Origin of the sequence: Pseudomonas sp. CK-NBRI-02, from assembly GCF_008124495.1 — a bacterium.
Lineage (GTDB): Bacteria > Pseudomonadota > Gammaproteobacteria > Pseudomonadales > Pseudomonadaceae > Aquipseudomonas > Aquipseudomonas guariconensis.
Genome location: NZ_VSJH01000042.1, coordinates 1 through 54522 on the forward strand (window position 1 = coordinate 1; position 54522 = coordinate 54522).

General features: G+C 62.4%; 56 protein-coding genes, 1 tRNA gene and 3 pseudogenes (1 of these 60 only partly in view). 28 read left to right on the forward strand and 32 right to left on the reverse strand.

What is annotated here, in order from left to right:
* Positions 1-167: hypothetical protein (locus DQ397_RS23315; RefSeq protein ID WP_148921634.1), on the reverse strand; the 167-nt coding region annotated here is incomplete at its 3' end.
* Between the two features lie 302 nt (positions 168-469).
* Entirely contained in the window at positions 470-1222 is a 753-nt protein-coding gene (gene hutC, locus DQ397_RS23320) for a histidine utilization repressor (RefSeq protein WP_043209069.1), read from the reverse strand.
* Between the two features lie 174 nt (positions 1223-1396).
* On the opposite strand from hutC, the gene DQ397_RS23325 reads away from it, so the two are divergent.
* Positions 1397-1705, forward strand: a complete 309-nt coding sequence (locus DQ397_RS23325; protein ID WP_043209067.1) for a hypothetical protein — start codon at positions 1397-1399, stop codon at positions 1703-1705.
* A gap of 15 nt (positions 1706-1720) precedes the next feature.
* Complete coding sequence (locus tag DQ397_RS23330) at positions 1721-2434, forward strand: DUF72 domain-containing protein (protein WP_043209065.1); 714 nt, start codon at positions 1721-1723, stop codon at positions 2432-2434.
* A 150-nt stretch (positions 2435-2584) separates the two neighbouring features.
* Here DQ397_RS23330 and DQ397_RS23335 read toward each other — a convergent pair whose 3' ends face one another.
* Positions 2585-3415: an alpha/beta fold hydrolase gene (locus DQ397_RS23335; RefSeq protein WP_043209063.1), complete on the reverse strand. Its 831-nt coding sequence runs from the start codon at positions 3413-3415 to the stop codon at positions 2585-2587.
* A 92-nt stretch (positions 3416-3507) separates the two neighbouring features.
* Between DQ397_RS23335 and DQ397_RS23340 the strand changes: the two genes are divergently transcribed.
* The gene (locus DQ397_RS23340; protein WP_043209061.1) at positions 3508-3945 is read left to right on the forward strand and encodes a YeeE/YedE family protein; all 438 of its coding nucleotides are present in this window, start codon (positions 3508-3510) and stop codon (positions 3943-3945) included.
* A gap of 1 nt (position 3946) precedes the next feature.
* Complete coding sequence (locus tag DQ397_RS23345) at positions 3947-4366, forward strand: DUF6691 family protein (protein WP_043209058.1); 420 nt, start codon at positions 3947-3949, stop codon at positions 4364-4366.
* A 103-nt stretch (positions 4367-4469) separates the two neighbouring features.
* On the opposite strand, the gene DQ397_RS23350 is transcribed toward DQ397_RS23345, so the two are convergent.
* Both DQ397_RS23350 and DQ397_RS23355 read right to left on the reverse strand, forming a co-directional pair.
* Complete coding sequence (locus DQ397_RS23350; protein ID WP_043209056.1) at positions 4470-5270, reverse strand: helix-turn-helix domain-containing protein; 801 nt, start codon at positions 5268-5270, stop codon at positions 4470-4472.
* 1 nt (position 5271) lies between these two features.
* Complete coding sequence (locus tag DQ397_RS23355) at positions 5272-5520, reverse strand: hypothetical protein (protein ID WP_043209053.1); 249 nt, start codon at positions 5518-5520, stop codon at positions 5272-5274.
* Between the two features lie 275 nt (positions 5521-5795).
* Between DQ397_RS23355 and DQ397_RS23360 the strand changes: the two genes are divergently transcribed.
* Positions 5796-6719: a universal stress protein gene (locus DQ397_RS23360; RefSeq protein ID WP_043209051.1), complete on the forward strand. Its 924-nt coding sequence runs from the start codon at positions 5796-5798 to the stop codon at positions 6717-6719.
* A gap of 26 nt (positions 6720-6745) precedes the next feature.
* On the opposite strand, the gene DQ397_RS23365 is transcribed toward DQ397_RS23360, so the two are convergent.
* Positions 6746-7294 (reverse strand): GNAT family N-acetyltransferase, encoded by a 549-nt coding sequence (locus DQ397_RS23365; protein WP_043209089.1) that lies wholly within the window; start codon positions 7292-7294, stop codon positions 6746-6748.
* A gap of 184 nt (positions 7295-7478) precedes the next feature.
* Between DQ397_RS23365 and DQ397_RS23370 the strand changes: the two genes are divergently transcribed.
* The 4 genes from DQ397_RS23370 to DQ397_RS23385 are packed head-to-tail and all read left to right on the forward strand — an operon-like array spanning position 7479 to position 11156.
* On the forward strand, positions 7479-8405 hold the full coding sequence (locus DQ397_RS23370; RefSeq protein WP_043209049.1) for a universal stress protein: 927 nt from the start codon (positions 7479-7481) through the stop codon (positions 8403-8405).
* The gene (locus tag DQ397_RS23375) at positions 8396-9763 is read left to right on the forward strand and encodes an MBL fold metallo-hydrolase RNA specificity domain-containing protein (RefSeq protein ID WP_043209047.1); all 1368 of its coding nucleotides are present in this window, start codon (positions 8396-8398) and stop codon (positions 9761-9763) included. Before DQ397_RS23370 ends, DQ397_RS23375 begins: the two co-directional genes overlap by 10 nt.
* 55 nt (positions 9764-9818) lie before the next feature.
* On the forward strand, positions 9819-10427 hold the full coding sequence (locus tag DQ397_RS23380) for a hypothetical protein (RefSeq protein ID WP_238556602.1): 609 nt from the start codon (positions 9819-9821) through the stop codon (positions 10425-10427).
* Positions 10428-10481: 54 nt separating this feature from the next.
* Positions 10482-11156 (forward strand): phosphoribosyltransferase, encoded by a 675-nt coding sequence (locus DQ397_RS23385; RefSeq protein WP_043209044.1) that lies wholly within the window; start codon positions 10482-10484, stop codon positions 11154-11156.
* Positions 11157-11266: 110 nt separating this feature from the next.
* Here DQ397_RS23385 and DQ397_RS23390 read toward each other — a convergent pair whose 3' ends face one another.
* A complete protein-coding gene (locus DQ397_RS23390; RefSeq protein WP_043209041.1) occupies positions 11267-11836 on the reverse strand; it encodes a GNAT family N-acetyltransferase in 570 nt (189 codons plus the stop codon).
* A gap of 320 nt (positions 11837-12156) precedes the next feature.
* Here DQ397_RS23390 and DQ397_RS23395 point away from each other — a divergent pair.
* A pseudogene (locus DQ397_RS23395) lies at positions 12157-12887 on the forward strand (helix-turn-helix domain-containing protein).
* Here DQ397_RS23395 and DQ397_RS23400 read toward each other — a convergent pair.
* From DQ397_RS23400 to ftsH, 3 genes are read right to left on the reverse strand one after another with little or no spacing between them, the layout of a single operon-like run.
* Complete coding sequence (locus DQ397_RS23400; protein WP_238556601.1) at positions 12862-13671, reverse strand: hypothetical protein; 810 nt, start codon at positions 13669-13671, stop codon at positions 12862-12864. The pseudogene DQ397_RS23395 and the gene DQ397_RS23400 overlap by 26 nt on opposite strands.
* A gap of 39 nt (positions 13672-13710) precedes the next feature.
* A complete protein-coding gene (locus DQ397_RS23405) occupies positions 13711-14136 on the reverse strand; it encodes a potassium channel family protein (RefSeq protein WP_043209039.1) in 426 nt (141 codons plus the stop codon).
* 28 nt (positions 14137-14164) lie between these two features.
* Positions 14165-16006 carry an ATP-dependent zinc metalloprotease FtsH gene (gene ftsH, locus DQ397_RS23410; protein ID WP_148921635.1) on the reverse strand — a complete coding sequence of 614 codons (1842 nt, stop codon included), beginning with the start codon at positions 16004-16006 and terminating at the stop codon, positions 14165-14167.
* 292 nt (positions 16007-16298) lie between these two features.
* On the opposite strand from ftsH, the gene DQ397_RS23415 reads away from it, so the two are divergent.
* Together DQ397_RS23415 and DQ397_RS23420 are read left to right on the forward strand one after the other, a co-directional pair.
* Positions 16299-16550 (forward strand): Lpp/OprI family alanine-zipper lipoprotein, encoded by a 252-nt coding sequence (locus DQ397_RS23415; protein WP_043209082.1) that lies wholly within the window; start codon positions 16299-16301, stop codon positions 16548-16550.
* Positions 16551-16555: 5 nt separating this feature from the next.
* A pseudogene (locus tag DQ397_RS23420) lies at positions 16556-18825 on the forward strand (heavy metal translocating P-type ATPase).
* A gap of 39 nt (positions 18826-18864) precedes the next feature.
* On the opposite strand, the pseudogene DQ397_RS23425 reads toward DQ397_RS23420, so the two are convergent.
* Both DQ397_RS23425 and DQ397_RS23430 read right to left on the reverse strand, forming a co-directional pair.
* Positions 18865-18972: pseudogene (locus tag DQ397_RS23425) on the reverse strand (ribose-phosphate pyrophosphokinase); the annotation flags it as partial.
* A gap of 35 nt (positions 18973-19007) precedes the next feature.
* Positions 19008-19904 carry a universal stress protein gene (locus DQ397_RS23430; protein WP_043209036.1) on the reverse strand — a complete coding sequence of 299 codons (897 nt, stop codon included), beginning with the start codon at positions 19902-19904 and terminating at the stop codon, positions 19008-19010.
* A 162-nt stretch (positions 19905-20066) separates the two neighbouring features.
* Between DQ397_RS23430 and DQ397_RS23435 the strand changes: the two genes are divergently transcribed.
* Positions 20067-20960 carry a universal stress protein gene (locus tag DQ397_RS23435; protein ID WP_043209033.1) on the forward strand — a complete coding sequence of 298 codons (894 nt, stop codon included), beginning with the start codon at positions 20067-20069 and terminating at the stop codon, positions 20958-20960.
* Between the two features lie 129 nt (positions 20961-21089).
* Here DQ397_RS23435 and arsJ read toward each other — a convergent pair whose 3' ends face one another.
* The 7 genes from arsJ to DQ397_RS23475 all read right to left on the reverse strand — a co-directional run bounded on the left by arsJ (position 21090) and on the right by DQ397_RS23475 (position 28753).
* The gene (gene arsJ, locus DQ397_RS23445) at positions 21090-22322 is read right to left on the reverse strand and encodes an organoarsenical effux MFS transporter ArsJ (RefSeq protein ID WP_043209031.1); all 1233 of its coding nucleotides are present in this window, start codon (positions 22320-22322) and stop codon (positions 21090-21092) included.
* Between the two features lie 9 nt (positions 22323-22331).
* Complete coding sequence (locus tag DQ397_RS23450) at positions 22332-23336, reverse strand: ArsJ-associated glyceraldehyde-3-phosphate dehydrogenase (RefSeq protein WP_043209030.1); 1005 nt, start codon at positions 23334-23336, stop codon at positions 22332-22334.
* A 63-nt stretch (positions 23337-23399) separates the two neighbouring features.
* Positions 23400-24116: an arsenical resistance protein ArsH gene (gene arsH / locus DQ397_RS23455; RefSeq protein ID WP_043209028.1), complete on the reverse strand. Its 717-nt coding sequence runs from the start codon at positions 24114-24116 to the stop codon at positions 23400-23402.
* A gap of 55 nt (positions 24117-24171) precedes the next feature.
* Positions 24172-24528 (reverse strand): metalloregulator ArsR/SmtB family transcription factor, encoded by a 357-nt coding sequence (locus DQ397_RS23460; protein ID WP_043209026.1) that lies wholly within the window; start codon positions 24526-24528, stop codon positions 24172-24174.
* A 166-nt stretch (positions 24529-24694) separates the two neighbouring features.
* A complete protein-coding gene (locus DQ397_RS23465; RefSeq protein ID WP_043209024.1) occupies positions 24695-26032 on the reverse strand; it encodes a cytochrome c in 1338 nt (445 codons plus the stop codon).
* Between the two features lie 16 nt (positions 26033-26048).
* A complete protein-coding gene (locus DQ397_RS23470; RefSeq protein WP_043209022.1) occupies positions 26049-28298 on the reverse strand; it encodes a xanthine dehydrogenase family protein molybdopterin-binding subunit in 2250 nt (749 codons plus the stop codon).
* Positions 28298-28753 (reverse strand): (2Fe-2S)-binding protein, encoded by a 456-nt coding sequence (locus DQ397_RS23475; RefSeq protein ID WP_043209020.1) that lies wholly within the window; start codon positions 28751-28753, stop codon positions 28298-28300. The genes DQ397_RS23470 and DQ397_RS23475 overlap by 1 nt, the downstream gene beginning before the upstream one ends.
* 259 nt (positions 28754-29012) lie before the next feature.
* Here DQ397_RS23475 and DQ397_RS23480 point away from each other — a divergent pair, with 259 nt between their 5' ends.
* From DQ397_RS23480 to DQ397_RS23515, 7 genes are all read left to right on the forward strand, one after another.
* Positions 29013-29303: a hypothetical protein gene (locus tag DQ397_RS23480; protein ID WP_043209018.1), complete on the forward strand. Its 291-nt coding sequence runs from the start codon at positions 29013-29015 to the stop codon at positions 29301-29303.
* A 119-nt stretch (positions 29304-29422) separates the two neighbouring features.
* Positions 29423-29887, forward strand: a complete 465-nt coding sequence (locus DQ397_RS23485; RefSeq protein ID WP_043209016.1) for a hemerythrin domain-containing protein — start codon at positions 29423-29425, stop codon at positions 29885-29887.
* A gap of 58 nt (positions 29888-29945) precedes the next feature.
* Positions 29946-30164, forward strand: a complete 219-nt coding sequence (locus tag DQ397_RS23490; RefSeq protein ID WP_043209014.1) for a hypothetical protein — start codon at positions 29946-29948, stop codon at positions 30162-30164.
* Positions 30165-30587: 423 nt separating this feature from the next.
* On the forward strand, positions 30588-30869 hold the full coding sequence (locus DQ397_RS23500) for a DUF6555 family protein (protein WP_043209012.1): 282 nt from the start codon (positions 30588-30590) through the stop codon (positions 30867-30869).
* Positions 30870-30887: 18 nt separating this feature from the next.
* Positions 30888-31964, forward strand: coding sequence for a M28 family peptidase (locus DQ397_RS23505; protein ID WP_043209011.1), 1077 nt, complete (start codon positions 30888-30890; stop codon positions 31962-31964).
* A gap of 20 nt (positions 31965-31984) precedes the next feature.
* Complete coding sequence (locus DQ397_RS23510; protein ID WP_043209010.1) at positions 31985-32509, forward strand: hypothetical protein; 525 nt, start codon at positions 31985-31987, stop codon at positions 32507-32509.
* Positions 32510-32649: 140 nt separating this feature from the next.
* The gene (locus DQ397_RS23515) at positions 32650-33159 is read left to right on the forward strand and encodes a ferritin-like domain-containing protein (RefSeq protein ID WP_043209008.1); all 510 of its coding nucleotides are present in this window, start codon (positions 32650-32652) and stop codon (positions 33157-33159) included.
* 45 nt (positions 33160-33204) lie between these two features.
* Here DQ397_RS23515 and DQ397_RS23520 read toward each other — a convergent pair whose 3' ends face one another.
* Positions 33205-34080 (reverse strand): manganese catalase family protein, encoded by an 876-nt coding sequence (locus DQ397_RS23520; protein ID WP_043209006.1) that lies wholly within the window; start codon positions 34078-34080, stop codon positions 33205-33207.
* A 60-nt stretch (positions 34081-34140) separates the two neighbouring features.
* Positions 34141-34560, reverse strand: coding sequence for a general stress protein (locus DQ397_RS23525; RefSeq protein ID WP_043209003.1), 420 nt, complete (start codon positions 34558-34560; stop codon positions 34141-34143).
* Positions 34561-34917: 357 nt separating this feature from the next.
* Between DQ397_RS23525 and DQ397_RS23530 the strand changes: the two genes are divergently transcribed.
* The 4 genes from DQ397_RS23530 to DQ397_RS23540 all read left to right on the forward strand — a co-directional run bounded on the left by DQ397_RS23530 (position 34918) and on the right by DQ397_RS23540 (position 36779).
* Entirely contained in the window at positions 34918-35316 is a 399-nt protein-coding gene (locus tag DQ397_RS23530) for an NUDIX domain-containing protein (RefSeq protein WP_043209002.1), read from the forward strand.
* Between the two features lie 110 nt (positions 35317-35426).
* On the forward strand, positions 35427-35660 hold the full coding sequence (locus DQ397_RS23535; RefSeq protein ID WP_043209000.1) for a PLD nuclease N-terminal domain-containing protein: 234 nt from the start codon (positions 35427-35429) through the stop codon (positions 35658-35660).
* A gap of 9 nt (positions 35661-35669) precedes the next feature.
* Entirely contained in the window at positions 35670-35819 is a 150-nt protein-coding gene (locus DQ397_RS24595; protein WP_168166359.1) for a hypothetical protein, read from the forward strand.
* 135 nt (positions 35820-35954) lie between these two features.
* Positions 35955-36779, forward strand: a complete 825-nt coding sequence (locus tag DQ397_RS23540) for an ABC transporter substrate-binding protein (protein WP_043208999.1) — start codon at positions 35955-35957, stop codon at positions 36777-36779.
* Between the two features lie 8 nt (positions 36780-36787).
* Here DQ397_RS23540 and DQ397_RS23545 read toward each other — a convergent pair whose 3' ends face one another.
* Entirely contained in the window at positions 36788-38257 is a 1470-nt protein-coding gene (locus tag DQ397_RS23545) for an aldehyde dehydrogenase family protein (RefSeq protein WP_043208998.1), read from the reverse strand.
* Positions 38258-38460: 203 nt separating this feature from the next.
* Here DQ397_RS23545 and DQ397_RS23550 point away from each other — a divergent pair, with 203 nt between their 5' ends.
* Both DQ397_RS23550 and DQ397_RS23555 read left to right on the forward strand, forming a co-directional pair.
* Positions 38461-39210, forward strand: coding sequence for a class II aldolase and adducin N-terminal domain-containing protein (locus tag DQ397_RS23550; RefSeq protein WP_043208997.1), 750 nt, complete (start codon positions 38461-38463; stop codon positions 39208-39210).
* A gap of 51 nt (positions 39211-39261) precedes the next feature.
* Positions 39262-40209 carry a choline ABC transporter substrate-binding protein gene (locus DQ397_RS23555; protein ID WP_043208996.1) on the forward strand — a complete coding sequence of 316 codons (948 nt, stop codon included), beginning with the start codon at positions 39262-39264 and terminating at the stop codon, positions 40207-40209.
* Between the two features lie 48 nt (positions 40210-40257).
* Here the strand turns inward: DQ397_RS23555 and DQ397_RS23560 are convergent, their stop codons facing one another.
* The 3 genes from DQ397_RS23560 to DQ397_RS23570 all read right to left on the reverse strand — a co-directional run bounded on the left by DQ397_RS23560 (position 40258) and on the right by DQ397_RS23570 (position 44262).
* Positions 40258-41307 (reverse strand): GlxA family transcriptional regulator, encoded by a 1050-nt coding sequence (locus DQ397_RS23560; protein WP_052352424.1) that lies wholly within the window; start codon positions 41305-41307, stop codon positions 40258-40260.
* A gap of 111 nt (positions 41308-41418) precedes the next feature.
* Positions 41419-43080: a choline dehydrogenase gene (locus DQ397_RS23565; protein WP_043208993.1), complete on the reverse strand. Its 1662-nt coding sequence runs from the start codon at positions 43078-43080 to the stop codon at positions 41419-41421.
* Positions 43081-43098: 18 nt separating this feature from the next.
* Positions 43099-44262 (reverse strand): aromatic ring-hydroxylating dioxygenase subunit alpha, encoded by a 1164-nt coding sequence (locus DQ397_RS23570; RefSeq protein WP_043208992.1) that lies wholly within the window; start codon positions 44260-44262, stop codon positions 43099-43101.
* A 258-nt stretch (positions 44263-44520) separates the two neighbouring features.
* Between DQ397_RS23570 and DQ397_RS23575 the strand changes: the two genes are divergently transcribed.
* Positions 44521-44597, forward strand: a tRNA-Val gene (locus tag DQ397_RS23575).
* A gap of 189 nt (positions 44598-44786) precedes the next feature.
* Here the strand turns inward: DQ397_RS23575 and DQ397_RS23580 are convergent.
* Positions 44787-46529: an EAL domain-containing protein gene (locus DQ397_RS23580; RefSeq protein ID WP_043208991.1), complete on the reverse strand. Its 1743-nt coding sequence runs from the start codon at positions 46527-46529 to the stop codon at positions 44787-44789.
* Positions 46530-47273: 744 nt separating this feature from the next.
* Here DQ397_RS23580 and DQ397_RS23585 point away from each other — a divergent pair.
* The gene (locus DQ397_RS23585) at positions 47274-48377 is read left to right on the forward strand and encodes a GlxA family transcriptional regulator (protein WP_043208990.1); all 1104 of its coding nucleotides are present in this window, start codon (positions 47274-47276) and stop codon (positions 48375-48377) included.
* Between the two features lie 50 nt (positions 48378-48427).
* Here DQ397_RS23585 and DQ397_RS23590 read toward each other — a convergent pair whose 3' ends face one another.
* The 6 genes from DQ397_RS23590 to DQ397_RS23615 all read right to left on the reverse strand — a co-directional run.
* Positions 48428-49159, reverse strand: a complete 732-nt coding sequence (locus tag DQ397_RS23590; protein WP_043208989.1) for a cytochrome c — start codon at positions 49157-49159, stop codon at positions 48428-48430.
* An 8-nt stretch (positions 49160-49167) separates the two neighbouring features.
* Positions 49168-50112 carry a copper resistance protein B gene (locus tag DQ397_RS23595; protein ID WP_148921636.1) on the reverse strand — a complete coding sequence of 315 codons (945 nt, stop codon included), beginning with the start codon at positions 50110-50112 and terminating at the stop codon, positions 49168-49170.
* On the reverse strand, positions 50102-50422 hold the full coding sequence (locus DQ397_RS23600) for a hypothetical protein (RefSeq protein ID WP_043208987.1): 321 nt from the start codon (positions 50420-50422) through the stop codon (positions 50102-50104). Before DQ397_RS23600 ends, DQ397_RS23595 begins: the two co-directional genes overlap by 11 nt.
* A 14-nt stretch (positions 50423-50436) precedes the next feature.
* On the reverse strand, positions 50437-52206 hold the full coding sequence (locus DQ397_RS23605) for a copper resistance system multicopper oxidase (RefSeq protein ID WP_043208985.1): 1770 nt from the start codon (positions 52204-52206) through the stop codon (positions 50437-50439).
* 206 nt (positions 52207-52412) lie between these two features.
* Positions 52413-53666, reverse strand: a complete 1254-nt coding sequence (locus tag DQ397_RS23610; RefSeq protein WP_043208982.1) for an arsenic transporter — start codon at positions 53664-53666, stop codon at positions 52413-52415.
* Between the two features lie 7 nt (positions 53667-53673).
* Positions 53674-54522, reverse strand: the 3' portion of a protein-coding gene (locus tag DQ397_RS23615; RefSeq protein ID WP_043208981.1) for a sensor domain-containing diguanylate cyclase. Its footprint extends 684 nt past the window's final position; 849 of the gene's 1533 nt are visible here — the last part of the coding sequence; its start codon lies off the right edge, out of view; the stop codon is at positions 53674-53676.

The window sequence follows — 54522 nt, forward strand, 5'->3', positions numbered from 1 at the left end:
CGGCCGATACCGCCGTAGACCACCAACTCCTTCGGATTCTCGGCGACCTGAGGGTCGAGGTTGTTCATCAACATGCGCAGCGGCGCTTCGGTCAGCCAGCTCTTGGCGGTCAGCTTGTTGCCACGCGGGGCGCGGATTTCAGTGTCGCGGAATCGGGAAGCTGTCATGGCGGTTTCCTTTTTTTTGTGATTGTGGTGTCGGGAGTTTCGTATGCGCTCATATACATACAACCATATATCAACCTGTATATACAACATGGGGCGTACCGATCCTCGTACACCCGGCAGAATGGATTCAGCCGCCAAGCGAAAGAAAAATAGCTATATTTTTCAGTTGGTTGCGTTTCAGGAAATGCTGTCTATATGACGGGGCGGGGCGCGAAGCGGCGACGAAAGGTCAAAAATTTTTGATCAAATTCAAAGCGAAATACCATCGACCGGTTCCAGTCGATGGTCATCCTTGAACGAAATTACTGGCCGAAACGGCCTTCCAGGCGATAACGGGAGCCTGGATAGATCAGCCGAGCGCAGCCCACTTGCCGTTTGCCAGACCAGCTACGACGCCGGATGAGAAGACAAGGATCGGTGCGTTTGATGTGCAGCAGCTTGCACTCAGCTGGTGTTGCATGGATGGCCTCCACCATGTGCTCGGCCTCGGTCAGTGGCGCGAGCTGCATCAGATAGGCGAAGGGCGTGATCCGGGTGAAGTCCTGCTGGAGATAATCGGGTGCGATGTCGGCATTGACGAAACGTTCTTCGATTTGCACCGGAATATCGTTTTCGTAATGCACCAGCACCGAGTGGAACAGGTCCTGGACCTCATCCAGAGAGAAGGGCAGCGAGGCCGGCGTTTTACCTGCAAGCGCCTCAAGCAGCACCACGTCGCTGCGATGCTGATGACCACGCTTGGTGATCTCCTCGGCGATGTCGTGTATCTGGAAAAGCGCGGCATGGCCTTTGAGTTCCGCCACGAAAGTACCTACGCCTTGCAGGCGCACCAGCACGCCTTCGATGGTGAGTTCGCGCAACGCCCGATTGATGGTCATCCGGCTGACGCCGAGTTGATTGAACAGCTCGCTCTCGGAGGGCAGCTTGAAGTTCGGTCCCCAGACGCCGGTACGGATCTGCTGAAGGATGATGTCTTTGACTCTTGCATAGAGCGGGGCAGGGCTTTCCAGAGCGAAAGCGGCCAAAGATGCACGATCGTCAGAAGAGTGGGGCACTGTCTTTTCCTGGGTGATAAGTGGGGGCGAACGGGCACCAGTTTACCCTTTACTTCAAGGCGCTTGCTATGAACGACAGGATCGGCCAAGCCGGCTGTCCGGTGCCGCGAATTGATTTCGATCGGTTGGGCAAACCCGGTGCTCTATGTAAGACAACACAGCAAGGGGCATCCCATGAAAAAGAGAGGCGAGACGTACCGACAATGGTGCGATCCGATCCTGCATCATCAAACCCATGAGCAGACCCTCGACGATGGCACCTGCCTCGAGGTGCAGACGCGCTTGTCGCGCACCGGGGCGACACAGCTGTTCATCGGTGTCTACGACGCGGACGGCAATGTGGTGTGTGAACAGATATACGGCCAGCGCCCCGGCGAGACCATGACTCGGGCCTTGATGTGGGGGGTGGGCCATGCCAGGCAGTTGGCCGTCCAAGGCGAGGAGGCGCAAGTGGGGGCGGTCCGGCCTTGCAGCGAGGTCTAATACAGGAAGGTAGGAATGATTCATCTGGGGTGTGCGGGTTGGAGCTTGCCACGCGAGTACGCCGATGAGTTCGTGCAGTCTGGCAGCCACCTGCAGCGATACGCCGCGCGATTGAACGCAGTGGAAATCAACAGCTCGTTCTATCGCCCCCACCGGCCTGGCACATACGCACGCTGGGCATCGTCCGTGCCGGAAGACTTTCGCTTCGCGGTGAAACTTCCCAAGATCATCACTCATGACCAGCGCCTGCAAGGATGCACTGAGGTCCTCGATGAGTTCCTGGGGCAATGCGGGCAATTAGGCAGCCGCTTGGGTTGCTTGTTGGTGCAATTGCCGCCCTCGCTGAGGTACGACGTTGGCAGTGCCGGACGTTTCTTCGAAGCCTTGCGTGAGCGGTACAGCGGATCGATAGCGCTCGAGCCCAGGCACGTTAGCTGGCAGTTGGCACAGCCGCTGTTGATCGACCTGCAGATCGCGCAAGTAGCCGCCAGTCCCTCACGCTTTGAGACCGATGCCCGCCCTGGTGGTTGGCCAGGGCTGGTCTATTGGCGCCTTCATGGTGAGCCGCGGATCTACCACAGCGAATATCCCACGGCCTACCTGCAAAGCTTGGCCGAACAGTTGCAGCGTAGCCGTGCAGCCGGGATACCTACCTGGTGCATATTCGACAACACCGCGTCGGGTGCGGCATTGAGCAATGCGCTGACGCTTCAGGGCTTTCTGTGCTGAGGCTTCAAGGTGCATGGCCGGGCTTCGGGCCACCCCGTACCTGTCGATGGAAATCCACCCGCGAAGCATGCGACTCGGTCGCTGGCACCGGTGTTGCCGAAGTTCGCGGGTGGAGTCGCTCCCACAGGGCGCAACGGAACATGCACCAGCCTAGCCGCGTATGAAGGCCAGCAGGTCAGCGTTGATCGTCTCGGCGTGGGTGGTCGGCATCCCATGAGGGTAGCCGGCATAGAGCTTCAGCGTACTGTTCTGCAGCAGCTTGGCCGAGAGCACGCCGGCGTTCTCATAGGGCACGATCTGGTCATCGTCACCGTGCATCACCAGAACGGGAAGGGTGATGCGCTTGAGGTCTTCGGTGAAATCGGTTTGCGAGAACGCAACGATGCCATCGTAGTGAGCTTTGGCGCCGCCCATCATGCCCTGGCGCCACCAGTTGAGGATGATGCCTTGCGAAGGCTTCGCGCCCGGGCGGTTGTAGCCGTAGAACGGGCCTGCGGGGACGTCGTGGTAGAACTGCGCGCGGTTGGCGGCAAGTTGGGCCTGCAGGTCGTCGAAGACCGATTTGGGCAGGCCGCCTGGGTTGGCGTCGGTCTTGACCATCAACGGCGGCACCGCGCTGATGATGACCGCCTTGGACACGCGATCCTGCCCATGGCGGGCAATATAGTGCACGACCTCGCCGCCACCTGTGGAGTGGCCGACATGAACGGCGCCATGGGTACCAAGGTGATCGACCACCGCAGCCACATCATCGGCATAGTGGTCCATGTCATGGCCATCCCATACCTGGCTCGAGCGACCATGGCCGCGGCGGTCGTGCGCCACCACACGAAACCCTTGGGCCAGGAAGAACAGCATCTGGGCATCCCAGTCATCGGCACTGAGCGGCCAGCCATGGTGGAAATGGATGACCTGCGCATCGCGGGGGCCCCAGTCCTTGTAGAAGATCTCAACGCCGTCTTTGGTTGTGACGTATCCCATGCTTGCATCTCCTGTGTAGGTGAAGTTCGGCACTGCCCATCAACTGTAGGATTAAAATTGAGATTGGGCTCGACTCGCTCGCGGAGGATGCGATGACAATTGATTGGATGGCCTTCACACCCTGGTCGGCCTTGGCCGGCGGCGCACTGATTGGGCTGGGGGCCGGCCTGTTCGTGGTCGCCAACGGACGCATTGCGGGAATCAGCGGTTTGCTCAGCTCGGTGTTTCAGCGTCGGGCTGAGGGGCGTGGCGAGAAATTCGCGTTTCTCCTGGGACTGCTGGCGGCGCCGTTGTTATGGATGCTGTTCTCGACGCTGCCACCCGCGCACTTCGCTTCGGCCCCGTGGGTACTGGTAACGGCCGGCCTGCTGGTCGGCTTGGGCACGCGCTATGGCAGTGGCTGCACCAGTGGCCATGGTGTTTGCGGTATTTCTCGACTGTCACCCCGTTCACTGGTGGCCACGCTGTGCTTCATGGCAACGGGCTTTCTCACGGTCTTTGTCGTTCGACATCTTCTACAAGGAAGCTGACATGTCCCGTATCAGTGGCTTTATCGCAGGGGTTCTGTTCGGCATGGGGTTGTTACTGGCGGGTATGGCCAATCCTGCCAAGGTGCTGGGGTTTCTCGACCTTGCCGGGCAGTGGGATCCCTCCCTGGGATTGGTGATGGTGGGCGCTATCGGTGTGGCGCTGCTGCCCATGGCCTGGGCACGCCGGCATGGCGTGGCGGTGCTGGGCGGCAAGATGCAACTGCCAGACCGGCGCGATGTGGACCGCCGGCTGGTCGGGGGCAGTCTGCTGTTTGGCGTCGGATGGGGGCTGGCGGGTGTCTGCCCTGGGCCGGCGCTGGTCCTGCTACCGGCCGGGTATTGGCAGGCTTGGTTGTTCGTTGTCGCGATGCTCGCCGGTATGGCGCTGTTCCAATGGATCGAAACGCATCGTCATCATTGATGGGCGGATTAAACCTGTACCTTGCCGCAGGCCTATCCATATCGTGTCGAGCGACAACGGCCAGAGCCATGTTCAGGTAGTCCAAGACGTAATGGCGAACGTCCTAGGTGATGGCAGGACGCTGGGCATCGCTGCAGCCCTGTTCCAGGGCCATCAGTGCTGGCATGTCCAGAATCTCGACGAGGCGGCCGCGCAAGTCGGCGATACCCAGGGCACGCAAGCGGGCGACCGACCGGCAGATCGTTTCCAGGCGCAGTCCCAGGTAGGAGGCCATGTCTTCCCGCGACATGCGTAGCATGAAGCCATGAGCGGAATAGCCCCGGCTGACGAAGCGCTTGGACAAGCCCAGCAGGAAACTGGCAAGCCGCTCCTCGGCACTGAGGTTGCACAGCATCAGCACACGTTCGTGCTCGCGTACGATTTCCCGGCTCATCAAGCGATTCAGGCTTTGCTGCAGGACGGGAAAGTCCCGAGCCAGCGATTGCAACCGCCGGTAGGGAATAGGGCAGACTTCGCTGTCTTCAAGGGCGATGGCGTCACACACATGAAATTCAGTGGCAATGGCGTCGAGCCCTAGCACATCGCCTGGCATCCAGAAATTGATCACCACACCCAAGCCTTCGGCATTGTTCAGGCTTGTCTTGAAGCTGCCGCAGCGCACGGCATACAGGGTATCCAACGGTGCATTGGCATTGAACAGCGCAGCGCCTTTCTTGATGCGTATGCGTGGGCCCACCAGGCTACCCAGGCAACTGCTGTCGCTTACCGGCAGGCCGGTCGGCAGGCACAGCCCGCTGACCCGGCATTGCTGGCACGGGGACGCCAGCGGCTTGAGATGGATGGGGGTCGCCTTGGCTGAGGGGATGGGCTGCTCGAGCATCCGGACCCTGATCTGACTGGTCATTTCAGGCCCCCTTCACGCATCGCCCGAGCGATGGCATTGCCTTGGCGGACAGCTGCGCATGCCTGCCCGCCATCTGGTTCCAGATTGGGCTGTCGGCGAGCATGTCCAGCGAATGGGGGGCGTTGAGCCGGGCGGTGAGTCGTTCGACGAACTGTTCGGCCTCATCCGGCGTTCTGAAGCCTACGTGCCATTGATCCATGTGGACACACCAGCGGTGCTGATCGGCGTTTACCTCGATATAGACGTTCATCGGAACCTCCAGAGCGCGCGTGAGCAAGGACTTGCGTATCGATTCGTAGTGCGATGGCGTCCTGCCGACGGCCCTGAAGATCAGGGGGCATTGCACGATTGCTGTGGCTGTGGAGCTAGCGTGCGCCGCACATGCTTTGGAGCTTTGATCCGTGTCAAGTTCTTGGTTCGCCGTGGCAGCCGTTTGTCCGAGCCGTTCGAGTTGATAAACATCAAGTCGGGCAGGCGCCGGTGGCAGATGATCGAGGCACGCTTCCCCAACCGCAGAGGTGTGTCATGGACAATCAACGACTCTTGCTCATCGTGTCGCCCTTGATGCGTCGCACGCCGGTCTATGACCGAGCCGCCGCGCTGGCCAAGGCCAAGGGCATGCCCCTGCACATCGTGGCCTTCGACTATCTCGAAGGGCTTGCCACCGCGGGGATGGTCAACGACCAGGCCCTTGCCGTCATGCGCGATGGGTATGTGCGCCAACACCGTGAGTGGCTGGAAACCCAGGCACTGTCGATGCGGCGCAATGGCGTGACGGTCACCACCGAGGTGGTGTGGGTCCAGAATCCGCTGGACGAGATCCTCGTGCATCTGCGCGAGCAGAAATTCGCCATGCTCATCAAGGCGCTCGAGCACGAGCCGTGGTGGGTACGCGCGATGTTCACCTCACTGGACATCCAGCTGCTGCGCGAAACCAGCATCCCCCTGCATCTGGTGAACAAGGCCAGTCATGCGCTGCCACGCAAGATACTGGCGGCGGTGGACCTGTCCCGGCCCGAAGATCAGGTCGAGGGGCTCAACGACCAGATCATCAGTGAAGCGCTCAAGCTTGCGTTGCAATGCAATGCCCAGATCGACCTGCTGTACGTCTATGACCTAAGCTCGATGTATGTTGACGCCGGCGGTGGTCGCGAGCACTCGTTCCTGTTCGACACGAACCTGTTCAAGACCCTTCACGAAGCCCAGAGCGAGGCGTTCCAGGCGCTGGCCGAGCGCAATGGTATCGCCGCCGAGCACCGTCACATGCGCGTCGGCGATCCGGCCAAGGGCCTGGCGTTGTACATGCAGAGCAACGACACCGACGTGCTGGTGATGGGCAGCTATCACCATCATGGTATTGGCTGGTTCATTGGCAGTACGGCAGAGCGGGTGCTGCACCGGCTCGATAGCAGCGTGCTGGTGATCTCGCCGGAGCGCTCCCGAGGCTGACATCCAAGGCCCGCAAGGGCCTTGTTTCAGGTTCTGAGATCCAGCTCGTGGAGGATCTCGCTGACATCGCCCCCCAGGTAACGTGAGGTGAAGCCCAGCGCCTTGGTCAGTCGGTGCATGGCATAGTTGTTTGCAAGGTCCCTGGACACCATGCAGTGATAGCCATTGCGCCGGGCCGCGTCGATCAGGTGCTTGAGCAGCAACCTGCCCAGGCCCTTGCGTTGCCATGGTTCGCTGACTGCGACTGCGCATTCGCAATTGTGGCTGCCGGGAATCCCTGCATAGCGGCTCACGCCGACCTGTCTGAGTTGGCCGTCCTCATGCGCAAGTGCCACGTATGCCATGCACCGGTGGTAGTCCACCGGCATCAGCCGTGCATCCAGGTTGGGCAAGCCGCTGCTGAGCCCGGCGATGAAGCGAAAGCGCCGTGACTCATAGGTGATCGTGCTGAGAAAGCGCTTGTCCCGTTCATGATCTTCATCGCGCAGTGGGCGGATCAGTACGACAGCGTCATCCGCAAGATGCTCCACCCAATGTTCCTCCACGTCCGGCCGCTTGACGGGTTGCTTGTTCATGTCGCCTCCGATGATCCGGTCGATACCCTGCGAACCGTTGTACCGCGGTTGGCCGGTCCGGTTCTGACAATCGTCAAGTTCATGCGGGACAAGCGGTTTTCTGATCTGCATCAAGCGGCGAGGGTGCTGTTCACCGAACATCGATTGCATCCCTACTCCTGCCGTGCAAGCCCGGAGGTCCGCCATGGGTCAGTATCGACAACTGCTGGTGCTGCTTACCGACATCGATCCGCATTCCTCAGCCCTGCGCAGGGCGCTTGCCTTGGCCCACGTCAGCGGGGCCAACGTGCATGTACTGGGGCTGTTCGAACCCACTGAAGAGCACCTGCTGCGGGAGGAGCGACTGAACGAGGTGGATATCAAGCGCCAGTTCATCCACTACCGCGAGCGCCTCGCGCAGCTGGTCGACCGGCACCGGGCCAGCGGTGTCGCGCTGACGGTCGACAGCCTTCATGCCGAAGACATTCGCAGCCAGGCCATCGATTACCTGTGCGAAATGCAACCCGACATGGTCATCAAGGACAGCGAAGCGACGCCGGCCCTGGCGCGGCTGTTCGGCACGCCGCTGGACTGCGCGCTGATGCGTGGGTTCAAGGGAATGGTGCTATTCGTGCCAACGGCGGCGGTGTCGCTGCCCAAACGCATCATGGTTGCCGTGGACACCGCCTTCAGCGATACCCCTGAGGCCCAGGCGCTGTTCAATCACGGGCTGGTCCAGGCCGCGCAAGCGCTGGCCCTGCAGTGCGATGCGCAGCTGCACCTGCTGTCGGCCTACAACCTGGCGGGGGTGTTTGCCTCGGACATGAATGTGACCCAGGCGTGGATCGACGAAATGCGCAGCGCCCTCCAAGAGCCTTTCGACACCCTGGCCAATGCCGAAGGCGTCCCCCAGGATCGTCGGCTTTTCAAGGAAGGTGGGCCTGTGCAGGTCATTCGCGAGCAGGTCGCCGTGCTGGATACGGACGTGGTGGTCATGGGCGTCGTGCAGCCCAAGGGATTGGACAAGCTGCTGGGCGATACCACTGAACGCATCGTCAGCCGACCGCCTTGCAGTGTGCTGGCGGTTCATCCCCATGTGATCCAGACCTGGGAGCCGCAGCCATGCAACTGACCTTCCTAGGCGGTACCGGCACCGTGACCGGCAGCAAATTCCTGTTGACCCGCGACAGCACCCGCGTGCTGATCGACTGCGGGCTGTTCCAGGGCTACAAGCAGTTGCGCCTGCGCAACTGGGAGCCTTTGCCCGCCCCCCTGCGTGCGCTCGATGCCGTGGTGCTGACCCACGCTCACCTCGATCACAGCGGGTACCTCCCGGTGTTGGCACGCGAAGGGTATTGCGGGCCGATCTATGCGACGCCGGCCACCTGCGCCTTGGCCGAAATCCTGCTGCTTGACAGCGCCCGGTTGCAAGAAGAGCAGGCCGAGCACGCCAACCGGCATGGCTATTCCAAGCACTCACCGGCGCGCCCGCTCTATACCGAGCAGGATGCCAAGCGCGCACTGGCGCTGTTTCGCCCGGTAGAGTTGCACCACAGTACCGTGGTTGCCGAGGGCATGGAGCTTCTGTTGCGTACGGCCGGGCATATCTTGGGCGCTGCGTCCGTGCAGATCACCGCCGACGGCCAGCGATTGCTGTTTTCCGGCGACCTGGGGCGCCCGCAGGACCCGATCATGCACGCGCCCGAACTGGTCAGGACGGCAGATGTACTGCTGGTGGAGTCCACCTACGGGGATCGCAAGCATCCTGACGAATCCACCGAGCAGTACCTGGCCCAGGTCATCAACCAGACGCTCCTGCGCCATGGCATCACCTTGGTGCCATCCTTCGCCGTGGGCCGAGCCCAGCTACTGATGTACTACTTGTACAAGCTCAAACGCGACGGGCTGATACCGGACATTCCGGTCTATCTCAACAGCCCGATGGCGACCGATGCCACTGTCCTGTACCAGCAGTTCAGGGGCGAGCACCGCCTGTCACCGGCGGAGTGCGCTGCGATGTGCAGGGGCACGCACATCATCCGCACCGTCGATGAATCCCGGCGCCTGGACCAGCTGCGCGAGCCGGCGGTGATCATTGCCGCCAGCGGCATGGCGACCGGCGGGCGGGTACTGCATCACCTCAAGGCGCTGGCGCCCAATCCCCGCAACAGCATCCTGTTTTCGGGCTTCCAGGCCGGTGGTACACGCGGCGCCGATATCGTCGCCGGCGCGCACAGCGTTCGCGTGCATGGCGAAGATGTGCCCATCAGGGCACAGGTGTACGCGATGGAGAATCTTTCGGCGCATGCCGATGCCGACGAAATCATGGAGTGGCTGCGCGGGTTCACCCGACCGCCTCGCCAGACCTATGTCATCCATGGCGAGCCGCACGCGGCCGACACCTTGCGCCGGCGTATCAGCCTCGAACTCGGATGGCACGTCTGCGTCCCGGAACATCAAGAAACCGTTGCCATAGACCCTTTGCGCTAGCCAGGCGCGGGAGGCTGTCATGGATACACAAGCAAGGGCAAAACTCAAAGCATGGATGCAGCGGCCAAGGGGTAGTCTGGGTTGGGTCATGGCCATCGTCACCTGGGTGGTGGCCGCCTCTGCGTACCAGGCGTTGGGCCCGTCCTGGCGCCTGCCGATGCGTGATCCCGCGGTCTTGTTGACGTTACTGGTCTTGAGTATCGCGGTGGGATGGGCCGTGCAGCGCGGCGTGAGGCGCACAGTGGGCAAAGCCATTTTCGAAGGGCAGACCACCGGCTGGCAGGCCAGGCTCGCCTTCATCCGGGCGGTAGCCCGGGAGTCGAATGTGTTACTGGGCATGCTGGTGCTCTTGGCTGTGCTCGGCGCCAGCACGCTCTGGCTGGCCGGCCGCTCCGTGGAGCGTATCGTGGATAGATGCCAGGCCAACTTGCAGGCCCAGGTGCAGGCGCCCGAGGACGAGCCTCTCGCCACTCTGGTGGGCAGGCCGGTGTGCTCATGCCTGGCGCAGACCTTTCTGGACCGCAATGGCGTGATCCGACTGGCGTTGTTCGAGACACCGTTGCAGCAAGCGAGCACCCTCAAAGCCTTGACGCCGGCGGATGAGCGGCGCTGTCTGGCGCAGTTCGACTTGCTGCCCGAAGAGGCCGCCGAGGCGATGCCCTAGAGGCGCGATAGGCGATCGAATCAACAGGCGTCCGTCGCGACGCAGGAGGCTCCCATGACTCAGGATCTTGCACGGCAGACTACCTTTGCGAACCGCACCGAAGCCGGTCGAGCCCTGGTGGAGCCGCTGCGTGAATACACCAACAGGCCTGATGCGATCGTGCTCGCATTGCCCCGTGGTGGTGTGCCAGTGGCGTATGAAGTTGCCACGGCCCTCGGGCTTCGCCTGGACCTGCTGGTGGTGCGCAAGCTCGGCCTGCCTTCGCATCCGGAGTACGCCATGGGCGCCATTGCCAGCGGGGGCATCCGCATTCTCAATGACGATGCGCTCCGGGCGTATCCCATCGACCGCACCCGTTTCCAAACTGTGCTGGACCAGGAAACCCAGGAACTGCTGCGACGGGAAAAGAAATACCGGGGCAATCGCCCACCGCTGCAGCTCAAGGACCAAGTGGTAATCCTTATCGACGACGGCCTGGCCACAGGCGCCTCGATGATGGCCGCCGTTCAAGCGGTGCGGGCACAGGCGCCTTCGCGCATCGTAGTTGCGGTGCCGGTCTCGCCCCCGGATACGCTCGACGCCCTGTGCACAAAGGTGGATCAGGTCATTTGCCCGCTGGTGCCGGAGCGGATGGTCTCAGTCGGTTATTGGTACCTGGATTTTCCCCAGACCACCGACGAAGAAGTCCTGGCGCTCATGCACAAGGCAAGCTTGCGTGAGTCAACGTGAGACTGCCGGTCGTAGAGTTTCCCCTGCAAGCTGTTCGAAGGTGCGTTCATCAACGTCATCCCCCAGATGGATAGCTGAGGGCGGCCCTGAAGGGCCGCCGCGACACCGTTTCAGACCAGCGAGAGGCGATGGATGACTTGGCTGGCGTCATCCGGATCCCGGGTCGTGGTGAACCCCGCCGCTTTAGCAAGATCACGCATCGCTACGTTAGAGGCGGCATCGATCGAATACATCGCTCGCAGGCCTCTGCTGCGGGCATGGTCGATCAGGTGTTTGAGCAGCAGACGGCCCAGACCGTGATGCTGCCAACTGTCGAGGACCGTTACCGCGCATTCGCACTCGTCGTCCTTCTCACAGGCGGCATAGCGGGAAATGCCCACTTCCTGCAGTTCGCCATCGACGTGGGCAAGCGCGACATAGGCGGCGTGCCGGTCCTGGTCGACATCCATCAGTTGGTTGAGCATTGCCTCGCCAGGCTCTTTGAGCTGGCACAGGAAGCGGAAATGACGCGATTCTGGGGATAGCCGTTCGATAAAGGCCTTTTCGCGCTGGCGGTCCTTGGGTTGCAAGGGCCTGATCAGCACATGGGTGCCATTGTCGAGTGCTTCGATCCAGTGCTCGCCGGAGGGCACGGGGAACGAGGGTGCGGTGTGCTTAGGGGTCATATCGGCGGTCGCCATGGCAATTTCCTCGTTTGCAAAAAAGGACGATGGAGATTCAGTTTCAACGTTCAGGCGTTGATCGACTTGATCGTTATCAAGTGCCCGGTTGCCGGTCATCGCAGCCGCTCGCGTCGAGGTCTATCCTCGGCTCAGGTAACCGTTGGGGTCACCGGAAACGATTGCCTGGCGCATGAGCATGACGAGGGCTCGCGGGCTTGTCTTGATCTTGCTCAGGTTCAGGCAGGGAGGCAGATGACCCTTGGTCGGCCATGGCGCATGGCTCAGACGAAGCAGCTAGTTTTTATATATGCCCTGCATGAGCAAGCGGAGGCATCGTCATGTCAGGCTCTGAAGATTTGGGGGCAAGGCCCCAGGTGAAGTGCCTTGCGTGCTCGTTGAGCCGGCTTTGCCTGCCCGCCAGCCTCAGTGCTGACGAAGTGGACAAGCTCGAGCACATCGTGCGCCGGAATCGCCCGCTAAAGAAGGGCGAGTACCTGTTCAAGGCCGATGAGCCCATGGATCACGTGTTTGCCCTGCGCTCAGGGGCCATCAAGAATTTCCTGCTCGACGCCGAAGGCAACGAGCGGGTCAGCGGATTCATCCTGCCGGGGGAAATGCTGGGCCTGGATGCCATCGGTGCCAGTCATTACCGAAGCTCGCCCTGGCGCTGGACATATCGCTGGTCTGCTCGATCAAGCTCGATCAACTGGTTGACCTGTCGGGGCAGATTCCAGGCTTGCGCTACCAGCTGTTGCACATGCTCAGCCTGGGGATCCAGGGCAAGGATGAACACCTGCGCTGCTGCCATGGGCGTGCCGACCAGCGCCTTGCGATATTCCTGCTGGGCATGTCGGCTCGGTATCACCAGCGAGGCCTACGTACCGACCTGTTCAGACTGCCCATGTCCCGAGGCGACATTGCCAATTACCTGGATCTGACGCTTGAAACCGTCAGCCGGCTGTTCAGCCGATTCACCCAGGCAGGGTTCATTGAATGCGTCGGTCGGGAAGTCCGGCTTGTCGACCAGCAAAGCCTGGTCAATCTCACCCGGGTGGAGGAGGCCGGTTGAGCATCGCGAGCACCCGGTCATAGCGTTGCACCGGGCCTTCCAGCGCAGATCGCCAGCGCTCTGCTTGGGGCGCCACTTGATCCGTACGTAGCCAGATACGCTGTGCAGGTACGCCGTGTTGCCAGCACAGGCGGGCGGCTTGGCGGGCGATGTGCGCCGGCGCGCAGCAGTAGACGGTGTCGGGCTTGAAATGCGTCAGTTGATCTGCAAGTTGCGCCCATCCGCTGCAGCTGTTGCGGGGCAGGGGAGACAGCGTCGAGAGCCTGTGGAGACAATCATCGGGTAGCTGATCGTGGGGGAAGCCTTCGTGTGACAGTTGCACCTGCACCCAGGGCAGCCAGCAGAGGATTTCATCCAGGCAGCCAAGAAGCGCCAGGATCCCTTCTCCTCGGGTGACCGCCAGCAGCCGCGTACTGTGCAACGGAATCGGCCAAGCGCTGCCCAGCGGCCCTGAGTAATCGAGAACATCACCTGCCTGCCCCAATGCTTGGGTGCGATGCGTGGTCACGGTGAAGCGCCTGGCCATGCCTGGCAGGCTGACGTAGCTGCATGACAGGTCAACGCCTTGGCTGCCCAGCAGGCAGTACTGGCCCGGCATCGCTTCCGTGAGCTGCGAGCCGCACAGCTCCAGGCGCAAGCATTGCTGGATGCCTGGGCCCGGTAACACTTCCAGTAACCGGACACCTCCGCTGTCTTCCCGCCTCATACGCGCCTCGAACGTGCAAGCGTTACGTGCTTGCTTCAGGCTAGGCCTCTGCCACAGGCGCACTTTGATCAGGGTCAAACCGGCATCCTCGGGCTTCCTTCAGCCGATGACGCATCGCTACTTGGCCTTCCAGTACTTCTGCATCTCCAGGAACAGGAACGATGCCGTCCAGGTGATCAACACCAGGCCTGTCAGCGCTTGCAGGCCTGTGAGGTACTTGAGATTGCCCGTGGGGGCGATGTCGCCGAAGCCGATGGTGGTGTAGGTGGTGAAGGAGAAGTACACGCAGTCCATGAACGTGCCGTCGAAATTGCCACTGAACGAGCCCCAGCCTTCGGCATTGGCCATCAGGTAGTAGGCCAGGGCGAAGCACCACACCTCCAATGCGTGGGCTAGCAGCGCCCCGAACACACCGACCACGATCCGGAAGCGGCTCCATAGCTTCAGCCGTGGCAGCCAGTCGTTCAGGCGCAGAAGGCATTCGTAGTGAATGATCACCACAAGAATCACGACCAGTGTGTTGATCAGCGTGACGGTGAACATGGCAGGCACCCTGGCCGAAATCGGGTGATTATTTTGCAGTGCCGATCAATGGGTATGCCACAGGCTCCTTGAGCTGCGGCTGCAGGGCGGGAAACTCCTCGGGCGTGATGGTTTCTTTGGCCAGCAGCAAGCGCGCGCCTGCGTCCAGATCGGCACGGCGTTGCTCAAGCAATGCCTGGGCTCGCTTGTAGGCCTGCTCGAGCAGCTCACGAATGCCAAGGTCGATTTCCCGCGCCGTTTGCTCGGAGTAATCCTTGTGCTCCTGACGCAACAGGGCGTCTCCAAGGTAACTGGCCTGCTGGCGCTCCAGCACTGCCTGGCCCAATTCAGGGCTCATGCCGAACCGGGTGATCAGCTGTCGGGCAATATCGGTGGCGCGGCCCAAGTCATCGGCGGCCCCGGTGGACACCTGGCCGAATGCCAGGCTTTCGGCCGCACGGCCTGCCATCAGCACCACGATACGGTCTCTGAGCATCTGCCCGCTGATCAGGAAGCGGTCGTCCGTCGGCCTTTGCAGGGTATAGCCCAGCGAGCCCGCGGCCCGTGGGATGATCGACACCTTGTGGACCGGGTCCATCGCCGGCAGGCTGCTGGCGGCCAGGGCATGGCCCATTTCGTGATACGCCACGACCTGGCGCTCGTCTTCACGCAGCACGGTGCTCTTGCGCTCTACCCCAGCGACCAGGCGCTCGACCGCCTCGGTGAAGTCCTCCAGTTCGACCCACTGACTGGCGCGCCGGGTGGCGACGATGGCCGCCTCGTTGACCAGGTTGGCCAGGTCGGCGCCGGTCAGGCCAGGCGTGATATCGGCGATGCGTTCGCAATCCAGGTCGTTCTTGTAGACGATCTTGTGCAGGTGCACTTTCAGGATCGCCAGGCGGCCCTTGCGATCGGGCCGGTCTATCAGGATCTGCCGGTCGAATCGTCCCGCGCGCAGCAACGCCGGGTCCAACACCTCGGGGCGATTGGTGGCTGCCAGCAGCACGACGCCTTCGCGCGGATCGAAGCCGTCCAGTTCGGCCAGCAGTTGGTTCAGCGTCTGCTCCTTCTCGTCATTGCCACCCAGGTTGCCGATACCGCGCATCTTGCCCAGGGCGTCCAGCTCATCGATGAAAATGATGCACGGTGCCGCGTGTCGAGCCTGGTCGAACAGGTCGCGCACTCGGGCGGCGCCCACGCCCACGAACATTTCCACGAACTCCGATCCGGAGATCGAGAAGAAGGGGACTCCCGCCTCTCCGGCGATTGCCTTGGCCACCAAGGTCTTGCCGGTTCCGGGGGGACCGACCAGCAAGGTTCCTTTGGGGACGTGAGCCCCCAGGCGTGCGTACCAGGCCTGGTTTTTCAGGAACGAGACGATTTCGATCAGTTCATCCTTGACGTCATCGATCCCGGCAACATCGGCGAAGGTGACCTTGATGTCCCGCTGGGCATAGACCCGCGCACGGGACTTGCCGACACTCATCAAGCCCCCCAGCCCCTGCTTTTCCCCAAACCCACGGAAAATGAAGAACCAGGCGCCGAGCATGACCATCAACGGCAGTAACCAGCCCGCCAAGTCCGCGACCGTGTTGTCTTCTGCCAGACCGGTGAAGGCGACCCCGGACTGGCTGAGCTGCGCCGACAGCGCCGGATCGACGCGGACGGTGGAAAACCGTTCGCGCCCATCGATCGGTTCCTGCAGCCTGCCCTGGATACGATTGCGCTTGATTTGCAGATCACTGACTTTTTGCTGTTCGAGCAGTTGCAGGAACTGGCTGTAAGGGAGGGTTGCGACAGCCGAGCGGTCGAACAGACTGAACAGCAGGGCGGTGAGCAGCGCGATCGCGATCGCCAGGTAATACAGTTTCGATGGCTGATCTTTATTCATGGCCGCAGTTCCTCGAGACGATCACTGGACGGGCCTCGTGCCACGCATTCTATGAAGCGCTTCAGGCGATCAGCAGACAATCGTCGACCTTCCTCACGCCGGGCACCGCCCCCTGAAAGCGTGACGACGCCATTGCCTTTAGTCCTTGTTTTTACCCGTCGATGGCCTGGCGCGATTGACAAAGGTCAAGATCGACGTGCTGCCCACGCCGCAGGAGCTTGATAAATGTCAGGCCGCTGCCCGATGCGCTACGGATACTCAAGTCATCTTAGGCACCTGCGAGGGCATGGACATGCGACGCTATCTGCTTATCGGGTTGTCGATCGTGCTGGTATCCGTTTCAGGCTGCAGTCCTTGGCGCGCCGAGGAAATCGATGCGCGCCTGGAGTCGGCGGAGAACAACGCCGCCACCGCAAGGCTGCGCGCTGACGAGGTCTGCTACCGGATCGATCTGGTCGAGCAGACTGCCAACCAGGCGCTGCGCATCGCGACCCAGACCCAGCAAGAGGTCCAACGGTTGCAGCGGCAGGCCAAACAGAAGTAACCGCCATGTCACGTCGTTGGCTGGACCCGGGCCTGTTGCTCGTGAGTGCAGTGGCCTTGCTGTTTGGCGGGGTCGCCTATGCCGCGCAGCAGCCTGCCTGGGCGGCGCTGATCTGGGCGGGAGGCAGCAGTGTGATGGCCCTGGTGCCGGCCGTGGAGATCGCCAGGCGCCTGGCCAGGCGCGAAGCTGGCATCGATCTCATCGCCCTGGTGTCGATCCTGGCGGCGCTGTGGCTGGAGCAGATGCTGGTCGGTGCGGTGGTCGCGCTGATGCTGGCGACCGGGCGTGCATTGGAGGCGCTCAGCCTGCAACACGCCGAGCGCGAACTGCGGGCCTTGATCGAGCGGGCTCCCCAGCGTGCCTGGATTCAAGAAAACGACGGGCTGCGTGAAGTACCCGTGGACGAAGTTCAGCCCGGTCAAATCGTATGGGTGCGCCTGGGCGAGGTGGTGCCGGTCGATGGTCGTCTGCTGAGCGATCAGGTGATACTGGATGAGGCTGCGCTCACGGGCGAGTCCTTGCCGGTCACACGCTATTGCGGTGAGCTTCTGGCCAGTGGCGTGACCAACACCGGCGCGCCAGCGCTGTTACTGGCCACGCGCACGGCAGCGCAGAGCACCTATGCTGGCATCGTACGTCTGGCCGAAACGGCGCGTCGATCTCGCGCGCCTTTCGTTCGCTTGGCCGATCGTTACGCCTTGGGCTTCATTGCGCTGACGTTGCTGGTCGCGGGGGCCGCCTGGTGGCTCAGCGGCGATGTGTATCGCGTGCTCGCAGTGTTGGTGGTCGCCACCCCCTGTCCGCTCATATTGGCCGTGCCCATCGCCATCATCTCCGGTATTTCCAGGGCCGCGCGACGCAACATCCTCGTGCGGGATGGCCAGGTTCTGGAAGCGCTTGCCGGGATCCGGCAGGTCTTTCTGGACAAGACCGGTACCTTGACCGGTGGTCATGCCCAGATGCAATCGATCGAGCTCCAGGGTGAAGGGCTGCCGCTGCAGCTTCTGCAGTGGGCCGCCTCGCTGGCACAGGCCTCTTCGCACCCGATCGCCCAGGCCATTGTCCAGGCCGCTCGCGTGCGCGGTTTGTCGCTGACACCTCCTCAGGATGTGCAGGAGACTCCCGGGCAGGGGCTTGCCGGCACCGTACAGGGGCATGCCGTGCGCTTGGGAGCGGTGGGCTATGTGCAAAGCGATGCCTGGGCGCAGGCGCGCTTGCAGCAGCTGGATTACCTGGCCAGCAGTGGCAGTTTTGTCGCGATCGACGGTCAACTCAAAGGGATGATCAGGCTGGCCGACAACCTGCGCCTGGAAGCACCCCAGAGCCTGCGCTTGCTCCGTAACCGAGGTATCGAAAAGATCGTCATGCTGACGGGGGATCGTCTGGAACGGCACAGGCAATCGCACTGACTGCGGGCATCGACGAACTGCATTCTGGCCTGACGCCCGAGGACAAGGTGCGCCTGGTGCAGGAAGGCTGCCGCCGCGAGCCAACGCTGATGGTCGGCGATGGCATCAATGATGCTCCAGCCCTGGCCGCTGCCGATGTCGGCGTGGCCATGGGGGCGTCTGGCGTCACCGCTTCGGCACAGGCGGCGGGTGTGGTGCTGCTGGTGGACCGATTCGACCGGCTGGTCGAAGCACTGGATATTGCCCGGCATGCCGTGCACATCGCGCGGCAAGGCGTGTGGGCCGGGATGAGCCTGTCGTTGCTGGCCATGCTCATCGCCGCGGCAGGCTATCTGCCGGCCTTGCTCGGCGCCATCCTGCAGGAAGGGATCGATCTGCTGATCATCGGCAATGCCCTGCGCGCATTGGGACCCTGGCCCGGTAGGCGGCGCGCCGGCATCGACGTCGCCGCGATCGATCGGCTCCAGGATGAGCACCGGCAACTGGAGGGGGTGCTAACGGACCTGAGCCAGATGGCTCGCGACTTTTCCAGTCGTCCTTTCGACAAGGCACAGGCCGACTTGAGCAACTTGGTCGCTGCTCTGCACAACCTGCTGGAGCGTCACGAACGCGATGACGAACGCCGGCTCTACCCGCTGCTTAGCCGCTTCATGCCAGGTGATGATCCACTGTCGACCATGAGCCATACCCATCGCGAAATCTTTCGCCTGATTCATCTGCTGTCGCGTATGAGCGAAGATTTCAGCCAGGCAACGCGAGCTCCAAGTGCTGAAGAGATACAGCAACAGCTTGTTCGTCTGGACACCCTGGCCAAGCTTCACTTCGACCAGGAGGACGCGCTGTATCGCTCCTTGGATCGACGCTGAGCTTGGGTGTGAGCGGTTGCTGTATCAGGTGTCCTGCAATTGCTCGGCACGCAGCAGTGTCTGACCGGTGCTGATCAGGTCGTCGAAAACGATGACGGTTCTGCCGGCCACGTCACCTATCAGATGCTCGCCCCTCAGCCCTGCCTTGGCCAGCATCAAGCCTAAACGGTGCGCCACCGCATTCAACCGTGAATGGCCAGAATGCTGGACTGGACCTTGTACAGGGCCTGCTCGGTGGTGCTGCCGACAACCTTGGTGCGCCCTTCATGGTAGAGCGTTCCCATCACCACCACGTCGAAACCCTGTTGATTGGCGAACTCGCTGACGACTTTGCTGGCGGGGCCGCGCACCAGATGCAGGTGATCCTGCCGAATGCTTTGGTCGGCACCCAGCTTTGCCAGACGCTCGCGTGCGCGGCCGGTCATTTCCTCGACCAGCGCCTCGGTCCAGGCCACAGGGGCGGCTGCATAGGCAACGAAGCTGGGGCTGGGTTCGTATGCCTGAAGCAGGTGCAGTTGCGCTTTACAGCGCTGCGCAAGGGTGTGTGCCGCTTGCAAGATGCGATCGTTGAGTTTCTGGATCGTTGGGCCGTTCTCGGCCAGTTCCACAGCGGCAATGACACGTGTTGGCAGCGTGGGCTCGGCATGGGCCACCAGGTGTAGAGGGATCGGGCAACGACGCAGCAACTGCCAATCTAGTGGCGTGAGCAGGGCGCGGCTCAGGGCGGTTTCGTGCTTGATGTCCTTGATCACCATTTCCACACGATGCAGTTGGGCCAGGTGAATCAAGTCCTTCAGCGGATCGTCTTCGTCCACGGTTTCGGCGTAGGCGGTGATGCCGAGCGCCCCCAGCGCCGCGACCTGTTCAGCCAGCCAGGCCTTGCGATGCTCGGCGTCCTGCTTGCGGGCATTGCTGCGCAGTACCTGGTCCAGCGTCGCCAAGCGGCTTGGCAGTTGGCTCATCACCACAAGGTGCAGAGTAGCCCCCGTGCCACTGGCCAGCGCTTGCGCGCGGGCCATGGCGGGCGAGGGGTGCAGGTCTGGATGGCAGATCAACAGGAGTCGCGAATAGGTAGTCATGATGGCCTCCTCGGCGATGGCAGCCTTGAGCAAGGCGCATCGGTACAGGCCAAGGGTGACGTATCGGGCCTTTCAAGCCTTGACTTTTATCAAGCTTGCGCCAGCACCTGTTCTGATAATGACGGGGCTGCGAGTGTCGACCCTCGTCTCGGGAGGTGGCCTATGAGCCCGTACCGCCGGATTCTCTTGATCATGACCCAGCCCGAGTCATGTCCGGCCGCCTTGCTTCGGGCGCTGGCGTTGGCGGATGCTTCGGGCGCTTCGTTGCATGTACTGGCTGTCTATGAGCCCACGGAGCTGCGATTGCACCACGAACTGCAGCAATCCCCGGCAGCGACAGCATCGTTCGTGCATTTCAATGCCGAGCTCAATGCGTTGCTCGACGAGCAGTGCGCCCACCGGCCCCGTCCATCGTTCGAGGCCGTGCAGACCCTCAACCCGCGTGATTTCCTCCCCGCCTATATTGCGAAGTTCGCACCTGACCTGGTGATCAAGGATTGCCCCGCCAGCTCGATGTTTGGGCAGATCGCGCAGGCCTCGCTCGACTATGCGTTGTTGCATGCCTGCCAAGGGGTGTTCCAGTTCGTGCCGGTCAATGCGCCGGCCATGCCGGCCCAGGTGTTGATTGCAGTGGATGTGGCCAGTCCCGAGCCTGCTCAGCACGTGCTCAACCACCGGTTGATAGAGGCCGGTCAGCAACTGGCGCTCCAGTGCAATGGGCACGCGCACCTGTTGTCGGCCTACGACCTGCCCATGGCCATGCTGGCCAATGCAGAGCTCGCCGAGCCATGGGCACAGGAGGTGCGAGCGTCACTGCGGGTACCGTTCGATACCTTGGCCGATGCGCACGGTATTGCCTATTCGCATCGGTACTTCGTCGAGGGGGCGCCACTTCGCATCATCAAGGCGCATATCAGCTCGCTGATGATCGATGTGGTCGTGGTGGGCGTGGTGCAGCCCAAGCGTTGGGCCAAACTGATTGGGGACACCACCGAAAGACTCATCGGCAGTGCCCCCTGCAGCATTCTGGCGGTCAAGCCGACACCTGCGGTCTGACACGGTGCTATGTGCACGGCCATGGCGCACCAGCTCAATACAAAAGTCGACTTCATAGGGAGGAACGTGGCACTCGATGATGTCCTGTGCGGTCACCCTGGTGGCCGGTCGCACGGCCGCCCGGGGGGGCTAATGCGCACCGACAACCCCCTTGGCATGCCTTGGCAACGCGACCGAAATCAAGGCCGCCAGCAGCACGAAGGCGCAGGAGATCCACAGGCACGCCTGTAGGCCATACGCCTGGAACACCCACCCCGAGAGCAGTGTGCCGATCAGCCGCCCCAGGGCGTTGGACATGTAGTAGAAGCCCACATCCAGCGATACGCCGTCTTCCTTGGCATAGCTGACGATCAGATAGCTGTGCAGCGACGAATTCACCGCAAACAGCACGCCGAACAGCATCAGCCCGCCGAGCAGCACGACCTGGGCTGGCGCGCCGGCAGTCAGGCCCAAGGCGATCAGCGCGGGCACGCCAGCGAGGGCGGTGGCCCAGGCGAAGGCCGCCCGGCCGTCGGGGACATGACCGCGCGCCTTGCCGGTAAGACGAGGGGCAAGCGATTGGACGATGCCGTAGCCGATGATCCAGCTGGCCAGGAAGCCACCGACCTGCCAGAAATCCCAGCCAAAGGCGGTGCTCAGGTACACCGGCAGTGCCACGACGAACCACACATCGCGGGCGCCGAAGAGAAACAGTCGTGCGCCCGAGAGCAGGTTGATCGCCCGGCTCTTGGACAGCAGGTCGCGGAATTTCGGTTTGGCCTTGGCTTTGCCCAGATCCTTTTTCAGCAAGATCAGGCTGGCGAGCCAGATCAAGGCCAGGACTGTCGCCATGGCCAGCACCGCCTGGGTGAAGCCGAGCAGGGCAAGCAGTGCGCCGCCAAGGAAGAACCCCACGCCCTTGAGCGCGTTTTTCGAGCCCGTGAGTAGGGCAACCCATTGGTAGAGAGTGCCTTGCTGGCTGCCCGGAACCAGCAGCTTGATAGTGCTTTTGGCACTCATCTTGTTGAGGTCCTTGGCGATGCCGGACAGCGCCTGGGCGGCCATCACCCAAGGCACCGTCAGCCAGGCGGCCGGCACCGTGAGCATCAGCAAGGCCAGCACCTGCAGGCCCAGGCCGATGTTCATGGTGCGGTTGAGCCCCAGACGGGCGCCCAGGTAGCCGCCCACCAGGTTGGTGATCACCCCGAACACTTCGTAGAACAGGAACAGCGCCGCGATCTGCAGCGGCGTGTAGCCCAGTGCATGGAAGTGCAGCACCACCAGCATGCGCAAGGCGCCGTCGGTGAGGGTGAAAGCCCAGTAATTGCCGGTCACCAGCAGGTACTGACGGACTTGCGAAGACAGGGCAGACAACGCCTTCATGATCGCTGCTTACTCCGCCGTGCCGACCAGCCGGGCCAGCTCCGCTGCGCGGTTGGCATAGCCCCATTCATTGTCGTACCAGGCGTAGACCTTCACCTGGGTACCGTTGACCACCAGTGTCGACAAGGCATCGATGATCGAGGAGCGTGGGTCGGTGCGGTAGTCGATGGACACTAGGGGGCGTTCTTCATAACCCAGGATGTCCTTGAGCGGGCCTTCGGCGGCTGCCTTGAGCAGCGCATTGACTTCTTCGGCCGTGGTCGCACGCTCCACTTCGAACACGCAGTCGGTCAGCGAGGCGTTGGCCAGCGGGACGCGCACGGCATGGCCGTTCAGCTTGCCGCGCAGTTCGGGGAAAATCTCGGCGATCGCAGTGGCCGAGCCAGTGGTGGTGGGAATCAGGCTCATGCCCGAGGCGCGGGCACGACGCAGGTCCTTGTGCGGCGTGTCGAGAATGCTCTGGGTGTTGGTCAAGTCGTGGATGGTGGTGATCGAGCCGTGGCGGATGCCCAGGTGCTGGTGAATCACCTTGACCACCGGCGCCAGGCAGTTGGTGGTGCAGGAGGCGGCGGTGACGATGCGGTGCTGCGCCGGATCGAACAAGTGCTGGTTGACGCCCATCACCACGTTTAACGCGCCGCTTTCCTTCACCGGGGCACAGACCACCACGCGTTTGACGCCTTGGTCGAGGTAGGCCTGGAGCACGGCCACCGATTTCATCTTGCCGCTGGCCTCGATCACCAGGTCGCAGCCCGACCAATCGGTGTCGGAGATCGTCTTGTTGGCGGTGACTTTGATGCGCTTGCCCTCGATCACCACCGAGTCGCCTTCGGCATTGGCTTGACGGTGCCAGCGTCCGTGGACCGAGTCGAAGTTGATCAGGTGGGCGTGGGTTTCGGCGTCGCCGGCCGGATCATTGATCTGCACGAACTCGAATTCTGGCCACTCCCAGGACGCGCGCAGCGCCAGACGACCAATACGTCCAAAACCATTGATGCCTACTTTGATTGTCATGTTCTTGTGCTCGAAGTGGGATAAGCCCACCTCCAACGGAGGTGGGGAGAGGTCGTGAAGGGTTCAGATGGAACGTTGATTGACGCGCTTGGACAGTTCCTCGGCCGACTCCTTGCGCTCGGAGTAACGGTCGACCAGGTAATCGGCGCGGTCGCGCAACAGCAGGGTGAATTTCACCAGTTCCTCCATGACATCGACGACGCGGTCGTAGTACGCAGACGGCTTCATGCGCCCGGCTTCGTCGAACTCCAGGTAGGCCTTGGGCACTGACGACTGGTTAGGGATGGTGAACATGCGCATCCAGCGGCCGAGCACACGCAACTGGTTCACCACGTTGAACGACTGCGATCCACCGCAGACCTGCATCAGTGCAAGGGTCTTGCCCTGGGTCGGACGTACCGCGCCCATGCTCAAAGGGATCCAGTCGATCTGCGACTTGAACACGCCGGTCATTGCGCCGTGGCGCTCAGGCGAGCACCAGACCATGCCTTCGGACCAGAGCACCAGTTCGCGCAGTTCCTTGACCTTGGGATGATCGTCCGGGGCGTCATCGGCCAGCGGCAGGCCCGAGGGGTTGAAGATGCGCGTCTGGGCACCGAAGTGTTCCAGCAGGCGGGCCGCTTCTTCGGTCAACAGCCGGCTGAAGGAGCGCTCGCGGGTCGATCCGTAGAGCAGCAGGATCCGTGGTTTGTGCGTGGAGGTCTGCACGCGCGCCAGTTTGTCCACGGTCGGCAGGTCAACGAGTGCGTTGTCCAGGTTGGGAATAGGGTGTTCGTTCATGATTTCACTCTTGGCAGAGGGACGGCGTTCTTTGCTCGCACGCCAATGGGAGCAATCAGCAGCAGGAGGCGAGGCGCTGGGGCCGCTCGCCCATGACATCCAGGCGTCGGGTGCTGGTGCTGAGCCATTCGCGGTTGGCCTCCAGCGTGGTTGCCAGCACTTCGCGTACCCAGGCGGGCAATGCGGGATGTAACCGGTAATACACCCATTGGCCTTGACGGCGGTCTTCCAGCAGGCCACAGGTGCGAAGTTGCGCCAGGTGGCGGGAGACCTTGGGTTGGCTTTCATCCAGGGCGCAGATCAGTTCGCACACGCAGAGTTCTTCCTCGCGGGCAATCAGCAGCATCATGCGCACACGGTTCTCGTCGGCGAGGCACTTGAAAACCTGGGTGGGCGACAAAGGGTCAATCATGGCGGTTCTCATGGGCTGACGAGCACGAGTTTCGAGGGATATATGATTTTGTGAATATACGCCTTATCGAATATATCTCAAGCCCCCGCTGATCAGAGGCAGAGCTCAGCGGGGCGGTCAGGCGCCAAGGGCCTGGCCACCTCGTCCGGCATTGGCCGGCGACCACTCAGCGCATGTGCAGGATGATCGGGCTGCTGCTGGCCGGGTCGGTGTGTTCGCGCAGCTTGGCGACCGCCTGGGCCTGCACTGCACCGCCCCGATTACCCCAGGCGCTGCGCATGAAAGTCAGGACATCGGCAATCTGCCGGTCCGACAACTGCTCGCGAAACGCCGGCATGCGGTAAGCGTCCGGTTGGCCTTGGGCGACGACCCGTTGCGAGCCGTTGAGGGTGATGTTGATGGCCGAGGCGTCTTCCTTGGCCAGCGCCGAGGTGGCCCCGGCCAGGGGCGGCATCCATTCGGGCTGGCCCTTGCCATCGAGGCCGTGGCAGGAGGCGCAGTGGGTCAGGTAGGTCTGGGCGCCTGGGGTGTCCAAGTGCGTGGCAGGCAAGGCCTGGTATTGCCAGGGCGCACCGTCGCGCTCACGGTCGCCCGGCAATGACTTGAGATAGCGCGCGATCGCCGTCAGGTCCTCGTCGTTCATGAACTGGGTGGAGTTGTTGAAGGCTTCGGTCATCGAGCCGAATACCACGGCATGCTGGTTTCGCCCGGTCTTGAGGAACTGCACGATGTCCGCCTCGCTCCAGCGCCCAAGGCCGGTGTTGTGGTCGCCGCGCAGGCTCGGGGCATACCAGCCATCGAGCAGGGCACCGGCCAGGAACGGCGCACCTCGCTCATCCAGGGCCTTCTCGTTGAAGGCCAGGCCCCGAGGTGTATGGCAACTGCCGCAATGACCGGGGCCCTGGACGATATAGGCGCCGCGGTTCCACAGTGCATCCTGTGCGGGTTTGACCGCATAGGGTGTGGTGGGCGAGAACAGGCCGTTCCACAGGGCGATGGGCCAGCGCAGGTTGAGCGGCCAGGGAATGTCGCTCTGGATGTTGGCCTGGTTGACGGGCGGTACGCCGTGCATGAAGAAGGCATACAGCGCCCTGACGTCATCGTCGCTGAGCTTGGCGTAAGAGGGGTAGGGCATGGCCGGGTACAGCCGTCGGCCTCCTGGCGCGACGCCCTGGCGCACGGCGCGGTCGAAGTCAGCCAGGCTGTAGGTGCCAATGCCGGTCTGCCGGTCGGGGGTGATGTTGGTGGCATGGATCGAGCCCAGCGGCGTGGCCATTTCCAGACCGCCAGCGAATGGCTTGCCCGACGGCAAGCTGTGGCAGGCGACACAGTCGCTCAGGCGAGCGACGTACTCGCCACGACTGACCAGCGCAGCGTCCGGTGGCGCCTCGCCGGCCAGGGGCGAGGCTGGCTCACGGGTGACATACCAGGCCAACAGGCCTGCCGCAGCCAGGCACGGCAGGGCCAGCCAACGGGCGGCGGTTGCGAGTCGACGGTTGTGCATGGGTGGCCCCTGGGCGTCAGCTGAAGGTATAGCGACTGAGCGGCATGCTGCGAATGCGCTGACCGGTCAGCCGTGCCACCGCGTTGGCCACGGCAGGCGCCACCGCTGGTAGCGGGGGCTCGCCGATCCCGCCCATCTTCGCGCCGCTCTCGATGATGCGCACATGCACCCTCGCCATGCGCGAAGGCGGCAGCACCGGATACAGGTCGTAGTTGCGCGCCCGCGGCATGCCGTTTTGCCATACCGCTTCCTCCAGCAGCACCTGGGACAGCCCCAGGGCCACCGCGCCGTTGACCTGGGCTTCGATGATCGCCGGGTTGACGATGCTGCCCGGGTCGATCGCCTGCCAAATGTCGTGCACCTTGACCTGGCCGTTCTCGATCGACACCTCGGCGATCACCGCCGCCTCGGAGCCGAATGGCGAGGCCATGGCCACGCCACGGGCGCGCGTGCTGCCATCCTCGGCCGTGAACGGACCGCGCTTCCAACCGCCGGACAACTCGCCGACCGCCTGCAGTAATGTGGTCAAGCGCGCGTTGCCCTGCAGCAGGTGCAGACGCAACGCGTAGGGGTCCTGGCCGCCCTTGTCGGCCAGTTCGTCGAGAAAGGCTTCGTAGAAGAAGTCGTTGAGCGAATTACCCACCGAACGCCAGTAGCCGAGCATGGCCGGCCCTTTGACGTAGATCTGGGCGATGCGCGTGTTGGCGATGGCGTAGGCCTTGCCCGACAGCCCCTCGAGCGCTGTAGGGTCCAGTTGCTCGCCCTGTTTGCCGGCGATGGCTTCGGTAGGACCCTCGGTGGCGCTCACCGCTTCAAGCGCCACCGGCAGCCCTTTGTCATCGAGCCCGGCGCGGAACTTGACCACGGCGACGGGGCGCAGCACATCGCGCAGGAATTCTTCCTCGCGCGTCCAGATCACCTTGACCGGGCGCCCGACTGCTTTGGCCAGCGCGATGGCCTGAGGGTAGGGGTTGGCCGAGTCATAGAGAAAATGCCGACCGAAAAAGCCGCCGAGCAGAGGCGAGTGCAGGGTGATCCGCGCAGGGTCGAGCCCGGTGCGTTTGGCGATGTCGTCGCGGAACATGTCTGGCGCCTGGTTGGGCAGCCACACCTCCAGCGAACCGTCCGGGTTGAAGCGCGCGGTCGCCGAGGGCGGCTCCAGCTGGGCATGGTTGAGGTACTGATTGTGGTAGGTGGCCTCGACGGTGGTCTTGGCGCTGGCCAGGGCCGCAGCTACATCACCATGTTTTTCGTCATCGCGGCCTGGACCTGGTTGGGCTGCCAGGTGCTCGCGCCAGGCATCGCTGGAAAAATCCTTGGGCATGGGCCGTACCGTCGCGTCGGGCCCCGGCTCCTGCCAGTCGACCTGAAGCGCCTCGGCTGCACGCTTGGCGTACCACCAACGCTCGGCGACCACTGCGACCGCACCGGGCAGTAGGTGCACGGAATGTACGCCTTTCATGGCCTTGACCTGGGCTTCGTTGCGGATGCCGCCAGGGGTCATGCCCAGACGTGGCGCATGCTGCACGGCGGCCTGGAGCATGCCGTCGAGGTGGATGTCGATGCTGTACTGGGCCTTGCCGGTGGACTTGTCGTAGGCATCGACGCGCTTGACCGGCTTGCCGATCCAGCGGAACTGGCTGGGGTCGCGCAGCGGGACACTGGCCGGGTCCGGCACGGGCAGGTCCATGGCGCGTCCGGCCAGCTCGCCATAGGTGATGCTGCGCCCAGAGGCGCCATGGACGACCTTGCCAGGCTCGGTGGAGAGTTCGCCCACCGGCACGTCGAAGTGCTCGGCGCCGGCCTGCAGCAGCATGGCGCGGGCCATGGCGCCGAGACGGCGCATGGTCGGGTAGCTCATGCGCACCGACATGCTGCCGCCGGTGATGCGCATGCCGTTTTCCATCACCACGTAGGCTTCGCCAGGTGGGGCGCTGTCGACCACGAACGTGGCCGGGTCGGCATCCAGTTCCTCGCCGACGATCTGCGCCATGGCGGTGTAGGTGCCTTGGCCACCTTCCATGAACGGGCTGAGCAGGCGTACGGTGTTGTCCGGGCGAATCTCCAGGAAGGCCGGCACCTGGGTGCCGCGTTCAGTGCCGGTAGCTGTGGCCGCCTGCACCCGGGGTGAACCCAGGGGCAGGCCGAAGCCCAGCACCAGTGCACCGACGGCGGTACCGGCGAGAAAACGCCGGCGCGACAGGTTGACGGTTGCACCGAGCGTCAGGCTCAGCAGGTCTTCGGGGAGCTCCAGGGGCGTTTTCATCAGGCTTTACCCCCTTGGGCCAGGTCGTGCATGGCGGCGTGGATGGCGTTGTAGGTGCCGCAGCGGCACAGGTTGACCATCGCCGCGTTGATCTGCTCGTCGTTGGGCGTGGGTGTGTGCTTGAGCAGTGCGGTGGCCGCCATCACCTGGCCGGACTGGCAATAGCCGCACTGAGCCACCTGGTGTTCGACCCACGCCGCCACCACGCGCTTGCCGACCTCATCGGCCTCGATCGCCTCGATGGTGGTCACCTCCCGCCCGACCACACCGGCCACCGGCGTGACGCAGGCGCGCACCACGTTGCCGTCGACCAGCACCGAACAGGCGCCGCACTGGGCCAGGCCGCAGCCGTACTTGGTGCCGGTCAGCCCCAGGTCGTCGCGGATCACCCACAGCAGCGGCGTGTCGGCTTCGGCATCGACCTGATAGGTCTTTTGGTTGATTTTCAGCTCCATGGCTCACCTGTAATCAGTCGGTTGATGTGTCGATTCTTATAGGCAGGAGGGCAGGACACCCAATCAGGAAACGCTAGCACAGGCGCAGCGCAGCGCAGCTCGAGGGCGGCAGCATTAGACCAATGCTGGACGATCATTAGCCTGATTGCAGGGTAGCCCACCGGTTGTCTGATTCAGTTCTCATTCCTGCCCATGGAGGTTGCATGCCAGGGCGGTTTCGATAGGGTGGCGCTCTGGACAGGAGTCGCAGGAGGCCGACATGCGTATCAGGGGTAATGTGTTTTGGAACTGGGCTGATGCGACCCTTCATCATCGAACGCATCAGGAGGCGCTCGACGATGGCACCTGTATCGATGTGCAGGTAAGGCTGTCGCGCACCGGGGCCACGCAGTTGTTCATCGGTGTGTATGCACGTGGCGGCAAGGCCTTGCACGAAGAAGCGTTCGATGCTCGCCCAGGCGAGACCATGACCCGGGCGCTGGCCTGGGGGGTGGGCCGCGCCAGGTGGGTAGCCGGCGAGCGCGTCGCGGTCCCCGCCTGCGCCAAGTGACCGACACCCCGCGGCGCGGCCGGTGCGCTGCCATTTATCGGCCACCACGAACCGACGTAGCGGGCGATGACTCCACACAGGGCAAGTCTTTGTATTCCATCGACTGATGAGGCCCGACAATGAATGCCATCGAACTGCTGATCCAGGATCATGAAACCGTCAAGAAACTGCTCGAGGAACTGTCCAGCACCACCGAGCGCGCCGTGAAAAAGCGCAGTGAGTTGCTCGCCCGCATCGAACAGGAGCTGCAGATCCATACCGCGCTCGAAGAGCAGATCCTCTACCCGGCCATCAAGCAGGCCGGGGGCAAGGAAGAGGAGAAAATGTACTACGAGGCCAAGGAGGAACACCGCACCGTCGACTCGCTGGTCTTGCCCGACTTGCTGCAGACCGACACTGGCACCGTGGAATTCGCAGGCAGGGTCAAGGTGATGAAGGAGCTGCTGGAGCACCATATCGAGGAGGAGGAAGGCGAGCTCTTTCCGACTGCCAAGAAGCTGCTGGGCAAGCAGGCGCTCGAGGAGATGGGCGTCGCCATGCAGGCCCACAAGAAAATGCTAAAGGCCGACCAGAGCGCCGCCTGACGCCCATACGCGACCGGGTAGCCGGTCGCGTTTCATTTTCTCGACAGGAGCGCCGTCCATGGCCAGTCATCTGTTTCTGATCAGCTACATCCTCGATAACCAACCAGGCACCTGCGAAATGCGCAGCGACGAACAGGACATCAGCGTGGAATGCGCGCGCAGCTATCTGCAGGGGCTGCATCGCGGCGAGTCATCGTCGTTCACCGATGTACAGGTGCAGCGCATCGAGCATGAACATGAGCCGGGCACATCCCCGGCCCACTACCAACAACCCTGAGCGGTGTGGCCGGATGGTAGTCCGCACCGGCGACCGCCCTGAGGAACGCCCGGTCGGCCAGCCGGCGCAGGTCGCGCCATTCGGTCCACTCCACCAACCCGAGTCGGTCCATTTCATCCGCTTGGCGCAACAGCGTCTCGTGGTAGGTGCTGGGGCAGTCCTGGCGTAGCGTGTGATCGTCGAACAGGGCGAACCAGCAATCGATCGCCAGGCGCTTGCGTCGCTCCCGCTCCAAAGGCTCGTTGAATGCATTCATGGCCGTTTTCCTGCGCGCTTTGGCAATCGAGCCCGAGAGCGGGGCCAAGGTTCATTGCGAGCGTTCCGGCGGTCGTTTGGGGCGACTGTACCAAGCGTGTGAATCTCGAATGAATTTTCTTTCCCTGCCCCTGCTCCATAGGCTTGGAACCACTGAGGAGGCTTGTGATGGCAGGGCAGCAATTGTTTGTGATCGAGTACGAACTCCATGGCGAGTACCGCACGTTCATCATCCGCCTGGGGCGCATGGACAATGCCGAGGCCTGGCATTGGGCCTGTTGCGATGCGGGCGTGGGCATCATCCCACGGTTCGGCCAGCACACGATCAAGAAGGTCAGCCGACCCATGGCCGAGCGCTACGGCCTGGCCAACGTGCGTTGGCGTCCAGCGGGGCAGGGGCCCGAATTCGTCGCCCCGCCCATCGATGTGAAGAAGTTCAACGGCTCATGAGCCCGGGGGCACGTCATCATGGAAATCGATCCGCTACTCCACGCACTGCTGCTGGCCCGCGGACCGGGCGGGCAGGAGGATGAAGTCCGGCACATCTGCCAGCGCGAACTGGCTCGTCACTGCGACGAAACCCGCATCGATCGCGCCGGCAACGTGCTCGGCGTGCTGCGCGCAACCCAGCCTTGCGAGCCTGAACAGAGCATCCGATTGATGGCGCACATGGATGAGATCGCCATGATTGTGAAGCGCGTGAAGACCGACGGCACGCTCGAAGTACTGGCACTGGGAGGCGCGCAACCGATCAGTTTTGGCGTGTGCCCGGTGGAGCTGCTCGGCGACCAGCAGTGCCTGCCGGGCGTGCTCTCCTATGGCTCGATGCACAACAGCGGCCGCTCCACCAATGGTCGCGAAGTCCTATCTGGTGACGTGCACTGGCAGGACGTGCACGTGGTCACACGCCAGGATACCGCTGCACTGGAACGCGCCGGGATCAGGCCTGGCACGCGGGTCGTGCTCAGCCGGCACTGGCGCCAACCCTACGCGGTCAACGACTGCATCGCGGCGCATTTTCTCGATGATCGCGCGCCGGTGGCAGCGCTGCTGGGCTGTGCCCGTGATCTTAAGGCGCGCCGCGCCGGGCTGCGCCAGGATGTCTGGTTCGTCTTCACCACCCTGGAGGAAGAGTCCAACGCCGGAGCCATGTACGCCGCGGCGCGCCTGCCGGGCGATACTACCGTGGCAGTCGAAGTGGGCCCGGTGCTGGACGAGTACGGTACCCGGTTGAGCGCCGACCCGATCATCAATACCGGGGATCAAAAAGGTCTCTACAGCCGTAGTGTCGTCCATGGGCTGACGGCGGCGGCGCAGCGCGCCGGGTACAGGCCGCAAGCCGCCTTGCTGGTGGATTTCGCCAGTGACGCGAGCGCGGTCATGAGCGCGGGTGTCGCGGCGCAGGCAGGCTGCCTGGCCATTCCCACGGAGAACACCCATGGCTTCGAGATGATCCATGGCGATGGCATCACGGCCTGTGCAGCGACGTTGGTGGAATACGCGCTGGCGCCGCAAACCCCATCAGCCCCCCACAATCCACGTTGAACCTCTCCCAGGAGCGACCGGTGCCGCGCATCATCACCCCCGCAACCCCTGAGCACGAAATCAGCGAGCGCAATGCCAAGCTGTTCGGTTCTCCCAAGGAGCGTCTGGATTTCTACCGCCGGGAAATCCAGTACGAGACGAGCATCCTGGCCAACCGCACCGATGCCTTTCTTGCGGCCCAGTCGTTTCTGGTCATCGCGTTCGTTTCCTCCATGGGCAATCTCAATCCGGACTGGGGGGCGGCGTTCACCGTGATCGTGCCGCCGTTTCTCGCCCTGTTGGGGGCGTTGAGTTCGTTGAGTGCCTGGCCGGGCATTCGCGCGGCCTACAAGATCATCGACCATTGGCAGTTCAAGCAGAGCCACCTGCTGCGCAGCGAGCCCTTGATGGGGTTGGCTTATGACGAGTCACCACTGTTTTGCGAGACGGAAATCTCGCGACCTGGGTATCGCAAGTCATTGCTGTTTTCGTTGCGCACTCCTTGGGTATTCCTGGTGTTCTGGCTGGCCCTAGGGGGTTATGCGGTGGCAATCCAGGTGTTGTGATGTGCGCGGGGCCTGGCAGTCGAAGCGAGGCCGCGTGGCGCCTTTAGCGTAGCCGCATGCCCGCCTGTCGGTTCGACAGAGTCGAGGCGGGGAACTGGCTTTCACAAGCAGTACCCATCATCCCAAAGAGGCAACGCGACATGACATCCATTACCGACAATCTGCTCGACTGGCTGCGAGATGCCCATGCCATGGAACAGCAAGCCGAGAGCATGCTCAAAGGGCAGGCTGAACGCCTCGAGCATTACCCCACCCTCAAGGCACGGATCGTCCAGCACATCGAAGAAACCCAAGGGCAGCAGCGCGTGCTGGTCGAGTGCATCGAGCGCCTGGGCGGAAGCACTTCGGTGTTCAAGGACATGGCAGCCAAACTCATGGCCTTCGGGCAGGCAGTGGGCGGCATGGCCATGAGCGACGAGGTGGTCAAAGGGGCCATGGCCGGCTATGTCTTCGAAAACATGGAGATCGCCTCGTATACCGTGTTGATCGAGGCGGCGGAGGCGGCCGGCGACAGCGCCACCGCACAGGCCTGTAGGTCGATTCTCAAGGAAGAAGTGGCCATGGCCGAATGGCTGAAGGACCACCTGCCGGAAGTGACCCGTGCCTTCCTGGCCCGGTCCGCCGATCCGGATGCCGAAGCCAAACGCTGAAGCCAATCACCCGCACCGGCGTTTTGCCCGGTGCGGGTCCCCATCCTACTCCTGACCGTTGTTGACCTTGCCAAGCTCCGCCCCGGTCAGAGGCTGGGCCTGGGGGTTGGACATCGTCCTGGTTTTCATCGCGTCCAATGCGGTTTGCGACTGCGCGTCGAGCTGTACCGAGGCCTCGCCATCGCCGCCATCCACAGCCGGTTGAGGCTGTTCCACATAGACCCAGTCTTGTCCTTCATTCCAGGCCCCGCGCATTTCGCCACCTTTGGAAAGGTTGAAGTACGTGTTGTTGAACTCAGGATCTCCTGGCAGCTTGCCTTGGGGGAAGTTGGGCTGAATGGCATGCAGGGCTTTTTCGAAAGACAGTTGGTGAGCGATTTCCCGACTCATGAGAAAGCCCAGGGCATCCTTGATGCCGGGATCGTCCGTGACATTGATCAGCCGCTCGTAGACGATCTTGGCACGGGCTTCGGCGGCGATGTTGGAGCGAAGATCTGCAGTGGGTTCGCCAATGGTATCGATGTAGGCCGCCGACCAGGGCACACCGCCGGAATTGACCAAGGGTGCGCCGGCGCCATAGAGCAGGCTGGTGATATGCGAGTCGTTACCGGCACCGGTCAGCGAGCGGTAGAGCTCGCCTTCGGCCTCGATGCCCTCGGCCAGTTGGCCTTTGGCGCCCTTGTTGAGCATCACCACGATCGAGCCGATGATTTCCAGGTGGCTCAGTTCCTCTGTGGCGATATCGAATAGCAGGTCCTTGCGCCCTGGGTCATCCTCGCTCACGGCCTGGGTGAAATAGCGCATGGCGGCGGCCAGTTCCCCTTGGGGGCCGCCGAACTGTTCGAGCAGCAGATTGGCCAGCCCAGGATTGGGCTGCGCCACCCGCACGGTGTACTGCAGGCGTTTGTTGTGCATGAACATTGGAATGTGCCTCATCAACAGCGCCGGGGCGGCAGAACCGCCCCGGCAATCGGTGGGAAGTTAGCGGTCGTCGTCGCTTTTACGGCCGCCCCCATGGCTGTGCTGGCCGCCTACGCGACCGGCTTCGGAGGCCTTTTCACGGTCGTTGGCGAAATTGCCGCCGGACGCCTGGCCGCCTTTCTTGCCGGCCTCAGAGGCACGTTCAGGGTCGTTCTTGAAATTGCCCCCGGACATTTGGCCGCCTTTGTGACCGGCTTCGGCGGCGCGCTCAGGATCGTTCTTGAAGTTACCCCCGGACATCTGGCCGCCTTTGTGGCCGGCCTCGGAGGCGCGTTCAGGATCGTTCTTGAAATTGCCACCGGACGCCTGGCCACCTTTATGCCCAGCTTCAGAAGCTTTCTCCCGGTCGTTGGCGAAGTTGCCTGGGTTGGTGTTGGCGCTGCCGCCTTGGTTGCTTTGTTTGTCTTGGTTGTCAGCCATGATCTTTCACCTCATGTCATCTACACAGGAAGGTCTGTGTCTAGTAGTGACAAGGGCGAGGCATTGCGCCTCGCAAAAGGAATTGGAATTTGCTGACGGGTTGCTTTAAGGATTGACGGACCGGCGTTTGAGGTGCCAAAGCCAATAACACTGGCTTGTCTCGCACTGCTTTCGGGTGCGCAGGTTGTTGCTTTACGGATGACCTTCGCGCAAGTATTCGCAAGGCGCTGGCACTGTGGGTGAGATTCGATTGGTATGTGTCCCTTCGCTTGAACGGGGCGTCAGGTGTGCAGGTCTTCAGGGAAGAAGCGTCAGTCGGCGCTGCCGATACCCGAACCTTTGCCCAGAACACCCGGTATGCCTGCAAAGAAAAACCGCACAGCCAAAGCCCGCGCCACGATCGTCTGTCTACGCAACGGAAAGGTCCTGCTCGTACGCAAGAAAGGCGCGAGGTGGAACCTGCCAGGCGGCGTCATCGAACCGGGCGAGACGCCGGAAGAGGCCGCCATTAGAGAGTTGCGCGAGGAAGCCTCTTTACACTGCCAGGGCTTGCATGCGTTGTGTACATTGCCGGTTGGCAATGTGCTTCATCACATCTTCACCATCAACCTCGGCGAGCGGACACGGCCGGTGCCCAGCAACGAAATCGTGGCCTGCAAATGGGTGCTGCGCAGCGTGCTGGGCCGTATGCAATTGAGCAGCACCGCCGCTGCCTTGTTGGCCAAGGAGCTGCCGGTGTTGTCGGCACCGGTGTGACAGCGCCGGCCCATTCATCCGCGGTCAACGAAGCTGTCTGAACTTTACGCCGCCGTGCGCCTTCCTCTGTTCACACCTGTGGTTTTTTCGAATCGCAAGAGGAGGCGGATATGAGTGATCCTGTCACGTATTTCTGGATCGCCCTGGTGGCGATCATTCTGCTAGTCGATCTCTGGGCCATCGTCAGCGTGTTCCGCAGCGACAAGTCCGACGGCACCAAAGTGCTGTGGTCGTTGCTGCTGGTGCTGTTCCCAGTGATCGGGCTGGCCATCTGGGGCGTTGCCGGGCCGCGCGGCATCAAGCGTGGCACCGGACCGACTTCGCCTGAGCACAGCAAAGGATAGGAGGGGACGATGACCCAAGCTACCCACGAACCTGCTAAGCGCCCGCCCAAGGGTGAGGCCGAACGCGACAACGACGCCCATCGTCCTGATGGCTCGACCGGTACTGCGCACGACTCGACGGCGCAAAAGGCCGCGCGGGACAAAGGCAAACGCCACTGAGCCTGCCCAAGTTGGGCATGGTTAAAGGTCTACCCACGCTTGGCGCGAGGCTTTCGGGGCGTCGTGCTCGCAGCCTGCATCGACGCTACACTTGCATCGTCGAGATAGGCGGGTACGACCGAACCGAGGGCGCCCATGCGCAAGCTTTATCGACCGATGCTCTTGTCACTGATGTGTTTCCTGCTTGCCCCGGCGGCTGCCGGGGCAGCGCCGCCGTGCAAGCACTTGGTGGCAACAGGCAATCCCGAGTACCCGCCTTACCTGTGGCGCGACCCGCAGAACCCGCAACGCCTGATCGGCGCCAATGCCGATCTGCTCCAGCGCCTTGGCAGCGAACTGGGGCTTGAGATCGACGTGGTCTATGGCGGGCCGTGGTCGCGTGCGCAGGAGCAGGTCAAGAGCGGGCGGATCGACTTGATTGCCGGCGCCTTTCGTACCGCATCGCGCGAAGTCACCATGGATTTCATTCCCCCGCCGTTCCTGAACACGCCCAGCGTGGTCTGGGTGCGTCACGACGACCCGTTTTCCTACACAGGGTGGGCCGACCTGCAAGGGCGCAGCGGTGGCACCCTGGTCAACAACAGCTACGGCCAGCAATTTGACGACTACGCCAACGCTCACCTGAAACTCGAAGCGGTCCCCAGCGCGGACCAAGCGTTTCGCAAGCTGTTGTTCAAACGCAACGACTACGTCATCTACGAGCTTTACCCAGGACTGGCGCTGGCCCGCACTCTGGGCATCTCCCAGCAAGTGCAGGCGCTGGCGCCGCCTGTTTCCAGCGAAGGGCTGTACCTGACCCTCTCCCATCACTCGGCCTGCAACCAGCCCGAGCTACGGGCGCAACTGGCACAAAAACTCACCGACCTGCTCGACCGTGCCGTGCCCAGGCAACTGCTGGAGCAAAACCTCAAGCGCTGGCAGGACCAGCAGGCTCGGTCGGGTACGACGGGCAAGCCTTGATGGCGGCCTCACTTGAACCAGTTCAGCGCTCGGGGTTCGCAGTTGAGCAGCACATGCTTGAGTTCGCTGAATTCCTCTAGCCCTGCCGCCGACAGCTCGCGGCCAATGCCGCTGGCCTTGAAGCCGCCCCAGGGCGCCTGGGGAAAGGCCACGTTGTAGTCGTTCACCCAAAGCGTCCCCACCCGTAGCCGCCGCGCCAGACGATGGGCCCGGCCTAGGTCTGCGGTCCACACGCCCGCCGCCAAGCCATAGGGCGTATCGTTGGCAAGCTGAACGGCATGGTTCTCGTCGGTGAAGCGCTCGACGGTGATCACCGGCCCGAAGATTTCCTCACGGGCGATGCCCATGTCGGCCTGGACCTCGGTGAGTAGGGTAGGGCGCAGCCAGAACCCCTTGCTCAAGTGCGCGTCCCTGGGGATATGGCCACCTGCGCTCAGGCGGGCGCCTTCGCCTTGCGCCGTCTGGACCAGTGCCAGCACACGATCCCGATGCGCCGCCGAGATCAGCGGGCCCATGCGCGTACGGCTGTCGAAGCCATCGCCCAGGACGATGGCTTCGATGCGTTCGGCCAGGCGCTCGACGAAGCGGTCATGGATGCTCGCCTCCAGCAGCAGGCGCGACCCGGCCGAGCACACTTGCCCGGCATTGAAGAACACTGCGTTGAGCGCTTGGTCCAGCGCCACGTCCAGGTCGGCGTCGGCGAACACGATGTTCGGGTTCTTGCCGCCAAGTTCCAGGGCCAGGCGCTTGAAGTTGCCACTGGCGGCCTGCATGACCTTGGCGCCGGCATTGGCGCCACCGGTGAACGACAGCATGTCCACCCGCGCGCTGAGCGCCAGGCGATGGCCCACGGCGCCATCGCCGCAAACCAGGTTGAACACGCCGGGCGGCAGCGCGAGGGCGGCCAGCAGCGATGTCAGGTGCAAGGCGCTCAGCGGCGTCAGTTCGCTGGGTTTGAGAATCACCGTGTTCCCTGCGGCCAGGGCGGGCGCGAGTTTCCAGGCGGTCTGCAGCAGCGGGTAGTTCCACGGCACGATCAGTGCGCAGACGCCCACCGGCTCATGGCGCGTGACGCTGATGACATGGGCGGGCGCCTGGGGATGGGCGATGTCGGTGCGCGCTTCGAGCAGCCCCGCGTAGTAGCGGAAGGTGGCTACCACGCAGGCCAGGTCGGCCTCGCTTTCGCCGAGGGTCTTGCCAGTGTTGAGGGTTTCCAGGCGCGCCAGATGGGCGGCATCGGTTTCGATGGCCGCCGCGATGCGCAGCAGCACGGCGCTGCGCTCGTTCGGCGGCAGCTGGGGCCAGGGGCCGTGGTCGAAGGCGTGGCGGGCAGCGTCGATCGCGGCATCGATATCGTCGGCGCTTGCCTCTGGCGCCAGGGCGAGCAGGGTTTCGTCGGCGGGGTTGATGATTTCCCGATAGCGCTTGCTGTGCGGTTCACGCCACTGTCCTGCAATGAAGAGCTGATGATGCGCCATGCTGCGTTTCCTCGTGTGCATTGGAAATGACCGCACCATAGCCAGGCCCCTGGGCGCGATCTTGACCGAATGCGACAGCCATTACCGCCCGTGCATTCGCGACAAGCCAGGTCGCATCGCGTCAAGTCCTCGGTTGTGTGCTCCCTAGACTCGGGGATGTGAATGCGTACCCGGGGGGTGCGCTCGAAGCCCGAGGAACTGCCATGCACAACCCATCCATCGCCGTGTTAGACGCCCATGCCCAGCCCCGCGTCGAGCTCGCTTGCGCGTTTCGCTGGACTGCCCGCCTGGGCATGCACGAGGCCATCGCCAACCATTTCAGCCTGGCCGTGTCCGAGGACGGAAGGCGCTTTCTGATCAACCCCTATGGGCGGCATTTTTCCAGGATGCGCGCCAGCGACCTGTTGCTGCTCGATGCCGATGATCCTTCGGCCCTGCAGCGCCCCGGGGCGCCGGACATCACCGCCTGGGCTTTGCACGGTGCCTTGCATCGCCAGCACCCGCACGCGCGCTGCATCCTGCATGTGCATTCCAAGTACGCCACGGCCTTGGCCTGCCTGGCCGATTCACGCCTGCCGCCGATCGAGCAGAACGCCATGCGCTTCTTCGAGCGCGTGGCCATCGACGAGGGTTTCGATGGCATGGGCCTGGGGGATGAAGCGGAGCGAGTGAGTCGTCAGCTGGGCGACAAGCCGATCCTGCTGATGGGCAACCACGGCGTACTGGTGGCGGCGCCCAGCGTGGCCCAGGCCTTCGACGATCTCTACTACTTCGAGCGCGCCTGCGAGCTTTACCTCACCGCTCTGGCCACCGGCCGCCCGCTGCGCATCGCCAGCGACGCCGTGGCGCGCAAGACGGCCCGGCAGTGGTTGGACTACCCGGACTTCGCCACCCGCCATTTTGCCGCGCTGCAGGAAATCCTCGATGAACAGGAGCCGGACTACCGCGCCTGAACGTCCCAACCCTTTGCCACGCCCACCCTCAACCGTTCTGGAGTCGCTCGCATGCCGAAGAAAACAGCCGTATCCGTGCTCGCCGCATCGCTGTTCGCCGCAGCCTTTGCCACCGCCCAGGCGGGGGACCCCGTCGCCTGCCAGACCGTGCATTTCGCCGAGGTCGGCTGGGCCGACATCGCTGCCACTACAGGCCTTGCCACCACCGTGCTGCAGGGCCTGGGCTACAAGACCAAGACGCAGATGCTGTCGATCCCGATGGCTTACCAAGCCATGGAGATGAAGACGATCGATGTCTATCTCGGCGCATGGATGCCCTCGATGGCGGCGATCTCTACGCCGTTTCTGGAAAAAGGCAGCGTCGAGCGGGTGCGCACCAACCTGACCGGCGCCAAGTACACCCTGGCGGTGCCGGACTATGCCTACGAGGCTGGGCTCAAGGATTTCAAGGACATCGCCCGGCTCAAGGACCAGTTGCAGGGGCGCATCTATGGCATCGAGGCGGGCAACGACGGCAACCAGATCATCCAAGGCCTGATCGACAAGGATCGCTACGGCCTCAAGGATTTTCGCCTGGTCGAGTCGAGCGAGGCCGGCATGCTGGTGGAGGTGCGCCGGGCCGTGCGCTCGAAAAAACCGATCGTGTTCCTGGGCTGGGAGCCGCACCCGATGAACACCCAGTTGTCGATGCGCTACCTCAGTGGCGGCGATGACGACTTCGGGCCCAACTATGGCGCTGCGGTGGTCGATACCCACACCCGCAAAGGCTTTGGCCAGGAGTGCCCGAACGTTGGGGCGCTGTTATCGCGGATGGAGTTCCAGCTTGGGATGGAGAGTCAGATCATGGGCGCGATCCTCAACGACAAGCGAAAGCCTGCGCTGGCATCGCGTGAATGGCTCAAGCGCAATCCGCAGGTGCTGGACAGCTGGTTGGCGGGGGTGACGACCTTCGATGGCCAGCCGGGCGTGTCGGCGGTGCGCCGTTACCTGGGGCTCTAGCGCAAGGCCCCCGGGGCCGCGTTGCGGCCCCAAAGGTTCGCATTGCGCTTAGATCGCCAACGGCTGCCGGTCATGCCCTAACGGTTGACGCATGACCGGCGCGTTCAAACTCTGCGAACGGTCATTGCTCGGCGCACAGCCAAACTTGGCGCGGTAGGCGCGGGAGAAGTGCTCCAACGAGCCGAACCCAGCGCTGGCGGCTACCTGGGCGACGCTCATGCGGGTTTGCTGCAACAGGTTGTGCGCACGCGCCAGGCGCAGGCTGAGGTAGTACTTCAATGGCGTCAGGCCGGTGTGCTGCATGAACTGGCGCTCCAGTTGCCGACGCGACAGCGCCACCCGCTCGGCGATGGCCTCGCAACTCAGCGGCTCTTCCAGGTGCTGCTCCATCAGCTCGATGGCCCGCCCCATCTTGCCCGCCTGGGCGTGCAGGCTGCGGCGATAGCCCTCAGCCTGCTGGACCTGCGGCTCACGCACCTGCTCGATGAGCATGTGCATGGCCACCTCGCGCGCCAGATTGCCGCCGGCCAGGTGATCCAGCCAGTTGAGGACCATGTCCAGCACGGCGGTGGCGCCCGCGCAGGTCAGACGCTTGCGCCCCAGCGAGTAGAGCTGCGCGCACGCCTGGACCTTGGGGTAGCTTTCCTGGAAGCCTTGCAGGTTGTCCCAGTGCACCGCCGCCGGATGGCCATCGAGCACGCCGGCGGCGGCGAGTAGCTCGGTGCCGGTCTCGATGCCGACCATGATTGCGCCGAATGCGGCCTGGCGCTTGATCCAGGCCTTCAGCGCCGGGTTGCGTGCATGGCGGTGCACGTCGAAGCTGGCAATCACCGCGCAGGCGTCGAACTCGGTGTGCTCGCCGATGCCTGCCTGGGCGCTGGCCAGCAGGCCGTTGCTGGCGGGCACGGGCTGGCCGTCCACCGAGAGCAGGGTCCACTGGAACAGACTGCGTTGGGCCAGCCAGTTGGCGATCGAGAATGGCTCGATCAGCGAGGCCAGGCCGAAATTGGAAAACGACGGCAACAACAGGATGCCGATGCGCAGGGGAGGGCTGGCGGGGCCCTGCCATTGAAGGCCAAGGGTTTCGGATCGGTTCATGGTTGCACCAGGCTCGACAATGGGCGTCGGCTGCATGGGCCGGCGCCTCGTTCATAGAAAAGGCCCGCTGCGCCTATCCAAGCGCAGCGGGTCGGCTTTGGCAAGCGCGCTTCAGCGCTGGCATTGGCGCCAGTGCGGGTGAATCCACACCGGGGCATCGTTGGCCGGCAACGGGTCATGGCCGCGGATCAAGTCACTGGCCTTCTCGGCGATCATCACCGTGGGCGCGTTGGTGTTGCCACTGACGATCTGCGGCATGATCGAGGCGTCGACCACCCGTAAACCACGCAGGCCATGCACGCGCAACTGCGGGTCGACCACCGCCTCCGGATCGCCGGCCGGGCCCATCTTGCACGTGCCGCTGGCGTGGTAGCCGGTCTCGGTGACGCGCCGCGCCCAGGCGTCGAGCTGCGCATCGCTCACTTGGTCGGCACCGGGTACCAGCTCATCGCCCGCATAGGCACGCATCGCCGGTTGCGCGAGGATCTCGCGCACCAGTCGGGCACCGGCGCGCATGTCGGCGCGGTCGCGTTCGCTGGTGAGGTAGTTGAACAGGATGCGTGGCGCCTGGTGCGGGTCGGCGCTGGTCAGGCTGACACTGCCCAGGCTGGTGGGACGCATCAGGTCGATGTGCACCTGGAACGCGTGCTCCGGCACCAGATCGACGCTGCCCGGTTGCACCGCCAGGGGCATGAAGGTCAGTTGCAGGTCGGGAAACTCCACGCCCGCCCGCGAACGGATGAAGGCGCCGGCCTCGAAATGATTGCTCGCCGCCAGGCCATCGTGGCTGGCGAACCAGCGCGCGCCGATCAGCCATTTGCCTGGCGCCCGCGTCCAGGGATAGATCGACACCGGCTGCTTGCAGCGGTACTGCACCACGGTGTCGGGATGATCGTTGAGCCGCTGACCAACCCCTGGCAGATCCCGCACCACGGGAATGCCCAGGCGCTGCAGGTCCTCGGCAGGGCCAACGCCGGAGAGCATCAGCAGTTGGGGCGAGTTGATGGCGCCTGCGCTGAGCAGCACTTCGCGGCGCACGCGCACCTGGTGCACGGCACCGTCCATTTCCAATTCCACCCCGTAGGCCTGGTCGCCGTCGAACAGAATCCGGCGGCTCAGCGCCGAGGTGGCGACCGTGACGTTGCCGCCTTGGAGCGCTTCGGCCAAGTAGCCGCGAGCAGTGCTCCAACGCTTGCCGTCGCGGGTGGTGCGGTCGACCGGGCCGAAGCCTTCCTGGCGGTAGCCATTGAGGTCGCCGCTCGCGCCGTAGCCGGCTTGCTGTCCGGCTTCGATGAAGGCCTGGCACAGCGGTGACGACGTATCGCCTGGGGTGACGTGGAGCAGCCCGGCCCCGCCCCGGTAGCGGTCGGCGCCGTCCCGGTGGTTTTGCGCACGGATGAAGTACGGCAGCACCTCGCGGTAGCTCCAGCCCTCGCAGCCGTGCTCGGCCCAGCCGTCATAGTCGCGGGCATGGCCGCGGATGTAGACCATGCCGTTGATCGACGAGGAACCGCCCAAGGTGCGCCCGCGTGGCGTGCCGATACGCCGGCCGTCCAGGCCCGGCTCCGGTTCGCTGCTGTAGCGCCAGTTGAAACGCGTGCCGCCCACCACGATGCCCACGGCCGAGGGCATGTCGATGGTCCAGCTGGCGTCCGGCGGGCCGGACTCCAGCACCAGGATGCGCAGCGCCGGGTTCTCGCCCAGGCGCTTGGCCAGCACGCAGCCGGCCGAGCCTGCGCCGATGATCACGTAGTCGTATTCATGCCCGAGCATAAGGCTCTCCCTCAACGGTCAGCGGCCTTCGCCGATTCCGTCGAACACCAGCTTGTGGAAGTGATGCACCAGGTGCTCGCTTTCGTTGCTGCGTTCGGCATCGATCATGTAGCGGCCTTGGTCGTAGCCCAGCGAGTGCAGGCCTTTCTGCACACTGATGTTGAGCTCGATGTCTTCCGGGCCCAGGTCTTCGTTCATCCATTTCATGCAGGCATGGGAAACCGCCGGCACCTGTTCGTGCGGGCTGTAGTAGCCAAAGCGCAGCAGCGAGCGTTCGGCGTCCAGCGGAATCATGATGAAGGTGCCGAGGAACTCGGAGAACGGGAAGGTATAAAAGGTGTTGTTCGGCCATAGGCCAATGTTGAAGAAGCGCTCGTCGGGGTTGCGCGGCCCGCTGAGTTTCACGCCGTAGGCTTCCATGGCCTGCAGGTTGGCTGGGGCGATGTAGGTCCACCAGTTGTCACGCTTGGTCAGGCGGTAGCCTTTGAAGTCGATCAGCTTGGCCAGGTCGATATGGCAAGGGCCGGACAGCTTGAAGTGATACCCCTCGATGGAGTTGTCCATGATCACCTTCCAGTTGGCCGGCACGATCACGTCCTGCTCCTCGATCAGGCGCATCTTGCCCAGCTCGGGAAACACCGCTCGCATCTCTTCATCGGCGCCGGGGAACAGTTCGGCCAGCGAGGGGGCTTGGGCGTCGAAGTTGAAGTAGACGAAGCCACCGAGCTCTTCGACGCGGACCTTGGGAATATTGAACTGCTGCTTGTCGAAGGCGATCAGCCGTTCGCTACGTGGTGCGCTGCGCAGGCTGCCGTCCATTTCGTAGCACCAAGAGTGATAGGCGCAGCGCAGCACCCGGGTGTCGCTGCCCCGGCGCACGTCCAGCAAGCGATTGCCGCGGTGCTGGCAGACGTTGTGAAAGGCATTGATCTTGCCATCGTTGCCACAGGCCACCACCACGCTCTGGTCAAAGATGTCGCAAACCACGAATTGCCCGGGCTCTGCGAACTCGTTGCGATGGCCGGCCAGGTGCCAGGCGCTCATGAAGATGCGGTCGCGTTCGGCGGCGAAAATCTGCTCATCGAAGAAGTAACGCGAGGGCAGGGTGAACGCCTGTTCCGGGCGCTGATCGGCCCAATCTGCAATGCAAGTGCTGTGCTTGAACTGTTCGACGGATTGCATGGCTGGTCTCCTCCAGACATTGCCCCTTGGGTTCGGTCAGGGGCTTGCTCGGAAGTTAATCTAGGGGAGGGGCAACAGGCGCTCTTGATGGAAAGCGACAACATTCGCCTGTGTTGGCGGGAGTGCTACGGCGATAGGAACGTGCCCTTGGGGCGCGGTCTTCGCCCCTGGCCTGGCACCGTTGGCAAAGTTTTTGATTTTTTTGAAAAAAGCGCTTTACAGCTGGGGGGCGCCCCCTTAATATGCGCGCCACACGACAGGCACATAGCTCAGTTGGTTAGAGCACCACCTTGACATGGTGGGGGTCGTTGGTTCGAGTCCAATTGTGCCTACCAAACAAAAGCCCCGGGTTTCCGGGCACGAAAAGGGCGATCCGCAAGGGTCGCCCTTTTTTCGTTTGCAAAGTTGTTGCAAACCCCGCCTAAGAAGGGCCACTTCACACATACAGGTTGGAATTAGGCGCGTGTTCATCTCGAAGTAGGCCCGGACCTGTCCCGTGACAGCGACAGGTCCGCTGAAAGTGTTCAGTGCACCTTTCTAGGCGCCTGGCTGCAGGGCATGGTGTGACGAGGTTGGCTCTGTAACCACTCGATCAACGCCCCCAGTGGCAAGGGATGGGCGAGCCAGAAGCCTTGGCCTTGTTCGCAGCCTTTGTCGCGAAGCCACTCAAGTTGCGCCTGCGTTTCGATACCTTCGGCCACCACCTGCATATCCAGCGCATGGGCAATCCCCAAGATCGCACGGACGATGGCTTGGTCGGAGGTATTATCAGAAAGTTCCTTTACAAAAGACCGATCGATTTTCAATTTATGAAAGTGCAAGCCGCGCAGACGACTCAGTGACGAGTAGCCGGTTCCGAAGTCGTCCATGGACAGTGAAATCCCAGCGTGATTCAGCGCGCGTGCGTGCTCGGTCACCAACTCCAGATTGTGCATGGCGACATCTTCGATGATTTCGATTTCCAGGCGGTTGGTGGGCAGGCGGGCTGCATCGCAAAGGTTGGTCACCGTTTGCACGAAGTCGTAACTGCAAAATGAACTGGCACTGATGTTCACTGCGACGGGGACATCCAACAGGCCCTCTTCGATCAGTCGGGCATTGTCTTGGCAGGCTTTATCCAGTACCCACCGCGTCAGCTCTGGCATCAGCCCATAGGTTTGCGCGATGGGTAGGAACTCATTCGGCGCGATGAGCGTGCCGCTGTGGTCACGCCAACGTATCAAGGCTTCCAGTCCGCAAGGGGCTCGGCTTTGCAGGTCGAACTGCAATTGGTAATGCAGCTCGAATTCTTCTTTCTGGATGGCCTCGCGCAAACGCGTCGAGAGTTGGAAAACGTACTCTGATTTTTTTCGCATCTCTTGGTCGAACAGGCATGTCTGCATGCGGTCACTGGACTTTGCCTGGTACATGGCAATGTCCGCAGCGCTGACCAATGCATCGCTGGTTTCTCCATGTTGGGGATACAAACTTATGCCGATACTGGCGGAGACTCTTAGCGGCATGTCATTGATCAAGAAGGGGTCTTCCAAGCTATGCAACAGGCGATGGGAGACTGCTTGCAGCGTGAGCTCGTCACTCGAGGTGATGAGTGCGATGAACTCATCGCCGCCAATCCGTCCCAAACTGTCGTTTTCGCGAAGGCTGGCACGAAAGCGCTCTGCGACTTGTGTCAGCACTTTATCGCCGATGGTGTGGCTGTAGTTGTCGTTGATCTGCTTGAAACCATCCAGGTCGATATACAACACGGCAAGTTGCTCGTGTTGTATCCGGCATTGCACTAGCGCGTTGTCCAGGGTTTTGATCAGTTGATGGCGATTGAGGCAGCCGGTGAGGCTGTCATGCGCAGCCAGTTGGATGATGCGCTCCGATAACCGGCGCCGCTCGCTGATGTCATAGCAGATGCCGACAAAAGCCTTACGCCCGTCGAATTGAAATTCACTGACATTCAGGTACATGGGGAACTGTGAGCCGTCCTTGCGCTGCCCCACGACTTCACGACCTACGCCAATTATCGTTCGATTCCCGGTCTTGGAATAATTGGCCAAATAGCCGTCATGGGCTTTTGCATAATCCGTAGGCATCAAGCACGACACGTTTCGCCCAATGAGTTCTTCTTGCCCATAGCCAAAGTCTTGTTGGACCGAGCGGCTGACCGCTTGGACGATACCCCGTTCATTAATGATTACCACGGTATGCATCGAAGCGTCGGTGAATACTTCAAACATGGAGAGGTCAATGTTGCACAGATCAGTTTTCAAGCGTTGCATTGCGCTTCAAATTCCTTTCGGTCCACGGTCAGGACGCTGCAATTTTGGTGTTGCGCAGTAGGGGTTCGTGCACTGAAAACGTGTTTCAGTAATGGCTAAAACCACATGATTATTAAGCTTTTTAGAGAGTGAGTTTTTGCTGCAGAGAGGAAATCTTTCGCTGGCGGGGAATATTTTTATCGATCGTGGCCGTACAGCTGCAGCGGGCCGGTCCGGGCAAAGTCACATGCGATAGGCTGCATGGATAAAGGCCAATGGCCTTCTTTATAAGCGGGAAGGGGTGCACTTGCCTGATGGGCGGTACCTTGGGTGATCGATGCTAAATCGGCCCCACCGGCCTGCACCGGCAGGTCGCACATGGGCAAAAAAATGACGTAAACAGATTACGTACCCTTTAAACCCAGCACGTACATTGACCCTCTAGTAAAGTAAGAATAATTAGTCGACCAATGCATGTCTCATCAGGCCAATACGGCGAATGTGTGAAAGCTAAATCGTGTCGCTTCCCAAGCGAAAGCTGCTTTCATATTGACGGCTCGCACCCCGTTGGGGCTAAAACAAGTTAGCGTGCTAAGTGGTATTGTTGAACGACGGTTCAAAAAAACACGGCGTCTTTGCGACCGCAGGATTAACGTTGCAATTTTCAAATAACTAAAAAAACAAATTTTAATATATCGATTATTTCGAGAATTATTAAAAGTAGCCCGTGATGGGTGCTCGCCTGCATGTCGAAGAGGTATCTGTATGTCGTCGCAAAAGGACGGAAAGCCTGCTCAAAACGGCTTTCCTCCCCAGTCCATCGGCTTTCTTTTGCTGGACAGTTTCACGCTGATCTCCCTGGCGTCCGCCGTCGAACCGCTGCGCATGGCCAACCAGCTTTCTGGACGCGAGCTCTACCGTTGGCACACCCTGACCGTCGATGGTGGCCAAGTCTGGGCCAGCGATGGCTTGCAGATTGTCCCCGACGCCGCCATGCACAACGCGCCGCCGATGGATACCGTGATTGTCTGCGGTGGCGTCGGCATTCAACGCACCGTCACCCGTGAACATATCACTTGGCTACAGGCCCAGGCGCGCAAGTCGCGGCGCTTGGGCGGGGTATGCACCGGCAGTTGGGCGCTTGCCTGCGCCGGGTTGCTCGACGGTTTCGATTGCAGCGTGCATTGGGAGTGCCTGGGCGCGATGCAGGAAGCCTTTCCGCGGGTAAACATGAGTACCCGCTTGTTCAGCCTGGATCGCAACCGCTTCACCAGTTCGGGAGGCACAGCCCCCTTGGACATGATGCTGCACCTGATCAGTCGCGAGCACGGTCGAGAACTCTCGGCGGCCATTTCAGAAATGTTCGTGTATGAGCGTATTCGTAATGAGCAGGACCATCAGCGTGTGCCGCTCAAGCATATGCTCGGCACCAATCAGCCGAAGTTGCAGGAAATCGTCGCGCTGATGGAGGCCAATCTGGAGGAGTTGATTGATCTGGATGAGCTGGCCAAATATGTGAATATTTCACGGCGCCAACTTGAACGATTGTTTCAGAAAAACCTGAACTGTACCCCCTCTCGTTATTATCTGCGGTTGCGTCTTGTCCGGGCGCGTCAATTACTCAAGCAAACGCACATGTCGATCATCGAGGTGGCTTCCGTGGTGGGCTTTGTCTCCACGCCGCACTTTTCCAAGTGCTACCGGGAATACTTCGGAGCGCCACCGAAAAACGAAAGAGCTACCTCCAATACTTCGCAAAAGCTGCTGCTGGATGACGACGAGACAAAGGGGCCAGACGACACCACTAAAAGTTCGCTCGACCAAGCACAAAGCGAGTCGACTTTCGCGAGCGTGAAGTTAAAACTTTAACCCTGCGCAAAACGGGTAGGGGCACAGCGACCCCTCCCGCCAGTGACCCTTCAGTTTCCGTGGGTGTGCTCTTTTCCATCTTGGTGGACATGCGTCGTTGGCGAAGGTGTGGCGGGCTGGGCAACGTCCGTTTCGGCCCCGCCATGCCCATCGTGGTGACCTGAGCTGTGTGCTGAGTCGGAGGGTGGATGATGCGCCTTCGATTGCTCCGTACCCTGACCATGGTGGCCTCCAGCGCTGTGCATCGCACTCTCACCACCGCTGTGCTGGTGGCCGCCACTGCTCGCCACCATCGCCTGATACTGCTGAGCGTCCATCTGGGGCAGTCGATCGAGGAAGGCGACGATCCCCCAGATGTACTGATCCCCCATGCTCTTGCCCCATGCCGGCATGCCTGTGGCCTTGATGCCATGCTTGATGGTCCAGAACGCCACGGCGGGATTATCACCGGTCCCGATCTTGGCCAGGTTCGGAGGCGGGGGGTAGAGCGCTTGGCTGAGTTCGGTCTGGTCAACCCCAGGGGCGAGGTGGCACCCGACGCACATGGCGTTGTAGTTGCCCGCTCCCGTGCGGATCAGTGCTTCATCCTTGAGGTTCGGCACCTCGATATCCCTGGCGCGCACTTCGATGGAGCGCTCCCGGGCCATGACCAGGAAGGCATGCACGGCGGGGAAGTGGGGATCATCGGCGCCCACGTTGACCAGGCCCGAGTAGGCGGCGCCCAACACGGCGGCACTCGCTACCGCGCCTGCGACCACGAGCGTTGTCATTGTTCTTTTCATTCAAGGTCTCAGAACCACATCCGAATCCCGGCAACGAAGCGCGCCTCTTCCACATCCCCGTCTTCGTCGCGAATCAGGTCAGCGGTCTTGCCGTAGGAGCGGCTCCAGGTAACGCCGATGTACGGCGCGAATTGACGAACGATTTCATAACGAAGACGCAGGCCGACTTCGGTGTTGGCAAGGCCCGAACCGACGCCGCGCGCAGGATCGTTCTTCCCATAGAAGTTGGCCTCGGCGATGGGCTGCAGGATCAGGCGATTGGTCAACAGAATGTCGTACTCGCCCTCAAGACGCGCGGCTGTCTGACCATTCTCGCCAATGAACGCAGTGGCTTCGGCTTCGAAGTCGTAAAGCGCCATGCCCTGCACACCAAACGCTGCCCAGGTCTGCGGTGATTCGGGCTTGAAGTCCTGGCGAACCCCGGCCACCACGTCCCACCAAGGGCCGATGGCGCGGCCATAGAGCAATTGCAACTCGGCATCCTCGGTCACCCCGTTGGTCCGTTCGCCTTCGGAGCGGATCCACAACCGATTGATATCGCCCCCCACCCATCCCGAGGCATCCCAGGCCAGCGCACTGCCTTCTTCTGCGTCCTGATATTCCAGCTGATCGAGCAAGAAGAAGCTGTTGATCGCGCTGTCATGCATCTTGTGACCGTCCAGCGGGGGAAACGCGGCCTTGCGATCGGCGTCCGTGAGAACCGGAATGGGGGTTCGACTGGTCGTTCGGGGGGCGTCGTCGGTGCCAGGGTTCATGATTGAATGATCCATGGCACCGTGGTCCATCCCCTCCATGCTGCCGTGACCCATCGTGCCGTGGTCCATGCCCTGCATGGCGCCGTGGTCCATCGACGAGTGCTCCATTTTTTCAGCCGCGAAGCTCGGCGTCCCGCCCAGTGTGCCGAGGGAAATGGCCAATGCCATGAGCGAGGGTCGCACCCGCCTATTGGTCATCTTTCCCTGCCTTGGCTTTGTCGCCGCCCTGGGATTCCATCATCTTGCGGTGATCCATGCCCTTCATCTTGCCGTGATCCATGCCCTTCATCGCGTCATGGTCCATGCCTTTCATCTTGCTGTGATCCATGCCTTTCATCGAGCCATGGTCCATCCCCTTCATGGCATCGGGCTGGCCGGCAGCCTGGGTAGATTTCTGAACGTGTTGCTCATGATCATCGCTGGACCACGAGGACGGCGTGTAGACCGCCAGCAGGCCTGCCAATGCGGCAGAGAAGACATAGGCGTTTCGTTTCATGGTTTTGCTCATTTCAGATCTCCAGTTCATTCGTCCACACGAACTTCTCGGAACATGCCCATTTCCATGTGGAACAGCAGGTGGCAGTGATAGGCCCAACGACCCAAGGCATCCGCCGTCACGCGGTAGCTTCGTTTGGAGCCTGGGGGGATATCGATCGTATGTTTTCGGACCATGAAGTTGCCGTGTTCATCCTCCAGATCGCTCCACATGCCATGCAGGTGGATGGGGTGAGTCATCATGGTGTCGTTGACCAGCGTGATGCGAAGACGCTCGCCATACTTCAGGCGCAGCGGCTCGGCATCGGAGAACTTGATGCCGTCGAAGGACCAGGCGAACTTTTCCATGTGACCGGTCAGGTGCAGTTCCACGGTCCGCCCCGGCTCACGGCCGTCCGGGTCAGCGAAGGTGCTTCGCAGGTCCGCGTAGGTCAGCACACGGCGGCCGTTTTTGCGCAGGCCAATTCCAGGATCATTGAGCTTGGGCGTCGGGGTCATGGTCTGCATGTCGACCAGAGGGTTGTTGGTTTCCGACGCAGGATGGGTCTGCATGGCACCGTCCATGCCAGCCATGCTGCCGTGATCCATCCCGGCCATCTGGCTGTGGTCCATACCCGCCATGCTGCCGTGGTCCATTCCAGCCATCTGGCCGTGGTCCATGCCAGTCATGCTGCCGTGATCCATACCCATGTCGCTCATCGAGATGAGCGGGCGTGGATCGACCGCGGGGACGGGCGCCTGCAGGCCTTCGCGTACTGCCAAGGTGCCCCTGGAATACCCGGTACGGTCCATGGACTGAGCGAAAATGGTGTACGCCTGCGCGTCCTCGGGCTCGACGATGACATCGTAGGTTTCCGCCACGGCGATTCGGAATTCATCGACCGAGACGGGATCGACATGCTGACCATCCGCTGCGACGACAGTCATCTTCAAGCCGGGGATCCGTACATCGAAATAAGTCATGGCCGAGCCGTTGATGAAGCGCAGCCGAATTTTCTCGCCGGGTTTGAAAAGGCCGGTCCAGTTTCCATCAGGGGCCTGGCCATTCATCAGATAGGTGTAGGTATAGCCACTGACGTCGGCGAGGTCGGTGGGGCTCATCTTCATTTGGGCCCACATCTTGCGATCGGCCATGGCCGCTGACCAGCCCATTTCGCTGACATCGTCGATGAAGTCGCCAACGGTGCGCTTGTGGAAGTTGTAGTAGTCAGACTGTTTCTTGAGCTTGGACAGAACCCGGGCAGGATCCTCATCGGTCCAGTCGCTGAGCATGACCACGTAATCGCGATCATAGGTGAATGGCTCGGGCTCCTTGGCATCGATGACCAGCGCGCCATACACCCCGACCTGTTCCTGAAGGCCAGAGTGACTGTGGTACCAGTAGGTACCGTTCTGCTGGACCTTGAACCTGTACTCGTACATCCCGTCGGGGGCGATGCCGTGAAAGCTCAGCCCAGGCACCCCGTCCATGTTCGCCGGAAGGATAATGCCGTGCCAGTGGATGGAGGTGTCCTGCTTCAAGCGGTTGCGCACACGCAGCGTGACGGTGTCGCCCTCGCGCCAGCGAAGAATGGGGCCTGGCAGCGAGCCGTTGATGGCCATGGCCGTACGCGCGGCGCCGGTGAAGTTGACCGGCAGGTCTGCGATATACAGATCGAACTCGGTGCCCGTCAGCACGCTGGGTTGGCCAGGGCTGGTCACGGCCCAGACCGGTGTGCGCCACATGCCCAATCCACCCAGTAGTCCGGTCGCGGCCAGGCCTTTGACGAAGGATCGTCTTGTGGTTTTGCTTTGCATGCCGTTGCGTCCAGTCAGTCATATAGTGGCTGATGTACGGGCTATCGGGTCAGCGTCCTTGGTCCCGAGAGCACTCGCACTTTCCAGGCTTACGATAGGCAGGCAGCGCTGTCAGAAAACTGAGTGCAACATTACAGATCTGTCAGGTGTTGGCGAGCAGCATCAGGATCTTGCTCAAGGTCGAGCTGAGTGCCCTGGTTTTGCGCTCAGAGCATCAATGCCAACAATGCAGCAGTCAGCGCTGGCGGCATCACCAGCAAGCCCAGGCGCAGGAAGCGCCAGGCACTGACATGCTCGCCTTCGCGACGGATTGCCACCAGCCATAGCAAGGTCGCCAGGGAGCCTGTGATCGACAGGTTAGGGCCCAGGTCTACACCAATCAGCAGCGCGGCCGTCGTCTGTCCGGGTAACTCGACCAGATGCCCCATGGCCCCGGCGATCAGCCCGGTGGGCAGGTTGTTCATCAGGTTGCTGGCAAGGGCGACACCCACGCCTGCGGCCCAGCTGGCCTGGGTGGGCGAGACCTGGGCCCGTGCCGCCAGGGCCTGAGCCAGCCGGTCGATGACGCCGGTCTGGGCCACGGCTTCGACGAGCACGAACAAACCTGCCACCAGCGGCAGCACGCCCCAGGCCACGTGCCTGAGCACCGGCATCGGGCTACGTCGCTGACGCAGGTGGATCAGCCCGGTGGTGGCCAGACCTGCGCAAAAGGTTGGCAGGCCCAAGGGCATGTCCAGTGCCGACGCCGTCAGCAACAGGGTACCGGTCAGCACAATCCCCACGGCGCTCAGCCTGGCCCCTTGGGACAAGGGCTGCGGGTCGATTTCCAAGGCCAAGGGTTGGCGAATCTGCCGACGCTGGGTGATCCGCAGGACCGCGTAGGTCAGGCCGATGGCCGCCAGCGACGGCAAAGTGAACTGCCTGAGCCATTCCAGCAGCGGCGGCATCTGGCTGCCGAATACGACCAGGTTGGCGGGGTTGGAAATCGGCAACACGAAGCTGGCGGCGTTGGCGATGAACGCGCAGATGAACAGGTACGGCAGCGGTTCGGCCTTGGCCGCCCGGCAGGCGGCGTAGACCGCCGGGGTCAGCACCACGGCAGTCGCATCGTTGGAGAGGAACACGGTAACCAGCGTGCCTACCAGGAACACCAAGTCGAACAACCGCTGCCCGGAGCCACGGGCGTGGCCCACCGCGTACCGGGCGAGCCAGTCGAACAAACCTTCCTGTCGTGCCAGTTCGGCCAATACCATCATGCCGATGAGAAACAGATAGACATCACCGCCTTCGGCGATAGCGGCCATGGCACGGTGCAATGGAATCAGCCCCAGGCCTGTCAGCAGCAGCGCGCCTCCCATGGCCCAGACGTATTCAGGGATGCGCCAGGGGCGCAGGATGACGCCACAGGTGGCCAGGGCGGCCACGGTCCAGATGAGGAGTGAGGGGTTGGAGAGTGTCATGCTCGATTCAGGATCCAGCGGGTAAGGAAATGCCGGTCGTCGTGGCGACATGCAGGCGATTGCGGCCCGCCTGCTTGGCGGTATAGAGCGCCTGGTCGGCGCGTTCGAGCAGCGATTGGCTGCTGTCGAGGGAGGCACCGGCCGCGCAGGCGATGCCGATACTGGCGGTCACCTGGCCAAAAGGGCTGCCTTGGTGGGCGATGGACGCCATGGCCAGGCACTCCAGCATCAGCCGCGCCACGACGACGGCACCGTCGCAGTCGGTGTCGGGCAGGACCACTGTCATTTCTTCGCCTCCGTAACGTGCCAGGAGGTCGCACGGGCGACGGATGCAGCCGGTGAGCAGGCCGGCGATTCGCTGCAGGCAGGCATCGCCGGCCGGATGGCCGTAGGTGTCGTTGTAGCGTTTGAAGTGGTCGATATCGATCATCAGCAGGGACAATGGCGTCCCACTTCGACGGGCTCTTCGAATCTCCTCGTCCAGCACCTCGTCGAAGCGGCGTCGGTTGGCGAGTCCGGTCAGAGCATCGAGCATCGCCTGGCGTTCGAGCTGTTGATTGCTGTCGAGCAACTGTTGTTGGGTCTCTCTGAGCTCACGCTCTGCGGCGATCCGTCGGCCCATGGCGCGAATCAGCAGCCAGCCGATGGCGCCGGTGAGGGCGAGCAGACCGCAGACCACCAACGCCGACAGTTGCGCCTCGAAGCGCCAGGCCGCGAGCGCCTCGCGTTTGCCCAGGGCGACGGTTGTCACCAGGGGGAGGGTGTCGCTCTTGCGAAATGCATACAGGCGCTCCACGCCATCCAGGCTGGAGGTGAACGAGGCCGTGCCCACTGACTGATCGACGAGGTACTTGGC

What these genes read in the sequence shown, in the direction of transcription:
- DQ397_RS23560 (WP_052352424.1), bottom strand. Translation starts at nt 41,307, where the DNA reads ATGAACCGATCCGAAACCCTTGGCCTTCAATGGCAGGGCCCCGCCAGC.
- DQ397_RS23470 (WP_043209022.1), bottom strand. Translation starts at nt 28,298, where the DNA reads ATGAAAACGCCCCTGGAGCTCCCCGAAGACCTGCTGAGCCTGACGCTC.
- DQ397_RS23530 (WP_043209002.1), top strand. Translation starts at nt 34,918, where the DNA reads ATGCCTGCAAAGAAAAACCGCACAGCCAAAGCCCGCGCCACGATCGTC.
- DQ397_RS23535 (WP_043209000.1), top strand. Translation starts at nt 35,427, where the DNA reads ATGAGTGATCCTGTCACGTATTTCTGGATCGCCCTGGTGGCGATCATT.
- DQ397_RS23345 (WP_043209058.1), top strand. Translation starts at nt 3,947, where the DNA reads ATGTCCCGTATCAGTGGCTTTATCGCAGGGGTTCTGTTCGGCATGGGG.
- DQ397_RS23550 (WP_043208997.1), top strand. Translation starts at nt 38,461, where the DNA reads ATGCACAACCCATCCATCGCCGTGTTAGACGCCCATGCCCAGCCCCGC.
- DQ397_RS23580 (WP_043208991.1), bottom strand. Translation starts at nt 46,529, where the DNA reads ATGCAACGCTTGAAAACTGATCTGTGCAACATTGACCTCTCCATGTTT.
- DQ397_RS23325 (WP_043209067.1), top strand. Translation starts at nt 1,397, where the DNA reads ATGAAAAAGAGAGGCGAGACGTACCGACAATGGTGCGATCCGATCCTG.
- DQ397_RS23390 (WP_043209041.1), bottom strand. Translation starts at nt 11,836, where the DNA reads ATGGCGACCGCCGATATGACCCCTAAGCACACCGCACCCTCGTTCCCC.
- DQ397_RS23340 (WP_043209061.1), top strand. Translation starts at nt 3,508, where the DNA reads ATGACAATTGATTGGATGGCCTTCACACCCTGGTCGGCCTTGGCCGGC.
- DQ397_RS23360 (WP_043209051.1), top strand. Translation starts at nt 5,796, where the DNA reads ATGGACAATCAACGACTCTTGCTCATCGTGTCGCCCTTGATGCGTCGC.
- DQ397_RS23500 (WP_043209012.1), top strand. Translation starts at nt 30,588, where the DNA reads ATGGCAGGGCAGCAATTGTTTGTGATCGAGTACGAACTCCATGGCGAG.
- arsH (WP_043209028.1), bottom strand. Translation starts at nt 24,116, where the DNA reads ATGAACGAACACCCTATTCCCAACCTGGACAACGCACTCGTTGACCTG.
- DQ397_RS23380 (WP_238556602.1), top strand. Translation starts at nt 9,819, where the DNA reads ATGCAGCGGCCAAGGGGTAGTCTGGGTTGGGTCATGGCCATCGTCACC.
- DQ397_RS23600 (WP_043208987.1), bottom strand. Translation starts at nt 50,422, where the DNA reads ATGAGCAAAACCATGAAACGAAACGCCTATGTCTTCTCTGCCGCATTG.
- DQ397_RS23460 (WP_043209026.1), bottom strand. Translation starts at nt 24,528, where the DNA reads ATGATTGACCCTTTGTCGCCCACCCAGGTTTTCAAGTGCCTCGCCGAC.
- DQ397_RS23610 (WP_043208982.1), bottom strand. Translation starts at nt 53,666, where the DNA reads ATGACACTCTCCAACCCCTCACTCCTCATCTGGACCGTGGCCGCCCTG.
- DQ397_RS23330 (WP_043209065.1), top strand. Translation starts at nt 1,721, where the DNA reads ATGATTCATCTGGGGTGTGCGGGTTGGAGCTTGCCACGCGAGTACGCC.
- DQ397_RS23385 (WP_043209044.1), top strand. Translation starts at nt 10,482, where the DNA reads ATGACTCAGGATCTTGCACGGCAGACTACCTTTGCGAACCGCACCGAA.
- DQ397_RS23525 (WP_043209003.1), bottom strand. Translation starts at nt 34,560, where the DNA reads ATGGCTGACAACCAAGACAAACAAAGCAACCAAGGCGGCAGCGCCAAC.
- DQ397_RS23350 (WP_043209056.1), bottom strand. Translation starts at nt 5,270, where the DNA reads ATGACCAGTCAGATCAGGGTCCGGATGCTCGAGCAGCCCATCCCCTCA.
- DQ397_RS23435 (WP_043209033.1), top strand. Translation starts at nt 20,067, where the DNA reads ATGAGCCCGTACCGCCGGATTCTCTTGATCATGACCCAGCCCGAGTCA.
- DQ397_RS23565 (WP_043208993.1), bottom strand. Translation starts at nt 43,080, where the DNA reads ATGCTCGGGCATGAATACGACTACGTGATCATCGGCGCAGGCTCGGCC.
- DQ397_RS23480 (WP_043209018.1), top strand. Translation starts at nt 29,013, where the DNA reads ATGCGTATCAGGGGTAATGTGTTTTGGAACTGGGCTGATGCGACCCTT.
- DQ397_RS23375 (WP_043209047.1), top strand. Translation starts at nt 8,396, where the DNA reads ATGCAACTGACCTTCCTAGGCGGTACCGGCACCGTGACCGGCAGCAAA.
- DQ397_RS23490 (WP_043209014.1), top strand. Translation starts at nt 29,946, where the DNA reads ATGGCCAGTCATCTGTTTCTGATCAGCTACATCCTCGATAACCAACCA.
- arsJ (WP_043209031.1), bottom strand. Translation starts at nt 22,322, where the DNA reads ATGAAGGCGTTGTCTGCCCTGTCTTCGCAAGTCCGTCAGTACCTGCTG.
- DQ397_RS23545 (WP_043208998.1), bottom strand. Translation starts at nt 38,257, where the DNA reads ATGGCGCATCATCAGCTCTTCATTGCAGGACAGTGGCGTGAACCGCAC.
- DQ397_RS23540 (WP_043208999.1), top strand. Translation starts at nt 35,955, where the DNA reads ATGCGCAAGCTTTATCGACCGATGCTCTTGTCACTGATGTGTTTCCTG.
- ftsH (WP_148921635.1), bottom strand. Translation starts at nt 16,006, where the DNA reads ATGAATAAAGATCAGCCATCGAAACTGTATTACCTGGCGATCGCGATC.
- DQ397_RS23485 (WP_043209016.1), top strand. Translation starts at nt 29,423, where the DNA reads ATGAATGCCATCGAACTGCTGATCCAGGATCATGAAACCGTCAAGAAA.
- DQ397_RS24595 (WP_168166359.1), top strand. Translation starts at nt 35,670, where the DNA reads ATGACCCAAGCTACCCACGAACCTGCTAAGCGCCCGCCCAAGGGTGAG.
- DQ397_RS23465 (WP_043209024.1), bottom strand. Translation starts at nt 26,032, where the DNA reads ATGCACAACCGTCGACTCGCAACCGCCGCCCGTTGGCTGGCCCTGCCG.
- DQ397_RS23365 (WP_043209089.1), bottom strand. Translation starts at nt 7,294, where the DNA reads ATGAACAAGCAACCCGTCAAGCGGCCGGACGTGGAGGAACATTGGGTG.
- DQ397_RS23355 (WP_043209053.1), bottom strand. Translation starts at nt 5,520, where the DNA reads ATGAACGTCTATATCGAGGTAAACGCCGATCAGCACCGCTGGTGTGTC.
- DQ397_RS23555 (WP_043208996.1), top strand. Translation starts at nt 39,262, where the DNA reads ATGCCGAAGAAAACAGCCGTATCCGTGCTCGCCGCATCGCTGTTCGCC.
- DQ397_RS23595 (WP_148921636.1), bottom strand. Translation starts at nt 50,112, where the DNA reads ATGACCAATAGGCGGGTGCGACCCTCGCTCATGGCATTGGCCATTTCC.
- DQ397_RS23570 (WP_043208992.1), bottom strand. Translation starts at nt 44,262, where the DNA reads ATGCAATCCGTCGAACAGTTCAAGCACAGCACTTGCATTGCAGATTGG.
- DQ397_RS23605 (WP_043208985.1), bottom strand. Translation starts at nt 52,206, where the DNA reads ATGCAAAGCAAAACCACAAGACGATCCTTCGTCAAAGGCCTGGCCGCG.
- DQ397_RS23415 (WP_043209082.1), top strand. Translation starts at nt 16,299, where the DNA reads ATGCGACGCTATCTGCTTATCGGGTTGTCGATCGTGCTGGTATCCGTT.
- DQ397_RS23505 (WP_043209011.1), top strand. Translation starts at nt 30,888, where the DNA reads ATGGAAATCGATCCGCTACTCCACGCACTGCTGCTGGCCCGCGGACCG.
- DQ397_RS23430 (WP_043209036.1), bottom strand. Translation starts at nt 19,904, where the DNA reads ATGACTACCTATTCGCGACTCCTGTTGATCTGCCATCCAGACCTGCAC.
- DQ397_RS23450 (WP_043209030.1), bottom strand. Translation starts at nt 23,336, where the DNA reads ATGACAATCAAAGTAGGCATCAATGGTTTTGGACGTATTGGTCGTCTG.
- DQ397_RS23585 (WP_043208990.1), top strand. Translation starts at nt 47,274, where the DNA reads ATGTCGTCGCAAAAGGACGGAAAGCCTGCTCAAAACGGCTTTCCTCCC.
- DQ397_RS23590 (WP_043208989.1), bottom strand. Translation starts at nt 49,159, where the DNA reads ATGAAAAGAACAATGACAACGCTCGTGGTCGCAGGCGCGGTAGCGAGT.
- DQ397_RS23335 (WP_043209063.1), bottom strand. Translation starts at nt 3,415, where the DNA reads ATGGGATACGTCACAACCAAAGACGGCGTTGAGATCTTCTACAAGGAC.
- DQ397_RS23405 (WP_043209039.1), bottom strand. Translation starts at nt 14,136, where the DNA reads ATGTTCACCGTCACGCTGATCAACACACTGGTCGTGATTCTTGTGGTG.
- DQ397_RS23475 (WP_043209020.1), bottom strand. Translation starts at nt 28,753, where the DNA reads ATGGAGCTGAAAATCAACCAAAAGACCTATCAGGTCGATGCCGAAGCC.
- DQ397_RS23515 (WP_043209008.1), top strand. Translation starts at nt 32,650, where the DNA reads ATGACATCCATTACCGACAATCTGCTCGACTGGCTGCGAGATGCCCAT.
- DQ397_RS23520 (WP_043209006.1), bottom strand. Translation starts at nt 34,080, where the DNA reads ATGTTCATGCACAACAAACGCCTGCAGTACACCGTGCGGGTGGCGCAG.
- DQ397_RS23370 (WP_043209049.1), top strand. Translation starts at nt 7,479, where the DNA reads ATGGGTCAGTATCGACAACTGCTGGTGCTGCTTACCGACATCGATCCG.